The organism is Geodermatophilus sp. SYSU D00879, assembly GCF_054050375.1.
In genome coordinates this window covers 223899-278720 of record NZ_JBJGZF010000004.1, presented here as the reverse complement: position 1 = coordinate 278720, position 54822 = coordinate 223899, and the positions used below count along the sequence as shown (strand labels likewise).

At 76.5% G+C, this 54822-nt stretch carries 62 protein-coding genes (2 of these 62 running past the window's edge); 19 read left to right on the top strand and 43 right to left on the bottom strand.

Annotation, left to right across the window (positions count from 1 at the left end; translation table 11 throughout):
- The 7 genes from ACI79B_RS08625 to ACI79B_RS08595 all read right to left on the bottom strand — a co-directional run.
- Positions 1-447, bottom strand: the 5' portion of a protein-coding gene (locus tag ACI79B_RS08625) for a hypothetical protein (protein WP_456926534.1). 99 nt of this gene lie to the left of the window's left edge; only the first 447 of its 546 coding nucleotides appear in the window; it begins with the start codon at positions 445-447; its stop codon lies off the left edge, out of view.
- 13 nt (positions 448-460) lie between these two features.
- Positions 461-1459 (bottom strand): porphobilinogen synthase, encoded by a 999-nt coding sequence (gene hemB, locus ACI79B_RS08620; RefSeq protein WP_456926533.1) that lies wholly within the window; start codon positions 1457-1459, stop codon positions 461-463.
- A complete protein-coding gene (locus tag ACI79B_RS08615; RefSeq protein WP_456926531.1) occupies positions 1456-2985 on the bottom strand; it encodes a uroporphyrinogen-III synthase in 1530 nt (509 codons plus the stop codon). The genes hemB and ACI79B_RS08615 overlap by 4 nt, the downstream gene beginning before the upstream one ends.
- A gap of 103 nt (positions 2986-3088) precedes the next feature.
- Positions 3089-4039 carry a hydroxymethylbilane synthase gene (gene hemC, locus ACI79B_RS08610; protein ID WP_456926530.1) on the bottom strand — a complete coding sequence of 317 codons (951 nt, stop codon included), beginning with the start codon at positions 4037-4039 and terminating at the stop codon, positions 3089-3091.
- On the bottom strand, positions 4036-5391 hold the full coding sequence (locus ACI79B_RS08605; RefSeq protein ID WP_456926529.1) for a glutamyl-tRNA reductase: 1356 nt from the start codon (positions 5389-5391) through the stop codon (positions 4036-4038). The genes hemC and ACI79B_RS08605 overlap by 4 nt, the downstream gene beginning before the upstream one ends.
- The gene (locus ACI79B_RS08600) at positions 5388-6074 is read right to left on the bottom strand and encodes a redox-sensing transcriptional repressor Rex (protein ID WP_456926528.1); all 687 of its coding nucleotides are present in this window, start codon (positions 6072-6074) and stop codon (positions 5388-5390) included. The genes ACI79B_RS08605 and ACI79B_RS08600 overlap by 4 nt, the downstream gene beginning before the upstream one ends.
- 231 nt (positions 6075-6305) lie before the next feature.
- Positions 6306-6557, bottom strand: a complete 252-nt coding sequence (locus ACI79B_RS08595; protein WP_456926527.1) for a glutaredoxin family protein — start codon at positions 6555-6557, stop codon at positions 6306-6308.
- Between the two features lie 201 nt (positions 6558-6758).
- Here ACI79B_RS08595 and ACI79B_RS08590 point away from each other — a divergent pair, with 201 nt between their 5' ends.
- From ACI79B_RS08590 to ACI79B_RS08580, 3 genes are all read left to right on the top strand, one after another.
- A complete protein-coding gene (locus tag ACI79B_RS08590; RefSeq protein WP_456926526.1) occupies positions 6759-7574 on the top strand; it encodes a sigma-70 family RNA polymerase sigma factor in 816 nt (271 codons plus the stop codon).
- A 118-nt stretch (positions 7575-7692) separates the two neighbouring features.
- Complete coding sequence (locus ACI79B_RS08585) at positions 7693-8871, top strand: DUF5667 domain-containing protein (RefSeq protein ID WP_456926525.1); 1179 nt, start codon at positions 7693-7695, stop codon at positions 8869-8871.
- 88 nt (positions 8872-8959) lie between these two features.
- The gene (locus ACI79B_RS08580; protein ID WP_456926524.1) at positions 8960-9874 is read left to right on the top strand and encodes an HAD family hydrolase; all 915 of its coding nucleotides are present in this window, start codon (positions 8960-8962) and stop codon (positions 9872-9874) included.
- 273 nt (positions 9875-10147) lie between these two features.
- On the opposite strand, the gene ACI79B_RS08575 is transcribed toward ACI79B_RS08580, so the two are convergent.
- From ACI79B_RS08575 to proC, 5 genes are all read right to left on the bottom strand, one after another.
- A complete protein-coding gene (locus ACI79B_RS08575; protein ID WP_456926523.1) occupies positions 10148-11059 on the bottom strand; it encodes a lysophospholipid acyltransferase family protein in 912 nt (303 codons plus the stop codon).
- Positions 11052-12170, bottom strand: coding sequence for an NAD-dependent epimerase/dehydratase family protein (locus ACI79B_RS08570; RefSeq protein WP_456926522.1), 1119 nt, complete (start codon positions 12168-12170; stop codon positions 11052-11054). Before ACI79B_RS08570 ends, ACI79B_RS08575 begins: the two co-directional genes overlap by 8 nt.
- Before the next feature lie 10 nt (positions 12171-12180).
- The gene (locus ACI79B_RS08565; protein ID WP_012854759.1) at positions 12181-12279 is read right to left on the bottom strand and encodes a 30S ribosomal protein bS22; all 99 of its coding nucleotides are present in this window, start codon (positions 12277-12279) and stop codon (positions 12181-12183) included.
- Positions 12280-12565: 286 nt separating this feature from the next.
- Positions 12566-12907, bottom strand: coding sequence for a helix-turn-helix domain-containing protein (locus ACI79B_RS08560; protein WP_456926521.1), 342 nt, complete (start codon positions 12905-12907; stop codon positions 12566-12568).
- Positions 12908-13159: 252 nt separating this feature from the next.
- Positions 13160-13978 (bottom strand): pyrroline-5-carboxylate reductase, encoded by an 819-nt coding sequence (proC, locus tag ACI79B_RS08555; protein WP_456926520.1) that lies wholly within the window; start codon positions 13976-13978, stop codon positions 13160-13162.
- 105 nt (positions 13979-14083) lie between these two features.
- Between proC and ACI79B_RS08550 the strand changes: the two genes are divergently transcribed.
- Positions 14084-14653: a type 1 glutamine amidotransferase domain-containing protein gene (locus ACI79B_RS08550; RefSeq protein WP_456926519.1), complete on the top strand. Its 570-nt coding sequence runs from the start codon at positions 14084-14086 to the stop codon at positions 14651-14653.
- A 26-nt stretch (positions 14654-14679) separates the two neighbouring features.
- Here the strand turns inward: ACI79B_RS08550 and ACI79B_RS08545 are convergent, their stop codons facing one another.
- Positions 14680-15558, bottom strand: a complete 879-nt coding sequence (locus ACI79B_RS08545) for a hypothetical protein (protein ID WP_456926518.1) — start codon at positions 15556-15558, stop codon at positions 14680-14682.
- The gene (locus tag ACI79B_RS08540; RefSeq protein ID WP_456926517.1) at positions 15558-16502 is read right to left on the bottom strand and encodes a Ppx/GppA phosphatase family protein; all 945 of its coding nucleotides are present in this window, start codon (positions 16500-16502) and stop codon (positions 15558-15560) included. Before ACI79B_RS08540 ends, ACI79B_RS08545 begins: the two co-directional genes overlap by 1 nt.
- Before the next feature lie 40 nt (positions 16503-16542).
- Here ACI79B_RS08540 and ACI79B_RS08535 point away from each other — a divergent pair, with 40 nt between their 5' ends.
- The 3 genes from ACI79B_RS08535 (at position 16543) to ACI79B_RS08525 (ending at position 20491) form a co-directional block, all read left to right on the top strand.
- Positions 16543-17361 (top strand): hypothetical protein, encoded by an 819-nt coding sequence (locus ACI79B_RS08535; RefSeq protein WP_456926515.1) that lies wholly within the window; start codon positions 16543-16545, stop codon positions 17359-17361.
- A gap of 95 nt (positions 17362-17456) precedes the next feature.
- Entirely contained in the window at positions 17457-19634 is a 2178-nt protein-coding gene (locus ACI79B_RS08530) for a bifunctional MFS transporter/dTMP kinase (protein ID WP_456926514.1), read from the top strand.
- A gap of 5 nt (positions 19635-19639) precedes the next feature.
- Positions 19640-20491: a class I SAM-dependent methyltransferase gene (locus ACI79B_RS08525; RefSeq protein WP_456926513.1), complete on the top strand. Its 852-nt coding sequence runs from the start codon at positions 19640-19642 to the stop codon at positions 20489-20491.
- Between the two features lie 11 nt (positions 20492-20502).
- On the opposite strand, the gene ACI79B_RS08520 is transcribed toward ACI79B_RS08525, so the two are convergent.
- Complete coding sequence (locus ACI79B_RS08520; protein ID WP_456926512.1) at positions 20503-21516, bottom strand: helix-turn-helix domain-containing protein; 1014 nt, start codon at positions 21514-21516, stop codon at positions 20503-20505.
- Positions 21517-21597: 81 nt separating this feature from the next.
- On the opposite strand from ACI79B_RS08520, the gene ACI79B_RS08515 reads away from it, so the two are divergent.
- Positions 21598-21816, top strand: coding sequence for a hypothetical protein (locus tag ACI79B_RS08515; RefSeq protein WP_456926511.1), 219 nt, complete (start codon positions 21598-21600; stop codon positions 21814-21816).
- A gap of 10 nt (positions 21817-21826) precedes the next feature.
- Positions 21827-22048, top strand: coding sequence for a DUF3072 domain-containing protein (locus ACI79B_RS08510; RefSeq protein WP_456926510.1), 222 nt, complete (start codon positions 21827-21829; stop codon positions 22046-22048).
- Between the two features lie 40 nt (positions 22049-22088).
- Here ACI79B_RS08510 and ACI79B_RS08505 read toward each other — a convergent pair whose 3' ends face one another.
- Positions 22089-22769 carry a winged helix-turn-helix domain-containing protein gene (locus ACI79B_RS08505; RefSeq protein ID WP_456926509.1) on the bottom strand — a complete coding sequence of 227 codons (681 nt, stop codon included), beginning with the start codon at positions 22767-22769 and terminating at the stop codon, positions 22089-22091.
- On the bottom strand, positions 22766-23992 hold the full coding sequence (locus ACI79B_RS08500; protein ID WP_456926508.1) for a sensor histidine kinase: 1227 nt from the start codon (positions 23990-23992) through the stop codon (positions 22766-22768). Before ACI79B_RS08500 ends, ACI79B_RS08505 begins: the two co-directional genes overlap by 4 nt.
- A 219-nt stretch (positions 23993-24211) precedes the next feature.
- Here ACI79B_RS08500 and phoU point away from each other — a divergent pair, with 219 nt between their 5' ends.
- Positions 24212-24865, top strand: a complete 654-nt coding sequence (phoU, locus tag ACI79B_RS08495; protein ID WP_456926507.1) for a phosphate signaling complex protein PhoU — start codon at positions 24212-24214, stop codon at positions 24863-24865.
- Between the two features lie 180 nt (positions 24866-25045).
- Here phoU and ACI79B_RS08490 read toward each other — a convergent pair whose 3' ends face one another.
- Genes ACI79B_RS08490 through mshA form a run of 5 tightly spaced genes read right to left on the bottom strand, consistent with a single transcriptional unit; the run spans position 25046 to position 29661 of the window.
- Entirely contained in the window at positions 25046-25816 is a 771-nt protein-coding gene (locus tag ACI79B_RS08490; protein WP_456926505.1) for a phosphoglyceromutase, read from the bottom strand.
- Positions 25817-25821: 5 nt separating this feature from the next.
- A complete protein-coding gene (locus ACI79B_RS08485; protein ID WP_456926504.1) occupies positions 25822-26124 on the bottom strand; it encodes a hypothetical protein in 303 nt (100 codons plus the stop codon).
- Between the two features lie 18 nt (positions 26125-26142).
- Positions 26143-27735 (bottom strand): MFS transporter, encoded by a 1593-nt coding sequence (locus ACI79B_RS08480; protein WP_456926503.1) that lies wholly within the window; start codon positions 27733-27735, stop codon positions 26143-26145.
- Entirely contained in the window at positions 27732-28316 is a 585-nt protein-coding gene (locus tag ACI79B_RS08475; RefSeq protein WP_456926502.1) for a YbjN domain-containing protein, read from the bottom strand. Before ACI79B_RS08475 ends, ACI79B_RS08480 begins: the two co-directional genes overlap by 4 nt.
- A 13-nt stretch (positions 28317-28329) precedes the next feature.
- Positions 28330-29661: a D-inositol-3-phosphate glycosyltransferase gene (mshA, locus tag ACI79B_RS08470; RefSeq protein ID WP_456926501.1), complete on the bottom strand. Its 1332-nt coding sequence runs from the start codon at positions 29659-29661 to the stop codon at positions 28330-28332.
- 84 nt (positions 29662-29745) lie between these two features.
- Between mshA and ACI79B_RS08465 the strand changes: the two genes are divergently transcribed.
- Positions 29746-30534, top strand: a complete 789-nt coding sequence (locus ACI79B_RS08465) for an SDR family oxidoreductase (RefSeq protein ID WP_456926500.1) — start codon at positions 29746-29748, stop codon at positions 30532-30534.
- 210 nt (positions 30535-30744) lie between these two features.
- On the opposite strand, the gene ACI79B_RS08460 is transcribed toward ACI79B_RS08465, so the two are convergent.
- Positions 30745-31746, bottom strand: a complete 1002-nt coding sequence (locus ACI79B_RS08460) for a UDP-N-acetylmuramate dehydrogenase (RefSeq protein WP_456926499.1) — start codon at positions 31744-31746, stop codon at positions 30745-30747.
- Positions 31747-31805: 59 nt separating this feature from the next.
- Between ACI79B_RS08460 and ACI79B_RS08455 the strand changes: the two genes are divergently transcribed.
- The 3 genes from ACI79B_RS08455 to ACI79B_RS08445 are packed head-to-tail and all read left to right on the top strand — an operon-like array spanning position 31806 to position 33778.
- The gene (locus ACI79B_RS08455) at positions 31806-32663 is read left to right on the top strand and encodes a class I SAM-dependent methyltransferase (protein WP_456926498.1); all 858 of its coding nucleotides are present in this window, start codon (positions 31806-31808) and stop codon (positions 32661-32663) included.
- Positions 32660-33517 carry a spermidine synthase gene (locus tag ACI79B_RS08450; protein WP_456926497.1) on the top strand — a complete coding sequence of 286 codons (858 nt, stop codon included), beginning with the start codon at positions 32660-32662 and terminating at the stop codon, positions 33515-33517. The genes ACI79B_RS08455 and ACI79B_RS08450 overlap by 4 nt, the downstream gene beginning before the upstream one ends.
- A gap of 51 nt (positions 33518-33568) precedes the next feature.
- Positions 33569-33778, top strand: a complete 210-nt coding sequence (locus tag ACI79B_RS08445) for a PspC domain-containing protein (RefSeq protein WP_456926496.1) — start codon at positions 33569-33571, stop codon at positions 33776-33778.
- A gap of 22 nt (positions 33779-33800) precedes the next feature.
- On the opposite strand, the gene ACI79B_RS08440 is transcribed toward ACI79B_RS08445, so the two are convergent.
- From ACI79B_RS08440 to murD, 9 genes are all read right to left on the bottom strand, one after another.
- Positions 33801-34085: a DUF2516 family protein gene (locus ACI79B_RS08440; RefSeq protein ID WP_456926495.1), complete on the bottom strand. Its 285-nt coding sequence runs from the start codon at positions 34083-34085 to the stop codon at positions 33801-33803.
- A 122-nt stretch (positions 34086-34207) separates the two neighbouring features.
- Entirely contained in the window at positions 34208-34948 is a 741-nt protein-coding gene (locus ACI79B_RS08435; RefSeq protein WP_456926494.1) for a hypothetical protein, read from the bottom strand.
- Positions 34945-35475 (bottom strand): helix-turn-helix domain-containing protein, encoded by a 531-nt coding sequence (locus ACI79B_RS08430; RefSeq protein WP_456926493.1) that lies wholly within the window; start codon positions 35473-35475, stop codon positions 34945-34947. The genes ACI79B_RS08435 and ACI79B_RS08430 overlap by 4 nt, the downstream gene beginning before the upstream one ends.
- 82 nt (positions 35476-35557) lie before the next feature.
- On the bottom strand, positions 35558-36496 hold the full coding sequence (locus tag ACI79B_RS08425; RefSeq protein ID WP_456926492.1) for an asparaginase: 939 nt from the start codon (positions 36494-36496) through the stop codon (positions 35558-35560).
- Positions 36497-36594: 98 nt separating this feature from the next.
- Entirely contained in the window at positions 36595-37164 is a 570-nt protein-coding gene (locus ACI79B_RS08420; protein ID WP_456926491.1) for an RsiG family protein, read from the bottom strand.
- Complete coding sequence (ygfZ, locus tag ACI79B_RS08415) at positions 37161-38270, bottom strand: CAF17-like 4Fe-4S cluster assembly/insertion protein YgfZ (protein WP_456926490.1); 1110 nt, start codon at positions 38268-38270, stop codon at positions 37161-37163. The genes ACI79B_RS08420 and ygfZ overlap by 4 nt, the downstream gene beginning before the upstream one ends.
- Complete coding sequence (locus tag ACI79B_RS08410) at positions 38267-38722, bottom strand: Fur family transcriptional regulator (protein WP_456926489.1); 456 nt, start codon at positions 38720-38722, stop codon at positions 38267-38269. Before ACI79B_RS08410 ends, ygfZ begins: the two co-directional genes overlap by 4 nt.
- Positions 38723-38747: 25 nt before the next feature.
- Entirely contained in the window at positions 38748-40082 is a 1335-nt protein-coding gene (locus ACI79B_RS08405) for a hypothetical protein (RefSeq protein ID WP_457000104.1), read from the bottom strand.
- Positions 40072-41439: a UDP-N-acetylmuramoyl-L-alanine--D-glutamate ligase gene (murD, locus tag ACI79B_RS08400; protein WP_456927588.1), complete on the bottom strand. Its 1368-nt coding sequence runs from the start codon at positions 41437-41439 to the stop codon at positions 40072-40074. Before murD ends, ACI79B_RS08405 begins: the two co-directional genes overlap by 11 nt.
- 131 nt (positions 41440-41570) lie before the next feature.
- On the opposite strand from murD, the gene nhaA reads away from it, so the two are divergent.
- Positions 41571-42920 carry a Na+/H+ antiporter NhaA gene (gene nhaA, locus ACI79B_RS08395; RefSeq protein ID WP_456927587.1) on the top strand — a complete coding sequence of 450 codons (1350 nt, stop codon included), beginning with the start codon at positions 41571-41573 and terminating at the stop codon, positions 42918-42920.
- 345 nt (positions 42921-43265) lie between these two features.
- Entirely contained in the window at positions 43266-43964 is a 699-nt protein-coding gene (locus ACI79B_RS08390; RefSeq protein ID WP_456927586.1) for a hypothetical protein, read from the top strand.
- 2 nt (positions 43965-43966) lie between these two features.
- Here ACI79B_RS08390 and ACI79B_RS08385 read toward each other — a convergent pair whose 3' ends face one another.
- Positions 43967-44899 (bottom strand): NAD-dependent epimerase/dehydratase family protein, encoded by a 933-nt coding sequence (locus ACI79B_RS08385; RefSeq protein WP_456927585.1) that lies wholly within the window; start codon positions 44897-44899, stop codon positions 43967-43969.
- Positions 44900-45028: 129 nt separating this feature from the next.
- On the opposite strand from ACI79B_RS08385, the gene ACI79B_RS08380 reads away from it, so the two are divergent.
- Positions 45029-45712, top strand: coding sequence for a TetR/AcrR family transcriptional regulator (locus ACI79B_RS08380; protein ID WP_456927584.1), 684 nt, complete (start codon positions 45029-45031; stop codon positions 45710-45712).
- Here the strand turns inward: ACI79B_RS08380 and ACI79B_RS08375 are convergent.
- The 3 genes from ACI79B_RS08375 to ACI79B_RS08365 all read right to left on the bottom strand — a co-directional run bounded on the left by ACI79B_RS08375 (position 45709) and on the right by ACI79B_RS08365 (position 48146).
- A complete protein-coding gene (locus tag ACI79B_RS08375; protein ID WP_456927583.1) occupies positions 45709-47400 on the bottom strand; it encodes a DUF885 domain-containing protein in 1692 nt (563 codons plus the stop codon). The two genes, ACI79B_RS08380 and ACI79B_RS08375, sit on opposite strands and share 4 nt — an antisense overlap.
- Positions 47397-47933, bottom strand: a complete 537-nt coding sequence (locus tag ACI79B_RS08370) for an FABP family protein (RefSeq protein WP_456927582.1) — start codon at positions 47931-47933, stop codon at positions 47397-47399. The genes ACI79B_RS08375 and ACI79B_RS08370 overlap by 4 nt, the downstream gene beginning before the upstream one ends.
- A gap of 66 nt (positions 47934-47999) precedes the next feature.
- Positions 48000-48146 (bottom strand): hypothetical protein, encoded by a 147-nt coding sequence (locus ACI79B_RS08365; RefSeq protein ID WP_456927581.1) that lies wholly within the window; start codon positions 48144-48146, stop codon positions 48000-48002.
- A gap of 66 nt (positions 48147-48212) precedes the next feature.
- On the opposite strand from ACI79B_RS08365, the gene ACI79B_RS08360 reads away from it, so the two are divergent.
- Both ACI79B_RS08360 and ACI79B_RS08355 read left to right on the top strand, forming a co-directional pair.
- Positions 48213-48950, top strand: a complete 738-nt coding sequence (locus ACI79B_RS08360) for a DUF4184 family protein (RefSeq protein WP_456927580.1) — start codon at positions 48213-48215, stop codon at positions 48948-48950.
- Between the two features lie 107 nt (positions 48951-49057).
- The gene (locus ACI79B_RS08355; protein ID WP_456927579.1) at positions 49058-50290 is read left to right on the top strand and encodes a PP2C family protein-serine/threonine phosphatase; all 1233 of its coding nucleotides are present in this window, start codon (positions 49058-49060) and stop codon (positions 50288-50290) included.
- A gap of 89 nt (positions 50291-50379) precedes the next feature.
- Here the strand turns inward: ACI79B_RS08355 and ACI79B_RS08350 are convergent, their stop codons facing one another.
- The 7 genes from ACI79B_RS08350 to ACI79B_RS08320 all read right to left on the bottom strand — a co-directional run.
- Positions 50380-50676, bottom strand: coding sequence for a DUF1416 domain-containing protein (locus ACI79B_RS08350; protein ID WP_456927578.1), 297 nt, complete (start codon positions 50674-50676; stop codon positions 50380-50382).
- Between the two features lie 2 nt (positions 50677-50678).
- Positions 50679-51512, bottom strand: a complete 834-nt coding sequence (locus tag ACI79B_RS08345) for a sulfurtransferase (protein WP_456927577.1) — start codon at positions 51510-51512, stop codon at positions 50679-50681.
- Between the two features lie 36 nt (positions 51513-51548).
- On the bottom strand, positions 51549-51986 hold the full coding sequence (locus tag ACI79B_RS08340; protein WP_457000103.1) for a DUF4395 domain-containing protein: 438 nt from the start codon (positions 51984-51986) through the stop codon (positions 51549-51551).
- Between the two features lie 185 nt (positions 51987-52171).
- Positions 52172-52609 (bottom strand): thioredoxin family protein, encoded by a 438-nt coding sequence (locus ACI79B_RS08335; RefSeq protein ID WP_456927575.1) that lies wholly within the window; start codon positions 52607-52609, stop codon positions 52172-52174.
- A 45-nt stretch (positions 52610-52654) separates the two neighbouring features.
- Positions 52655-53344: an LmeA family phospholipid-binding protein gene (locus ACI79B_RS08330; RefSeq protein ID WP_456927574.1), complete on the bottom strand. Its 690-nt coding sequence runs from the start codon at positions 53342-53344 to the stop codon at positions 52655-52657.
- A 6-nt stretch (positions 53345-53350) separates the two neighbouring features.
- Positions 53351-54184: a hypothetical protein gene (locus tag ACI79B_RS08325; RefSeq protein ID WP_456927573.1), complete on the bottom strand. Its 834-nt coding sequence runs from the start codon at positions 54182-54184 to the stop codon at positions 53351-53353.
- On the bottom strand, positions 54181-54822 hold the 3' portion of the coding sequence (locus tag ACI79B_RS08320; RefSeq protein ID WP_456927572.1) for an alpha/beta hydrolase family protein. 156 nt of this gene lie beyond the right edge of the window; the window shows 642 of its 798 coding nt (coding positions 157-798); its start codon lies beyond the right edge, outside the window; its stop codon occupies positions 54181-54183. Before ACI79B_RS08320 ends, ACI79B_RS08325 begins: the two co-directional genes overlap by 4 nt.

Genomic DNA, 54822 nt, shown 5'->3' with positions numbered 1-54822 from the left:
CGCGGCCAGCAGCGCGCCGGCGAGCGCGGCGGGGTCGCGGGTGGGCACGAGCACGGTCCGCCCGTCGGTCAGCCGCAGCGGCAGCCCGGTGCGCCCGCGGGGCACCGACCAGCCGCCGCCCAGGACGGGGGCGCCGGCGTCCACGCCCGCCGTCCCCTCGCGCACCGCCCGCAGGTGGGCGGCGTCGACGTCGGCCAGGGGCACCCGCTCGCGGCCCACCGACAGCGCGCCGTCGGGACCGCCGCCGGCGACCCGCACCGTCCACACCCGCCGGGCCGCCGCGCAGCCGAAGGCCACGACGCCGAGCACCGCGACGACGGCGAGCACCCACAGCAGCGGCGGCACGTCCGGGCCGGGCAGCACCAGGTCCAGGACGGCGAGGAGCCCGAGGACCCCGGCGACCAGCCAGAACGGCCGCCAGGAGCCCCCGGGCTCGACGTAGCTCATCGGCGGGTGGACCTCAGCGGAGCAGGCGCGCGGCCTCGACCGCCCAGTAGGTGAGCACCTGGCCGGCGCCCGCCCGCCGGATGGCGGTGATCGTCTCGAGGACGGCGCGCTCCCGGTCGATCCAGCCGTTGGCCGCGGCCGCCTCGACCATCGCGTACTCGCCGGATACCTGGTAGGCGCTGACCGGGACGTCGACGGCGTCGGCGACCCGGGCGACGATGTCCAGGTAGGGCAGCGCCGGCTTGACCATGACGGCGTCGGCGCCCTCGGCGAGGTCCTGCGCCACCTCGCGCAGCGCCTCGTCGGCGTTGGGCGGGTCCATCTGGTAGGTCGAGCGGTCGCCGAACTGCGGCGCACCCTCGGCCGCCTCGCGGAACGGCCCGTAGAAGCCCGAGGCGTACTTGGCGGCGTAGGCCAGGATCGGCGTCTCGGTGAACGCGGCGCCGTCCAGGGCCCGGCGGATCGCCGCGACCTGCCCGTCCATCATCCCGCTGGGGGCGATAACGTGGGCGCCGGCCTGCGCCTGCGCGATCGCCACGGCGGCGTACCGGTCCAGCGTCGGGTCGTTGTCGACGACGCCGGCCGGGGTGACCAGGCCGCAGTGCCCGTGCGAGGTGTACTCGCACAGGCACAGGTCGGCCATGAGGACCAGCTCGTCGCCGAGGTCGGCCCGCAGCTGGCGCAGCGCGACGTTGACGATCCCGTCGGCGGCGTCGGCCTGCGAGCCCACCTCGTCCTTCTCGGCGGGGATGCCGAACAGGATCAGCCCGCCGATGCCGGCGTCGGCCGCCTCGTGCGCGGCCTTCCGCAGCGAGTCCAGCGTGTGCTGCACGACGCCGGGCATCGCGCCGATCGGCTGCGGCCGGTCGATGCCCTCCTTGACGAACACCGGCAGCACCAGGTCGGCCGGGGCCACCCGGGTCTGCGCGGTGAGCCGCCGCAGCGCGGGCGTCGACCGCAGCCGGCGCCCGCGCGCGAAGCCCGGGTTCGACCCGCCCTGCGGGGAGGTCACTCGCCCTCACCCTCCCGCTGCGCCTCGGCGTACTCGGCCAGCGCGTCGACCAGCGGCAGCACCGCGGCGGTCTCGGGCTGGACGTCGACCCGCAGGCCGAACTCCTGCGCGGTGGCCGCGGTCGCGGGGCCGATGACGGCGACGACGGTCTTCGCGTGCGGCTTGCCGGCGATGCCGACCAGGTTGCGCACGGTGCTCGACGAGGTGAAGCAGACCGCGTCGAAGCCGCCGCCCTTGATCGCCTCGCGGACCGCGGCGGCCGGCGGGGCGGCGCGCACCGTGCGGTAGGCCGTCACGTCGTCGATCTCCCAGCCGCGCTCCTGCAGGCCCGCGGCGAGGGTCTCGGTGGCGATGTCGGCGCGCGGCAGCAGCACCCGGTTGATCGGGTCCAGCACGTCGTCGTACTCGGGGAAGTCGGCCAGCAGGCCCTCGCTGGACTGGGCGCCCGAGGGCACCAGCTCCGGCACGATGCCGAACGCGCGGACCGCCTCGGCGGTCTGCTCGCCGACGCAGGCCACCTTCACGCCGGCGAAGGCGCGGGCGTCGAGGCCCAGCTCGGTGAACTTCTCCCGGACCGCGCGCACCGCGTTGGCCGAGGTGAACACGATCCAGCCGTAGCGGCCGGTGACCAGGCCCTTGATGGCGCGGTCCATCTGCGCGGGGCTGCGCGGCGGCTCGACGGCGATGGTCGGCACCTCGACCGGCACCGCGCCGTAGGCCCGCAGCCGGTCGCTCATCTCGCCGGCCTGGTCCTTGGTGCGCGGCACCAGCACCCGCCAGCCGAACAGCGGCCGGCTCTCCCACCAGGAGAGCTTGCCGCGCTTGTCGACGGCCGCGCCGACGGTGGCCACGACCGGCCCGCTGACCGAGCCGAGGTCGGCGGTCTTCTCGGCGACGGCCGACAGCTTCGCGGTCACGCTCTTCTGGCCGGTACCCGAGCCGCCGGTGGTGACGACCACCGGCGTGCTGCCGGACAGGCCGCCCTCGACCAGCCGCGCGGCGGCGTCGGGCAGCTGCTCGGCGCCGCCCTGCAGCACGACCGGGGCGCCGAGGGCGTGCGCGGCGCCGGCCAGCGCGGGCAGGTCGACGGCGCCGTCGCGCAGGTCGGCGGTCAGCGAGGTGCCGCCGAGCGCGACGCCGGCGAAGGCCGGGACGGCGGTGGCGGGGGCGACGCCGGGGACGACGTCGAAGGGCACGGAGGTGCGGCCGACGGCGAGCACCTCCTTGACCACGGCGTCGGAGGTGAACGGGTCGCCGGCGACCAGCCGGACGACGACGTCGCCGGTCTTCGCCGCCGCGACGGCGCCCTTGGCGACGTCGGCCGGCTCGCCGGTCACGACGGTCGGCTCGACGCCGGGGCGGCTCGCGCGCACGGCGTCGAGGAGGGCGGCCGGCACGTCGGGGTCGACGTGCAGCACCGCGGCCTCGGCGATCGCGGCCGTGGCCCGGGCGGTGAGCATGCCGGGGTCACCGGGGCCGGCGCCGACGAAGACGACGCGGCCGGGGGTCTTGCGGAAGCGCGTCATCACGAGCTCCTGGTCCTTGTTGGTGTCATGGCCCTGGGGAGGGCGTGGGCGGGGGTCTGGGGTGCCGGGGCGGTCTGCCCGGCGGGGGGACGGCGCCCGGGGGTCACCGGGCGGCCGCCACGAGCTCCGCGGCGCCGCGGTCGAGCAGGTCGGCGGCGAGGTCGCGGCCCAGCCGCTCCGCCTCGCCGACCGGCCCGGTGACCGAGCCGCGGACGCCGTCGCTGCCGTCGATCGCGGTGACCGAGGCACGCAGGTACAGCTCGGCGCCGTCCTCGCCCTCGGCCAGCTCGGCGTGGGCGGCCACCGGGGCGCTGCAGCCGGCCTCGAGCGCGGCCAGCGTGGTGCGCTCGGCGAGCACGCAGGCGCGGGTGCCGGCGTCGTCGAGGGCGGCGAGCAGCTCCTGCGTCCGCTCGTCGTCGGCCCGGCACTCGACCGCCAGGGCGCCCTGCGCGGGGGCGGGCAGCACCTGCAGCGGGTCGAGGGTCTCGGTGACCGCGGCCAGCCGGCCCAGCCGGGCGAGCCCGGCGCGGGCGAGGACCACGGCGTCGAGGTCGCCCGGCACGACGCGGGCCATGCGGGTGTCGACGTTGCCGCGGATCGGCACGACCTCCAGGCCCAGGCCGAGCGCGCGCAGCTGGGCGACCCGCCGCGGCGCGCCGGTGCCGACGCGGGCGCCGGCCGGCAGCTCGCCGAGGGTCAGGCCGTCGCGGGCGACCAGCGCGTCGCGGGGGTCCTCCCGCGGCGGGACGGCGGCGAGTACCAGCCCGGGCTCGGGCGCGGTGGGCAGGTCCTTGTAGCTGTGCACCGCGACGTCGACGGTGCCCTCGAGCAGCGCCTGCCGGATCGCGGTGACGAAGACGCCGGTGCCGCCGAGCTGGGCGATGGCCGCGGCCGACCGGTCGCCCTCGGTGCTGATGTGCACCAGCTCGACCGGCACGCCGCTGGCCGCGGTGATCGCGTCGGCGACGGTCTGCGACTGGGTGCGGGCGAGCTGGCTGGCGCGGGTGCCCAGGCGCAGCGTGCGGGTGGCGGTGCTCGTCGACGGCGTGGTCACGCCACACCGCCGGGGCGCAGGTCGTCGGGGTCCACGGTGACCGCCTCGGCCAGCCGGGTGCTGTCCTCGGGCACCTCGGTGTCGATGCCGAGGCCGAACAGCGCCCGCAGCGCGTCGGCGTAGTCGACGCCGCCGGGGATGGCGGCCAGCTCCTTGACCCGCACGGTCGGCTCGTGCAGCAGCTTGTCCACCACCCGCCGCACGGTGCGGGCGATCTCGCCGCGGGCGCGGGCGTCGAGGTCGGGCAGCCGGGTGGACAGCCGCAGCAGCTCGGCGTCGACGACCTCGGCGGCCTGGCTGCGCAGCGCGGACACGGTCGGGGCGACGGCGGCGGCCTGCCGCTCGGCGCGCAGCAGCGCGGCCTCGGCCTCGATGAGCGCGTGCGCGGCGGAGACGTCGTCGGCGGCGACCGGGCCGGTGCCCCCGGCGGCCGAGCGCTCGCCCTGCAGCAGCGCCAGGTCGACCAGGTGCACGCCGGGCAGCGCGGCCACGCCCGGGTCGACGTCGCGGGGCAGGGCCAGGTCGACGACGGCCAGCGGGCGGCCGCCGCGGTCGGCCATGGCGCCGGCGACGACGTCGGTGCCGACCACCAGGCCGGTGGCGCCGGTGCAGGTGACCACGACGTCGGCGTCGGCGATCGCCGCGCGCAGGTCGGCGAGCTCGGCGGTGCCGCCGTCGACCGCGGCGGCCAGGCGGGCGGCCGACTCCGGCGAGCGGCTGGCGACGGTGACCAGCGCGCCGCGGCGGGACAGCGTGGTGGCGGCCAGCGCGCCCATCGACCCGGCGCCGACGACCAGCGTCGGGCGGCCGGCCAGCGGGCCGACCCGCTGCTCGGCGTGGTCGAGGGAGACGGTGACCAGGTTGGCGCCGGCGCGGTCGATACCGGTCTCGGAGTGCACCCGCTTGCCCACGCGCAGCGCGTGCTGGGCGACCGGGTGCAGCGAGCGGCCGACCGTGCCCTCGTCCTGGGCGAGGGCGTAGGCGGCGCGCAGCTGGCCGAGGACCTGGGTCTCGCCGACCACCATGGAGTCCAGGCCCGCGGCCACGGTGAACAGGTGGGCGACGGCCTGGTCCTCGTAGTGGACGGTGACGTAGGGCGAGAGCTCCTCGACGGAGGCGCCGGCCTGGCGGGCCAGCACCCGGCTGACCTCGGCGACGCCGCCGTGGAAGCGGTCGACCTCGGCGAAGACCTCGACCCGGTTGCAGGTGGCCAGCACCAGCGCCTCGCTGACGTGGTCGCTCTCGACCAGCTCGTGCAGCGCCTTGACCCTGTCGTCCGCGCTCATCGCGACCTGCTCGAGCAGCGCGACCGGCGCGGTCTGGTGGCTGATGCCGACGGCGAGCAGGCTCATGCCATCCCCCCGGCGGGGGCGAGCCCGGTGCCGAGCCCCGTGACCGGGGCCGAACCCCGCTGCTTGTCGAGGAACGCGAGGACCTGCAGCTCGACGGAGAGGTCGACCTGGCGGACACCGACCCCTGCGGGCGCGGTGAGCGCCACCGGCGCGAAGTTCAAGATGCTCCTCACCCCGGCCCTGGTCAGCCGGTCGCAGACCCGCTGCGCCACCTCGGCCGGTGTCGCGATGACCCCGATCGTCGCCCGCGTGGCGGCGACGACCTCGTCGAGCTCCTCCATGGGCCGGACCGGCAGGTCGCCGATCCGCTGGCCCACCCGGGCGGGCGAGGCGTCGAACAGGCCGACGAACTCGAAGCCCCGGTTGCCGAAGCCCGCGTAGCCGGCCAGCGCCGACCCCAGGTTCCCGATCCCGACGAGGACGCACGCGTGCGCCGTCTCCATCCCGAGCACGGCCGCGATGCGGTCGCGCAGGGTGGCCACGTCGTAACCGACCCCGCGCACGCCGCACGGGCCGAGGTGGGAGAGGTCCTTGCGCAGCCCGGCGGGGTTGACGCCGGCCGCCGAGGCCAGCTCGCCGGAGGAGACGGTGCCGCGGCCGCTGTCGGCGAGTCCGGTGAGCACCCGCAGGTACACGGCCAGCCGGGCGACGGTGGCCTCCGGGATCCGGGGCCGCGACTGCATCACGGGCCTACTCCACAGCGGTCGCGCCCGGGCGCCGGCGGGAGCCTGCGGGGGCGGACGACATCGGGGATCCGGGCGGTACACCCACCCGGCGACAGCCACGGTAACCGCTTGTGAACGCAGGAACAAAGTCCCGGGGACGGCCACGGGCCCCGGGCCAGCGCGGATGCCCGCGGCTGTGTCCGACACCATACCCGCCCGGGGGTTCCCCGACCCGTCCGAGTGGCCCGCTCAGCTGATCCCGAGGTCGCGGCGCAGCCGGGGGACGTCGACGGTGAAGTAGGAGTGCTCCCGGCCGTCGAGCAGCACCACCGGCACCCGGTCGCCGTACTCGGCCTGCAGCTCCGGGTCGGCGTCGACGTCGACCTCGCGGGTGGCGACGCCGGCCTCGCCGGCGATCCGCGCGAGCGTCTCGGCCGCGGTGACGCACAGGTGGCAGCCGGCCCGGGTGAGCAGCTGCAGCCGCACGGGGGTCTCGGTCACGGGGCACCTCCTGCGGGGCGGCGGCGTCCCCCCGGCGAGGTACCGAGACGTACCGCACGGCCGGCCGACGTGGACGGTTCGCAGTGATGTTGTCACCATGGGAGAGGACCCGCAGGACAGCGGGACACCGCCGAGCCGGGAGGACCCCCGTCGGGCGAGCCGTCGCGGCTCGGCGGGCCGACGAGGAGGTCGACGTCCCGCATGCCGCAGTCGCGCCCGGTGGACGAGCGGTCGTCCGCCGTCCCGGCGGGGCGGCGGCCCAGTCCGCGCCCCCGCCCGACGCCGTACCCGCGCGCCAGCGTGGAGGGCGTCCCGGCAGAGCCGAACGTCGTCGTCGACCCCGAGGCCGTCGACCCCGGGGCCGTCGCTCTGGAGGCCGGCTCTCCCGGCGCCGTCGCGGAGCCGCCCGAGGAGGACGAGGGCGCGCTCGCCGAGGAGCTCGCGGCGCTCGAGGAGGACCTGCCCGACGGCCGGGTCGACGTCTGGGACCTGGTCCGGCAGGCGCAGGCCGGCGACGCCGAGGCGTTCGGCCGGCTCTACGACCACTACGTGACGCTGGTCCACCGGTACGTGCTGCACCGGGTGGGCGACCGCGCCCAGGCCGAGGACTTCACCAGCGAGACCTTCGTCCGCGCGCTGCGGCGCATCGACTCGCTGTCGTTCCAGGGCCGCGACGTCGGCGCGTGGCTCGTGACGATCGCCCGCAACATCATCCGCGACCACGTGAAGAGCAGCCGGTTCCGGCTGGAGGTCACCACCGCGGACATGCGCGACGCCGACCAGGCCACCGACGGCCCCGAGGACGCCGTCGTCTCCCGGCTGACGAACGAGCAGCTGCTGGCCTGCATCCGCCAGCTGGGCAGCGAGCAGCAGGAGTGCATCTCGCTGCGGTTCCTCCAGGGGCTGTCGGTGTCGGAGACCGCGGCGGTGATGGGCAAGAAGGACGGCGCGGTCAAGGCGCTGCAGCACCGGGCGGTGCGGCGCCTGGCCGCCCTGCTGCCGGAGGGGCTGCGGTGACGCGCGGGGCCCCGGGCGGGGGACCCGCCGTTGTTACCCGCGGGTACGCCGTAACGAGCCGCGACCTGCGTCGTTGCCCCCGTCGACCGAGCACCGACCGACCGACCGGAGGCCCCAGGTGAGCGCCGAGCACGACGCCGCGGGAGCGACCCGCCGTGCGTCCGTGCAGCAGCGGGAGGCAGCCCTCGAGGACCGGCTCCGCGCGCTCGCCCTGGACCTCGACGACGAGCCCGCGCCCGACTTCCGCGCGGCCACCCGCGCACGGCTGGTGGCGATGGCCGCCGTCCGGTCGCCGGAGCCGGAGCCGCGCCGCGGCCTGGCCCGGCTGCGCACCGCCCGGCCGGCACCCGGCCGCCCGGCGTGGCGGTCCCGGTTGACCGCCGGGATCGCCGGCGCGGCGCTGGCGGTCACCGCGCTCGGGTCCCTGGTCGCGCTGTCCACCGACGCCGAGCCCGGCGACCCGCTCTACGCCCTCAAGCGGGGCACCGAGCAGACCCAGCTCGCGCTGGCCGGCGACGAGCGCGGCCTGACGCTGCTGGAGTTCGCCACCACCCGGCTGCAGGAGCTCGGCGGCCTCGTCGAGGACGGCGCGGGTGCGCCGCCGGCCGACCTGGTCGTCGACACCCTCGCCACCATGGACGCCCAGACCACCGAGGGCGCCGCCCTGGTGCTCACCCAGGCCGTCGCCGGCCGCGACACCGCTCCCCTTGCGGTGCTCGCCGGCTGGGCCGAGGACCAGGGCTCCGGCCTCGCGGGCCTGCAGGGCGCGCTGCCCGCGGACGCCGGCACCGCCGCCACCCGCTCGCTCGGACTGGTCTCCGAGGTCGGCACCCGCGCCGCGGAGTTGCGCACCGCGCTCGCCTGCCCCAGCGGCCCCGCCGTCTCCGGCGCGGACCGGTTCGGCCCGCTGCCGGCCGCCTGTGGCACCACCCCGGCCCCGCCGTCGGCCGGCTCCGGGACCACGGCCCCCGCACCGGCCGGCCCCGGCACCCCGACCCCCGACCAGCCGACCGGGCCGTCCGCGCCGTCGGCCCCGTCGTCGACGCCGGCGCCCTCGAGCGCGCCTCCCGCACCGTCCACCGGCAGCGGCCCGGCGGCGCCGACCGGCCCCGGGGGCGGGAGCACCCCGACCGGCACGGCGCCGACGACGGCCCCGCCCGCGCCCGGTGGTGGGCTGCCTCTGCCTCCGCTCCCGCTGCCCGGGGGCGGCGGTCAGCCGTCCGCGCCGTCGACCACCACGCCGCCCCCGGTCCTGGACACCCCGCTGCCGATCTGCCTCTGGCCGATCATCTGCTGAGGTCCCGGTCCGGGGCCCCGGCGGACGGCCGATAAGGTCGGTCGTGTACCGCCCCAGGGCGGAGGGACCACCCCAGGGGAGGGAGCCCGTGCCGGGTCTGCCGTTCAGCGGCCGCCGCAGGCAGGACGGCGGGGCGCCGTCCGAGGAGGAGATCCGCGCGCACGTCGCCGGCGCGGCGTCCGCGGCCGCCGCGGAGGTCGAGCCGGTCCCCGCCGTGGTGGCCGACCGCACCGCCGCCGCGTTCTTCGACGTCGACAACACGATGATGATGGGCGCCTCGCTGTTCTGGTTCGCCCGCGGCCTGGCCTCGCGGAAGTACCTGACCTCCCGCGACATCGCCCGGTTCGCGTGGCAGCAGGCCAAGTTCCGCGTCGCGGGCAACGAGAGCGCCGGCGACATGCACACCATCCGCGAGACCGCGCTGGCCTTCGTCGCCGGCCGCACGGTCGCCGAGATCGTCGACGCCGGCGAGGAGATCTACGACGAGCTGATGGCCGACCGGATCTGGTCGGGCACCCGCAACCTCGCCCAGCAGCACCTCGACGCCGGCCAGCGGGTGTGGCTGGTCACCGCGACGCCGGTGGAGCTGGCGCGGATCATCGCCCACCGGCTGGGGCTCACCGGCGCCCTGGGCACGGTCGCCGAGGTGGTCGACGGCCGCTACACCGGCCGGCTGGTCGGCGAGCTCATGCACGGCGAGGCCAAGGCGGAGGCGGTGCGGGCGCTGGCCGAGCGGGAGGGCCTGGACCTCACCCGCTGCACCGCGTACAGCGACTCGGCCAACGACCTCCCGATGCTCACCCTGACCGGGACGGCGGTGGCGGTGAACCCCGACACCGAGCTGCGCGCGGTCGCCCGGTCCCGCGACTGGACCGTCCGCGACTTCCGCACCGGCCGGAAGGCCGCCCGGATCGGCGTCCCCACGGTCGCGGCCGCGGCGGTCACCGGCGGCGTCGTCGGTGGCGCGGTCGCCCTCCGCCGCCGCAACGCCTGGCCGTTCTGACTCGTCGGCCTCCGGCCGACACCGCGGCCACGTGCCCGGAAGGACCTCGCTGCCCCCCGCCCCTCGCACGCTCGGGGCGGGCCCCTGCACCGACGCCGATCGACGCGTGGAGCCCTTCCTGCCGCTCGGTCGCGGGAGCCTCCGGCCCCCACTCCTCGCGGCACCTCGCAGGGCGCGTCACGTCGGCACCCGCGAGCAGGTGCCGTCCCCGACACCGCCGCGCGACTCCCACCCGCTCCTCGGCGGACCCTCCGGGCCCGCGCTCGTCGCGGGTCAGGAGAAGACGGACCTGCGCTGCAGCAGCAACTGGTAGATCGCGTGCTGGATGGTCTCCCGGACCTGGTCGGTCAGGTTGAACACCAGCATCGGGTCCTCGGCGGCGGCCGCGCCGTAGTGCGCGGTCTCGATCGGCTCGCCGAAGGCGATCAGCCACTTCGACGGCAGCGGCACCAGCCCGAGCGGGCCGAGCGCGGGGAAGGTCGGCGTCACCGGGAAGTACGGCAGCCCCAGCAGCCGCGCGAGGGTCTTCGCGTTGCCGACCATCGGGTAGATCTCCTCGGCGCCCACGATGGCGCAGGGGACGATCGGCTTGCCGGTGCGCAGAGCCGCCGTGACGAAACCGCCCCGACCGAACCGCTGCAGCGTGTACCGGTCGCGGAACGGCTTGCCGATCCCCTTGAACCCCTCGGGGAAGACGCCGACCAGCTCGTCGGCGCACAGCAGCCGCTCGGCGTCCTCGCTGCACGCCAGCGTGGCGCCGAACTTGCGGGCCAGGGACCCGACGAACGGCAGGTCGAAGAGCAGGTCGGCGCCGAGCAGCCGGAACCGCCGCTGCGCCGGGTGGTCGTCGTGCAGCGCCACGGTGGCCATCAGCGCGTCGACCGGCACCGTGCCGGAGTGGTTCGCCACCACCAGCGCCCCGCCGTCGGTGGGCACGTTCTCGATGCCGTGGGTCTCGACGCGGAACCACCGGTTGAACAGCGGCCGCAGGACCGGCAGGAGCACGTGGTCGGTGAGGTCGGTGTCCAGGCCGAACTCGTCCGTCTCGTACTCGCCGGTCAGGCGGCGGCGGAGGAACTCCAGGCCGCCCGCGACCTGCTCGTCCCAGCTCGGGTCCGCCGGCGGCGGGACGTGCGGCCGGCCGTCGTCGTCGGGGCGCAGCCGGATGACGCGGGCCTCAGGCATCGCGCACCGCCCGCAGTCCCGGCGGGGCCGGCGTGGGCCGCAGCCGGCCCTGCACCGTCGTCCCCACGGAGGAGGCGACCGACCCGGCCCGCGCCACCAGCCCACGGGCCTGGTCGGTCACCTCGCCGACCACGGTGGGCGGGACCACCGGCGGCACGGTGCGCGCGTAGTCGGCCAGCGCCTCGGCGGTGGTGTAGCGGGGGGTGTAGCCGAACTCGGTGCGCAGCACGGTCGTGTCCACGACCCGGCCGAAGTTGAGGAAGCGCATCTGCTCCGGGGAGTAGTCGACGTAGCCGAAGCGGCGGGTGAGCCGGCCGAGGGAGCCCAGCGCCGGCGAGGGCACCGGCAGCTGCAGCCGGCCCAGCCGGCGGATGACCTGGGACAGCAGCAAGGTGCCCTCTCCCCCGACGTTCACCGTCCCCGCGAAGTCCCCGGTCGTGGCGCGGGTGAGGACGCCGAGGGCGTCGTCCTCGTGCAGCAGCTGCACGCGGGCGTCGTAGCCGAGGGCGGTGGGGACGACGGGCATGCGCAGGAACCCGGTGAGCACCGAGTCGATGCGCGGGCCGATGAAGTTGGTGAACCGCAGGACGGCGACCCCGACGTCGGGACGGCGGCGCGCGAAGGACCGCACGTAGCCCTCGATGTCGAGGCTGTCCTTGGCGAACCCGCCCGAGGGCACCCGGCGCGCCTGCATCGCCTCGGTGAAGACGGCGGGGTCGCGCGGGGAGGCGCCGTAGACGGCGCTGGTCGACTTGAGCACCAGCCGGCGGACCGAGGGCGCGCGCTGGCAGGCGGCGAGGAGCTGCATCGTCCCGATGACGTTGAGCTCCTTCATCGGCCCCCGCCCGCCGGCACCGGCGGGCGTGGAGCTGATGTTCATGTGGACGACGGTGTCGACCGCCGCGGTGCTGATGACCTTGCCGATCAGCGGGTTGCGGATGTCGGCGCGCACGAACTCGGTGCGGCCGAGGCGGCGGAGCAGCTCCGCCGACGGGGGGACGGTGTCGACCCCGATGACCCGGTCGATGGACGGGTCGCGAGCGAGCTCGGCCGCCAGCGCACCACCCAGCCACCGGCTGACACCGGTGACGAGGACGACGGCGGGCGGCACGAGCGTCAGCTCACTTCTTGTTGCGGCGCTGCACGCGGGTCTTCTTGAGCAGCTTGCGGTGCTTCTTCTTCGCCATCCGCTTGCGGCGCTTCTTGATGACCGAACCCATGTCCTGCTCCCGACGTCGTTGCCGCGTGTCGCGCCGGGGACCGCTGGTTCGGAACCGGACGCCACGCGAGTGTGGATCAGCTCGTGTGCGACGGCTCCGGCGGGGGCCGGGGTGTCGCTCGGCGCCCGAGCCTACCCGGCGCCCCCGCGGCGACGCTGCCGCGGGAACCGGACCGGACAGAACTCACCCGGGATGGCGGGCGGGGACGCCTCGTGAGGTGCTGGAACGGCCGCCCTCCAGGGTCCCCCGCCGAGCTTGCGAGGCGTGGGGGAAGGGCGGTCCTTCGTCAGGCGATGTCGGTGTAGGCGTCGCGCAGGTAGTCCTGGACGGCGCGCTCGGGGACGCGGAAGGAGCGGCCGACGCGGACGGCGGACAGCTCGCCGGCGTGCACGAGGCGGTACACGGTCATCTTGGAGACGCGCATCATGCTGGCGACCTCGGCGACGGTCAGGAAGGTGACCGCGGCGCGCGGCTGCGGGACGGACGGGCGACCGACGGGCATGGCGGCGGGGTGGGCCGGGCCGACGGGGCGCGCGACGGCGGCGGCCGGCATCGGGCGGGCCATGGGCCGCGGGCCGGGGACGGCCGGGCGGACGTAGGCGGCGTTGGTGCGCTGGGGCATGGTCATGATCAGCTCTCCGGACCTAGCACGCGTCGGGCGTCGGCTTCCCCACCGACTACGGGACACGCACGTGCTGACACAGAGAGTAGGGGGACCCGCGTGACAGAAGCGATGGAAGAAACGAACACGGGGAACGGTCCGTCCCTGTCAGAACTACACCTATGCAACTCGCTTCACAGCCGTGTCGGCGCGTCTCCACGTTGACGTGTCGACACGGTAACGCAGCGTCCCCCCACACCGGTCACGAGCGGGTTACCGTCACCGGCTCCCGTCGGCCCGGCCGAGCTCCACCGAGCGCCGGGCGGCCGCCTCGATGGCCGCGATGAGCGCCGAGCGCACCGAGTGCCGCTCCAGCTCCCGGATGCCGGCGATGGTCGTGCCGCCGGGGCTGCTCACCGCGTCCCGCAGCTGCGCCGGGTGCTCCCCCGACTCGCGCAGCATCACCGCTGAGCCCAGCGCCGTCTGCACCACCAGCTCGGTGGTCAGCGCCCGCGGCAGGCCGAGCAGCACCCCGGCGTCGACCATCGCCTCGACGAGGTAGAAGAAGTAGGCGGGCCCGCTGCCGGACAGCGCCGTGACCGCGTCCTGCTGGTACTCGGGCACCCGGGCCACGCGGCCGACGGTGGACAGCAGCGCCTCGGCCTCGTCCAGCTCGGCCTCGCCCGCGGACGCCCCGGCCGACAGCACGCTCATCCCCTCGTCGACCAGCGCCGGGGTGTTCGGCATGACCCGCACCACCGGCACGCCGGCCGGCAGCGCCGCCTCGATCGTGGCGGTGGAGATCCCGGCGGCGATGCTCACCACCAGGTGCCCGGGGTCCACCGACGGCGCCAGCCGCTCCAGCAGCGCCGGCAGGTCCTGCGGCTTGACCGCCAGGAGCAGCACCCGCGCGCGGGCGGCCGCCTCCTCGATCCCGACGACGTCGATCCCGTAGCGGGTGGCGAGCTCCCGGCCCCGCTCCGGGTGCCGCTCGCAGACGACGACGCCGTCCGGGCCCTGCCTCTTCACCAGCCCGGCCAGCAGCGCCTCGCCCATCTTCCCGCCGCCGTAGACCGCCAGGCCCTGCCGCTGTGCCATCCCGTTCTCCCAGCTCTCGGTGTGCGCCGGACGCCGCATCGACCCCGCGTCGGACGGTAGTGCGCGCGGGTGTGCCGTCTCCCGGGGCCGGGTAGCCGCGCCCGCATGGCAGGAGAACTGGACGGGATGAAGGTGGCCGTGCTCGCGACCGACGGCGTCGAGCAGGTCGAGCTCGAACGGCCGTGGCAGGCGCTGGAGGACGCCGGGGCCGAGCCGGAGCTGGTGTCGCTGGAGGGCGGCAGCATCACGATGTACCAGCACATCGACAAGGGCGACACCAAGAAGGTGGACACGACCGTCGCCTCGGCCGACCCCGAGGACTACGCCGCGCTGGTCCTGCCCGGCGGCGTCATCAACGGCGACTTCGTCCGGGCCGACGCCGACGCCGTCGCGTTCGTGAAGGCGTTCTTCGACGCGGACAAGCCGGTCGCGGCCATCTGCCACGCGCCGTGGGTGCTGGCGGAGGCCGACGTCGTCCGGGGCCGGCGGATGACGTCGTGGCCCTCGCTGCAGACCGACCTGCGCAACGCGGGCGCGAAGTGGGTCGACGAGGAGGTCGTCGTCGACGGCAACCTGGTCACCAGCCGCAAGCCCGACGACCTCGACGCGTTCGCCGCGGCGATCGTCGAGCAGTTCGGCCAGGCCGGCGCCGAGGAGGACGACGAGGACGAGTGAGGTGCGGCCGGCTGCCCGCCGGCACCTCAGGTGCCGGCGAGCAGCCCGGCGGCCGGGGCGATGGTGAGCAGCGTCCCGGCGAACACGAGGACGGCGACCAGCCGCAGCCCGGTGGGCTCGCGGCCGGTCCGCTGCCGCCAGGCGCCCACGCCGGCGACGAGGCCGGTCACCGCGAGCGGGGCGAGGACCACCGCGACCTGCGGCACCTGCTCCCAGACGACGGTGGCCAGGAAGTAGATGCCGACGCCGGCGGCCAGCGCCAGGACCAGCTCGCCGGCGAAGCGCAGCCAGGCCAGCGCGCCCTCCTTGGCGCCCAGCGGCTCGTCGAGGACCTCGGTCTCCCCGGCGCGGGTGACCGGGATCGGGCCGGTGGCCGGGGCGGGCTCCGCCGCCGAGGCGCCGGGGACACCCGGCTTGCGGGAGGGCCGGATGCCCGGGATGGCCGCGGTCGACGGCTCGGCCGGACCGCGCCGGTCCTCGGCCGGCGCCCCCGCGACGCGACCGGTGTCCCGGGTCCCCCTGGCCTTCTCGGCGGCCTTCGCCGCGGCCTTCTCCGCCCGGCCCGCCTTCTCGGCCCGGCCCGCCTTCTCGACCCGGGCGGCCGCCTTCTCCGCGGCCCGGTCCCGGGCCTGGCGGCCGGTGTCGGCGACCGGCCCGGTGTCCCGGGACAGCCGGCCGGTCTCGGAGACCCGGCCGGTGTCGCCGGCGCGGCGGCCGGGGTTGGGCGCGTCCTCGGCGTCGGGGTCGCGGCGGCGCTGCTTGATCGGGATGTCGCCGGTGTCGCCGCGGCGCCGGCGCACGCTGCGCGGGGCCTCGATGCCCGCCTCGCGCAGGATGTCGGCCAGCGGCCGGCCGCCGGTCTCCGGACCGCGCCCGGAGTCGGGGTCCCTGCGGGGCTGTGCCATCACGCGCCTCCCAAGGAGTCCAGTCGCCGCAGGATGACGCCCTCGCGCAGCGCCCACGGACAGATCTTGACGGAGGGTAGTTCCAGCGCCTGCATGGCCGCCTGCGCCACCACGGCACCGGCCGGCACCTGGTGGGCGCGGTCGGGCGACACGCCCCGCAGCTCGGCCAGGCTGCGCGCCTCGATGCGGGACACGAAGCCGATCAGCTGGCCGAGGCCGTCGAGGGTGAGCTCGCGGGGCACCCGCAGGCCGGCCGAGTAGGGCGCCGCGCCGGTCAGCCGGGCCAGCGTGCGGAAGGTCTTGCTCGTCGCCGCCACCAGGTCCGGCGCGCCCGCGCCGCGCAGCTTCTTCGCCGCCGGCTTGAGCACGTCGGCCGCGTGCTCGCCCAGCGCCTCCAGGGCCGCGAGGTCGGGCCGGCCGCCCTCGGCGGCGTCCTGCAGGAAGCGGCGGGTCATCCGCCCGGCGCCCAGCGGCACCGACAGCGCGACGTCGGGGTCCTCGTCGACGCCGCTGGCCAGCTCGAGCGAGCCGCCGCCGATGTCGAGGACCAGCAGCCGGCCCGCGCTCCACCCGTACCAGCGGCGGACGGCGAGGAAGGTCAGCCGGGCCTCCTCCTCGCCGCTGGTCACCTGCAGCTCGACGCCGGTCTGCGCGCGGACGCGGTCGAGCACCTCCATGCCGTTGACCGCCTCGCGGATGGCCGAGGTCACCAGCGCGAGCACCTCGTCGCAGCCCTGCTCCTCGGCCCGACGGCAGGCCTTGCGCACGGCGGCGACCAGCGCCTTCTCCCCGGTCCTGGAGAGGACGTCGTCCCTGCCGACGTGCTCGGCCAGGCGCAGGACCGCGCGGTCGTCGTAGGTCGGGGTGGGGTGGCCGCCGCGGTGGGCGTCCACCACGAGCAGGTGGACGGTGTTCGAGCCGACGTCCAGCACCCCGAGCCGCATGCGGTCAGTCTGCCGGTCGGGCCGTCCCTAGGCTGGACCGGTGCAGGACGTACCCCCGGAGGTCGACCCGGACTTCGCCCGCGAGTGGATCGAGTTCCCGGATCCCGCCGACCCGCGGCACGTCGTCCGCGCCGACCTGACCTGGCTGTCCTCCGCCTGGACCTGCGTGTTCGGCCGCGGCTGCGCCGGCGTCGTCGAGGGCCGGGCCGACGACGGCTGCTGCAGCCACGGCGCGTTCTTCAGCGACGAGGACGACCTCGCCCGGGTGACCGCCGCCGTCGCCGACCTCACCGACGAGGACTGGCAGCTCGCGCCGCTCGGCCGCGGCGCCTGGACCGAGGAGGACGGTGCCGACGACGTGGCCCCCGAGGAGGGCGGCGTCCGCTCGCTGCGCACCCGCCTGGTCGACGGCGCCTGCGTCTTCCTCAACCGCCCCGGCTTCCCGGGTGGCACCGGCTGCGCGCTGCACCGGATGGCGCTGCGCGAGGAGCTGCACCCGCTGCTCACCAAGCCCGACGTCTGCTGGCAGCTGCCGGTGCGCCGCGAGCAGGAGGAGGTCGAGCGGCCCGACGGGACGACGGTGCTGGTGAGCACGATCGGCGAGTTCGACCGCCGCGGCTGGGGCCCGGGCGGCGCCGACCTGCACTGGTGGTGCACCGGCTCGCCGGCCGCGCACGTCTCCCCCGAGCCGCTGGTGGCCACCTACGCCGCCGAGCTCACCGCCCTCCTCGGCCCGGCCGCCTACGCCGAGCTGCGCCGGCTCACCGAGGCCCGGCTGGACCTCGGCCTGGTCGCCCCGCACCCGGCCAGCCCGGCACCGGTGCCCCTCCCGCTGCCCCGGCTGCGGCCCGGCGGCTGAGGTCCACTCCCCGTCCGGGGTGCGGCGGAGGCCGGATCGACACCGCCCGCCACTACCCTGCTGGGGACGACCGCGACGACCGGACGGCGAGGACTGTGAGCGACGGACAGGCGGCGGCCCCCCGCGCGCGCCCGGCGGGGTCGTCGGCCAGTGGGCGCGCGCAGGAGAACGCGCTGCTCGTCCTCCTGCGCATCCCGGTGTTCCGCCGCATGTGGGCGGCGATCACCGTCTCCAGCCTCGGCGACTGGCTGGGCCTGCTGGCCACCACGGCGATGGCCCAGCAGCTCACCAGCGACCAGTCGCTCGGCGTCCAGGGCGCGGCGATCTCCGGCGTCATCCTCACCCGGCTGCTGCCCGACCTGCTCCTCGGCCCGATCGCCGGCGCGCTGGCCGACCGGCTCGACCGGCGCACCACCGTCGTCGTCGGCGACCTGCTGGCCTGCTCGCTGTACCTGTCGATCGCCTTCAGCTACGAGCTGACCTGGCTCTACGTCGCCCAGTTCCTCGTCGAGGCGGTCGGGCTGTTCACCAACCCGGCCAAGCAGGCGATCTGGGTGGCGATCGTGCCGCGCGAGCGGCTGGCCGTGGCCAACCAGGTGTCGCTGTTCAGCGTCTACGGCGCGGTGCCGGTCGCCTCGCTGCTGTTCGCGCTGCTGTCCACGGTCGCGCGGGTGTTCCCCGGCAGCGGCGGGGCCGGGGACGCGCGGACGGCGATCGTCGTCGCCCTGCTGTTCAACTCGGCGAGCTTCGCGCTCTCGGCCACCACGGTGTTCCTGTCCCGGCGGCTCATCCCGCGGACGCCCGTCGACCGGCAGCCGTCGACGAACGTGTTCTCCCTCGTCGTCGAGGGTGTCTCCTTCCTGCGCGGGCAGCCGCTGATGCGCGCGCTGTACGTCGGCGTCATCGGCGCGTTCGGGGCCGGCGGGCTGATCATCGGCGTGGCGCAGCTCTACATCGCCACCCTCGACGCCGGCGCCGCCGGGTACGGCGTGGTGTTCGGCATCGTCTTCTCCGGCCTGGCCCTCGGCATGCTGGTCGGGCCGCGGATCCTGCCCACGATCCCGCGGCGCAGCCTGTTCGCCCGCTCCATCGGCCTGGCCGGCATCGCGCTGCTGGCGATGTCCCTGCTGCAGGACTTCGTCCTCGCCACCATGGCGGCGTTCCTCGTCGGCCTGTTCGCGGGGATCTCCTGGATCATCGGCTACACGCTCATCGGCTTCGAGGTCGAGGACCGGCTGCGCGGGCGGGTGTTCGCCTTCGTCGTGTCCTCGGTGCGCATCGTCCTGCTGCTGTCGGTCGCCGTCGGCCCGGGCCTGGCCGGCCTGCTCGGCAACCACGACCTGCGCGTCGGCGAGCTGATGCTCAGCCTCACCGGGCCCGGTCTCACGCTGCTGATCGGCGGCGTCCTCGCGCTGCTGGTCAGCGCCTACGCCGTCCGCCAGGTCGTCCCCCGCGGCCGGCCGGGCACCCGCCCGCGCGACGTGTTCCGGCTGCTGTGGGGCAGCTCGGACATCCTGTCGGCCTCGGCCAGCGGCACCGGCCTGTTCGTCGTCGTCGAGGGTGCCGACCGCGACCTCACCCGCCGCTACACCGCCGAGCTCGCCCAGGTGCTGCGCGACTGCGGCTGCCCGGTGGTGGCCACGCACGAGCCGAGCGACACGGCGCTGGGCCGGCAGGTCCGCACGCTGCTCTACCCGCCGGCGCCCGAGAGGGCCGGCGCGACCGACGGCGAGGGCCACCCGGTGGCCGCCTACACCGCGGCGCTGCTGGCCGCCGCCGACCGCGCCGAGCACGTGGCCACGGTCATCCGGCCGGCGCTGCAGCGGCGCGAGGTCGTGGTGTGCACCCACTACGTGGACACCTCGATCGCCTTCCACGGCGCCGGGCAGGGCCTGGACGCCGACCGCATCTTCCGCACCTCGCTGTGGGCCACCCGCGGCCTGCTGCCCGACCTCACCGTGGTCGTCGACTCCCCCGTCACCGCCGGTCCCACGGGCGCCGACGCCGGCGCGGTGCGCGCGGCGTTCCTCGCCCAGGCCGACGCCGCGCCCGACCGCTACGTCGTCGTGCCCGGCGAGCTCCTGGGCACCGACGGCGGCCCGGACGGCGACGGGCTGGTCTCGACGGCGGTGCGGCGGAAGATCACCGCGCTGGTCACCCAGCGCTGTCCCGAGCTCGGCGAGCGCGCCGACGGCGCCTCCGGGGCGGCCGACCCGCCGGTCGGCGCGGCGCGGACCGGTACCGGGGGGATCGCCGGAGGCTCCGTAGGCTGACCGGCGTGAACGCCCCGGTGAGCCCCGGCCCGGTGACCTGGACCCCCGAGGACACCGAGGCGGTCGAGTGCTGCCTGTGCGGCGTGCCCGGCCGGCTCGTGCACGACCTCCCCCCGTTCGGCGTCGTCCGCTGCCCGTCCTGCGGACTGGTGTTCATCAGCCCACGGCTGCGGCCGGAGGCGCTGCAGCGGCTCTACGACGACGTCGGCTACTTCGAGGGCGGCGTGTACGGCAGCGCCGTCGACGGGGCGGCGCAGGAACCCCGCCGGTTCGACCCCGCGATGCTGCTGCAGCGCACCTGGACCGCCGGGCGGCTCGCGCTGCTCGACCGGGTCCGGAGCCGCGCCGCCGGCGGCCGGCTGCTCGAGGTCGGCGCCGGCTACGGCCTGTTCCTCGACGCGGCGCGCCGGGCCGGCTGGCAGACCAGCGGGGTGGAGCTGTCCCGCACCGGCGCGAAGCACGCCACCGAGGTGCTCGGACTCGACGTGTTCTGCGGCCAGCTGGCCGAGGCGCCGCTGGAGCCGGGCTTCGACGTCGTCTGCGCGTGGGACACCGTCGAGCACGTGCCCGACCCGCTCGACTTCTGGCGCACCGCCCGCTCCCTGGTGGCCGACGACGGCGTCGTGCTGTTCTCCACGCCCTACGTCTCGTCACTGCCCGCGCGGCTGCTCGGCACCCGCTGGTGGACGCTGAAGCCGGCCGAGCACATCTGGCACTTCACCCCGCGCACGCACGCGATGCTGCTGGCCCGGGCCGGGTTCGCGCTGACGCAGGTGGTCCGCAGCCCGCTCGCGCCGAGCAACGCCGGCCGGCTGGACTCCCTGGTCGGCGTCGCGCGCCCCGTCCCCCTGGGCTGACGCGGCCGGTCCTAGGCGGCGGGGTCCTCGCCCGCCGGGACGAGCTCGACCCGGGCGCCGCCGGTGCGGAAGGTCTGCCGGTACGCCCGGGGCGAGACGCCGCGGCGGCGGCTGAACTGCTCGCGGAACCCGGCGGCGGTGCCGAAGCCGACCAGCCGGGCGATCTCCTCCACCGGCGCGTCGCTCTCCTCGAGCAGCGTCTCCGCGGCGGCGAGCCGCTGACCGAGCAGCCACGCGTGCGGCGTCGTCCCGGTGGTGGCCTTGAAGCGGCGGGCGAAGCTGCGCGGGCTCATCAGCGCGCGGCGGGCGAGCACCTCGACGCTGATGTCCTCGGCCAGGTGCGCGCGGGCCCAGTCCAGGACGAGGCCGAGCAGGTCGTCCTCGCAGCGGGCGACCGGCTCGTCGATGTACTGGGCCTGGCCGCCGTCGCGGTGCGGCGGCACGACCATCTCGCGGGCCAGGGCGTTGGCCGCCGCGGCACCCCATTCGCGGCGGATGAAGTGCAGCAGCGCGTCGACGCCGCTGGCGGTGCCGGCGCCGGTGATGAGGGTGCCCTCGTCGACGTAGAGGACCCGCGGGTCGACGTCGACCTGCGGGTAGCGGGCGGCCAGCTCCCCGGCGTAGCGCCAGTGGGTGGTGGCCCGCTTGCCGTCGAGCAGCCCCGCTGCCGCGACGACGAACGCGCCCGTGCAGTGGCTGATGATCTGGCCGCCGCGGGCGTGCACGGCGCGCAGCGCGTCGAGGACCTGCGGCGGCACGGGCGCGGAGAGCTTCTCCCAGGCGGTGACCAGGACGACGTCGGAGACGGCCAGCCGCTCGAGGCCGTGCTCGACGTAGAGGGTCAGCCCGGTGTCGGTGCGCACCATCCCCGGCCGGTCGGTGACGATCGCGAAGTCGAAGCGGGGCATGCCGAAGCGGCGGTAGTCGTAGCCGAAGACCTCGGCGGCGACGCCGAGGCCGAAGGCGCCCAGGACGCCGTCGCCGGCGAGCAGGCTGACGACGAGCGGGCGGTCGGATCCGGTCACGCCGACATCATGGCAGGAAAGACGCGATCCATGTCACCCCTGCCACTCGTCCCGGGTGCGGCTGCGGAGCACGCTCGTCCCATGTTGCTGATCACCTGCCCCGTGACCCGGATCGACGAGCTGGTCGCCGAACGGCGCATCCGGTCGGTCGTCAACCACCCGACCCACATCGCGATGGCGGTCGAGTGCCCCTCCTGCGGGAGCGTGCACGTCTACCGCACCGGCCGGCGCTGGGAGGCCGCGCGGGCCGCCGGGGCCGAGCAGGCCGTTCGACCTGCGGCGGAGCTCACCCACGCCTAGCATCGAACACATGAGCGAATCGAACGCGAACACCGGCCAGGCCGGCGACCCGACCGCCGAGAAGGACCCGTCGGACTGGGTGACCGGCGACGAGCCCGCCACCGGGGCGCAGAAGAGCTACCTGCACACGCTGGCCCGGCAGGCCGGCGAGGACGTGCCGGAGGACATCACCAAGGCCGACGCGTCCCGGAAGATCGACGAGCTCCAGGAGGAGACCGGCCGGGGTCAGTGACCCCGGCCGGTCCCGGCCCGGCGAGGTGCCGGCCGTCCGGTCACTGCTCGAACTTGTAGCCCAGGCCCCGCACCGTCACCAGGTGCTTGGGGTTGGCCGGGTCGGGCTCGATCTTGGCGCGCAGGCGCTTGACGTGGACGTCGAGGGTCTTGGTGTCGCCCACGTAGTCCGAGCCCCAGACGCGGTCGATGAGCTGGCCGCGGGTCAGCACCCGGCCGGCGTTGCGCAGCAGCAGCTCGAGCAGGTCGAACTCCTTGAGCGGCAGGGCCACCGGCTCGCCGTCGACGGCGACGACGTGCCGCTCGACGTCCATCCGCACCGGGCCGGCCTCCAGCGCGCCGTCGGCGGGGGCGTCGACGTCGCCGCGGCGGCGCAGCACCGCCCGGATCCGGGCGACCAGCTCGCGCGCCGAGTAGGGCTTGGTGACGTAGTCGTCGGCGCCGAGCTCCAGGCCCACGACCTTGTCGACCTCGGAGTCCTTGGCCGTGAGCATGATGATCGGGACGTTGCTGCGGGAACGCAGCGCCCGGCACACCTCGGTGCCCGGCAGGCCGGGGAGCATGAGGTCGAGCAGGACGACGTCGGCGCCCGCGCGGTCGAACTCGGCCAGGGCTTCGGGGCCGGTGGCGGCGACGACCGCCTCGAACCCCTCCCGCCCGAGCATGTACGACAGCGCGTCGGAGAAGGACTCCTCGTCCTCCACCACGAGCACTCGGGTCATGACCGTCCTTCCTGGAGGACCGGCGCGGCACCGGCGGCCGCACGGGGAGCTTCGCGGCGGTCCTCGACCGCCAGGGGGATGCGCAGCGTGAAGGTGGAGCCGAGGCCCTCCTCGCTCCACACGCTGACCGAGCCGCCGTGGTTGCTGGCCACGTGCTTGACGATCGCCAGGCCCAGGCCGGTGCCGCCGGTGCTGGTGGCCCGCGACTGGTCGACGCGGTAGAAGCGCTCGAAGACCCGCTCCCGGTCGGCCCGCGGGATGCCGATGCCGCTGTCGGTGACGGCGATCTCGGCGAACCCGCCGCGCGCCCGCGCCCCGACGGCCGTCTTCGTGTTCTCGGGGCTGTAGGCCACCGCGTTGGCCAGCAGGTTGGTGACCGCCGTCGTCAGCTGGGCCTCCACGCCCCGCACGACCAGGCCGTGGGCCCCGCCGACGGCGATCGTGATGCCCTTGGCCGCCGCGGCCAGGCCGGTGCGGTCGACGGCCTCGGCCAGCACCCTGTCGACGTCGACGGGCACGAGCTCGGGCAGCGGCTCGGCGCCCTGCAGGCGGGACAGGTCGATCAGCTCGCGCACGAGCCGGGCCAGCCGGTCGGCCTCGTGCGCCATCCGCGCGGCGAAGCGCTGGACGGTGTCGGGGTCGTCGGCGGCGCCCTGCATGGCCTCGGCGAGCAGGCCCAGCGCACCGACCGGCGTCTTGAGCTCGTGCCCGACGTTGGCGACGAAGTCGCGCCGGACGGCCTCGACCCGGCGGGCCTCGGTCACGTCCTGGAGGACCAGCGCCACGGGGCCGGGGACCGCCGAGGGGGCGACCTCGCCGGGCGGGGTGTCCAGCCGGACGCCGTGCGCGCCGACCAGCCGCGTGCCGCCGCCGACGACCTCGCCGGGGAGGGTGACGTCCGAGCGCCGGTGCCCGCGGCGGCGGACCTCCTTCACGAGGTCCTGCAGCGCGGGGACGACGAGCCGGCGCTCGCGGACGATGCCGAGCCCGCGCGCGGTCGGGTTGGCCACGACGACGGCGTCGTCCTTGTCCAGCAGGAGGACCGCGGGGTCCATCAGGTCGAGCAGCCGGCGGGCGAGCAGCGCCTCGGACGGCGCGTTGCGGGCGTCGTCGTCGACGGGGCGCTCGGTCCCGTCGGCGGGCCGGCGGACGAGCAGCACGACGACGGCCGCCACGACGGCGCCGACGACGAAGCCGGCCACGAGGGCGACCAGCGTGCTCACGGGGCCGATGCTAGGCCGCAGCCGGACCCGGTCATCCCCCGTGTGAGTGGTGGCGCAACCGGGTAGGGCGACTGTTCACGCTGGGGTGCCCCCACGTTCACCGATCGGGCCCGTCCGGTGTCTCCTCACCCCCTACCCTCGAACCGTCAGGACGGCGCACCGAGCAGATGGTGTCCGGACGGCGGCACCCGGTGGACGGCCGGCCGACGAGGAGGACCCGTGCGCGAGCACTACCGCGAAGAGCTCGAGGACATCAACCACTGCCTGGTGGAGATGGCCAACTCGGTCGGTTCGGCGATGAACAAGGCCACGACCGCGCTGCTCGACGCCGACGTCGCACTCGCCGACCTGGTCATCGCCGGCGACGAGCACATCGACGCGATGCGCGAGAGCATCGAGGAGCGCTGCTTCACCCTGCTGGCCCGCCAGCAGCCGGTCGCCACCGACCTGCGCACGGTCACCACCGCGATGCGCATCGTCGGCGACCTCGAGCGCATGGGCGACCTCGCCGTCCACGTGGCCAAGCTCGCCCGGATGCGCTTCCCGGAGTCCGCCGTCCCCGCCGAGGTGCGGCCGATCTTCCTCGAGGCCGGCCACGTCGCGCAGAGCCTGGTCACGCAGGTCGGCGCCGTCATCGCCAAGCTCGACGTCGAGGGCGCCGCGCGGCTGGAGAAGGACGACGACCTCATGGACCAGCTGCACCGCCAGCTGTTCACCGAGCTGCTCAGCCCCGGCTGGACGCACGGCATGGAGTCGGCCATCGACATCACCCTGCTCGGCCGCTACTACGAGCGGTTCGCCGACCACGCCGTGAGCGTCGCCCGCCGGGTGGTCTTCCTCGTCACCGGCGAGCGGGACATGCAGGCGGTCTGACCACCCCGCACACGCACGAGGGCCCCCACCGCAGCCTGCGGCGGGGGCCCTCTCTGCACGTCGTCGCCCTACCGGGCTCCCACCGCGGCCACGTGCCGCGTCCGTTGCGCGGAGTACCGACCGTGTTTCCTCGCGGAGGCCTCCGGCCCCCACTCGTCAGCACGAGCTCGCGGTCGCTCGCTACTTCTTGCCCTGGTTCTTGACCGCCTCGATCGCGGCCGCGGCGGCCTCGGGGTCGAGGTACTCCCCGCCCGGCTTGACCGGCCGCAGGTCGGCGTCGAGGTCGTAGCGCAGCGGGACGCCGGTGGGGATGTTCAGCCCGACCACCTCGTCCTCGCCCATGCCGTCGAGGTGCTTGACCAGCGCCCGCAGGCTGTTGCCGTGCGCGGCCACCAGCACGGTCGCGCCCGTGCGCAGGTCCGGCACGATCGCGTCGTACCAGTACGGGAGCATCCGGACGACGACGTCGGCCAGGCACTCGGTGGCCGGGCGCACCTCCGGCGGGAGGAAGGCGTAGCGCGGGTCGGCGTCCTGCGAGTACTCGCTGCCGGCCTCGATCGGCGGCGGCGGGGTGCTGTACGAGCGCCGCCAGGTCATGAACTGCTCCTCGCCGTACTCGGCGAGGGTGGCCGCCTTGTCCTTGCCCTGCAGCGCGCCGTAGTGCCGCTCGTTGAGCCGCCAGGAGCGGCGCACCGGGATCCACTGCCGGTCGGCGGCGGCCAGCGCCAGCTCCGCGGTGGTGATCGCCCGCCGCAGCAGCGAGGTGTGCAGCACGTCGGGCAGCAGGCCGTGCTCGGCCAGCAGCTGCCCGCCGCGGGTGGCCTCGGCCCGGCCCTTCTCCGACAGCTCGACGTCCACCCAGCCGGTGAACAGGTTGGCCTTGTTCCACTCGCTCTCGCCGTGGCGGAGCAGGACCAGGGTGCCGGGTGCGTTCTCCGCAGACGTCGTCACACCGGTCATCCTGCCAGCAGCGGCCAGAGCACCCACGCCTCGTACAGCACCGGCGGGACCAGCCCGAGCAGCAGCCAGGGGCTCCGCACCCGGCGGGCGGCACCCCAGCGCACGGCGGCCACCAGCGCCACGCTGCAGGTCAGCCCGACCGCCAGCCACAGCGCGGTGGCGACGACGTCGACGACGAACAGCTGGGCCAGCACCAGCTGCACCGCGCACAGCAGCAGCGGGTAGACCAGGCCGGACGCGGCGACCACGCCGATCAACGCGCGGCCCAGCCGTTCCTGCGCGGCGGGCGGCTCCTCCACGCACCCACGCTAGGCCCGTCAGGTCGCCCGTGTGCCCGTCTCGCGCCGCCCGGGCAGCCACACCAGGACGACGACGGCGGCGACCGCCGCGGCCGCCGCGGTCCCGACGGCGGTCAGGTGCATCGCCGCGACGAAGGCGTCACGGGCGGTGTCGGCGAGCGTGTCGGCGGCCGCGGCGAGCTCGGCGTCCCCGGCGGCCCGCGCCTCGTCCGCCGTCGCCCCGGCCGCCTCGAGGGTCGCCGCGATCGAGGTGCTCGCCTCGTCGCGCAGCCCGGCCGGCAGCACGTCGACGGCGCCGCGGACGTTGGCCGCGTACGCGGTCGCGAGCACCGAGCCGAGGATCGCGACACCGAGCGCCCCGCCCACCTGGCGGACGGTGTTGTTCACCGCCGCGCCCGCGCCGGCCTTCTCCCGCGGCACCACCGACATGATCGACTCGGTGGCCGGGGCCATGACCGCGCCCATGCCCAGCCCCTGCACGGTCAGCGTGGTGAGCAGCAGCCACAGCGGCGCGGCCTGGTCGAGGAGCTGGAAGCCCAGGAACGACAGGGTGATGAGCCCGAAGCCGGCCGCGCAGACGGCCTTGGCGCCGAACCGCTCGGCCAGCCGGGAGCTGCGCGGCGCCATCACCGCCATGCCCAGCGCCACCGGGATGAGCGCGGCGCCGGACTGCAGCGGGTCGTAGCCGCGAGCGCCCTGCAGGTAGTAGACGAGGTAGAACGTGGCGCCCATCAGGGCGAAGAAGTTCAGGCCGAGCGCGGCGGCGGCCGCGGAGAACGCCGGGTTGCGGAACAGCGAGACGTCGAGGGCCGGGTGCGTCGAGCGCCGCTGCAGCCAGACGAACAGCACCATGAGCAGCGCGCCGCCGACCAGCGGGACGAGCACCTCCGGCGTCCCCCAGCCCACACCCGAGCCGCCGTGGATGATCCCGTAGACCAGCCCGGCCAGCGCGGCGATCGACAGCAGCACGCCCGGGACGTCGAGCCGGCCGGGGGCGGGGTCGCGCGACTCGGGCACGAAGGCGAGCGTGCCGAGAACGCCGACCAGGGCGACCGGCACGCCGATGAGGAAGATCCCGCCCCACCAGAAGTGGGTCAGCACCAGGCCGCTGGCCAGCGGGCCGCCGGCGACGGCGAGCCCGGCGGTGGCCGCCCAGATGCCGATGGCGCGGCCCCGCTCGGCCGGCGGGAAGACGTTGGTGATGACGGCGAGCGTCGTCGGCTGCACCGCGGCCCCGCCGACGCCCATGACCGCCCGCCAGGCGATGAGCTCCAGCGGGCTGTCGGAGAAGGCGGCCAGCACCGACCCGCCGGCGAAGACGGCCAGCCCGACGAGCAGCACCCGGCGGCGGCCGATGCGGTCGCCGATGACGCCCCAGGAGAACAGCAGCCCGGCGAACACGACGATGTAGGCGTCGACGGCCCACTGCAGCTCGCCCTGGGTGGCGCCGAGCTCCCGCTGCAGCGTCGGGATGGCGACGTTGAGCGTCGTGTTGCCGGTGATCACCACGAGCAGACAGACGGTCATCGTGGCCAGCACCCACCACCGCCGGGCGTAGCCGGGGCGCTCCTCGACGGCCGGCGCCGCCGCGGGCCGCCCGGTGGTGGTCATCCCCCGCCGTCCGCGGGGGACGCTCCCCCGCCGTCGGCCGGGCGCTCGGTCCGACCCCGCTGGGCGAAGGCGGCGAAGGCCTCCAGGTTGCGCAGCGACTCCCCGCGCTTGACCCGCCACTCCCACTCGCGGCGGATCGAGGTGCCGAAGCCGATCTCGAGCATGGTGTTGAAGTGGTCGTCGGCGTAGCTGAGCACCGCGCCGAGCAGCCGGTCGAGCTCCTCCGGGGTCACCGCGGCGTGCGGGACGCGGCCGGTGAGGTAGACGTCGCCGACCCGGTCGACCGAGTAGGCGACGCCGTACATGCGCGCGTTGTGCTGCAGCAGGTAGGTCCACAGCTGCTCGCGGTTCTCGTCGGGCTGGCGGCAGACGAACGCCTCGATCCGCAGCGCGTGCTCGCCGACGATGAGCCCGCAGACCGTCTTGAGCTTCTTGGTGCCCGGGAGGTCGACCAGCCAGCGGCCGGGCGCCGGGTGCTCGTGCGCCAGGTCGGCCTCGCGCAGGGTGCGGTCGATGACCGCGTCCAGGGCGGCGACGACGTCGGCGCGGGTGGCGGGCGCCTCCCCGATCCCCTCGCTCACCGGGCCCCCTCGCTCACCAGGCCACCTGCGTCCCGGCCACCGGCCGCAGCGAGCCGAGCGCGCGGCGGCGCCGGGCGGTGGCGGCGGCCATCTCCGCGGCGGCCGAGGAGTAGGCGGCCACCAGCGAGTCGGCGGTGCGGTCCCAGGAGAACGCCGCGGCGTGCCGGCGCGCGCCGGCGCCCATCAGCTGCCGGCGCTCGAGGACCGCGCGGACCGCCGCCGCGTAGGCGCCCGGGCGCCGCCCGTCGACCAGGACGCCGGACACCCCGTCGCGGACCGCCGTCCGCAGGCCGCCGACCGACGCGGCGACCACCGGGGTCCCGCAGGCCTGGGCCTCGAGCGCGACCAGGCCGAAGGACTCGTTGTGGCTGGGGACGACGGCGACGTCGGCGGCCCGGTAGTGCAGGGCCAGCCGGTCCGGCGGCTGCGGCGGGAGGAAGCGCACCAGGCCGGCGATGCCCAGGTGCGCAGCCAGCTCCTCGAGCTGCCGCGGCGCCTCCAGGCCCGACCCGCTCGGCGCCCCGACGACGTGCACCCGCAGCCGGGAGCGCAGCGCGGGGTCGTCCTCGAGCATCCGGGCGGCGGTGGCCAGCAGCAGGTCGGGCGCCTTGAGCGGCTGGATGCGGCCGACGAAGGTGAGCACGACGGCGTCGGCCGGCACGCCCAGCGCGCGGCGGGCGGCGGCGCGGTCACCGGGGGTGAACCGGTCGAGGTCCACGCCCGGGGGGACGACGAGGGTGCGGCGCGGGTCGGCCCCGTAGTGCTCGACGAGCTGGTCGGCCTCCTCGTCGGTGTTGGCCACCAGCCGGTCGGCCTCGGCGACCACCTGCTCCTCGCCGATGACGCGGGCGCGCGGCTCGGGCCGGTCACCGTCGGCCAGCGCGGCGTTCTTCACCTTGGCGAGGGTGTGCGCGGTGTGGATCAGCGGCACGCTCCACCGGTCCCGCGCCAGCCAGCCGACCTGGCCCGAGAGCCAGTAGTGCGAGTGGACGACGTCGTAGTGGCCGGGCTCGTGCTGGGCCTCCTCGCGCAGCACGCCGGCGGTGAAGGCGCACAGCTGCCCGGGCAGCTCCTCTTTGCCCAGGCCCTCGAACGGGCCGGCGCTGACGTGCCGCACGGTCACGCCCGGGCTCATCTCGACCACCGGCGGCAGGTCGCTGGAGGTGGCGCGGGTGAAGACGTCGACGGCGATGCCGCGGGCGGCCAGCCGGCGGGAGACCTCGACGATGTAGACGTTCATGCCCCCGGCGTCGCCGGCACCGGGCTGGTCGAGCGGGCTGGTGTGCACCGAGATGGTCGCCACCCGCCGCGGCGCGCGCGGAGGGAGGAGGCGGCGAGCAGGCACCCACGACCTCCCACCTCGCCGCCCCGGGTGCCGGTGCAGCACCCCTGTCGGCTCTCCATCCTGCAACAGGGTCAGGATGACCACATGACCGGTGTTGCCGAGATCTCCTCCTCCGGCCCGCGTCCGCTGCCGGGGACCGGCCGCACCGCCGTCGTCACGGGCGCCTCGAGCGGCATCGGCGCGGCCACCGCGGCCCGGCTGGCGGCGGAGGGCTTCGACGTCGTCGTCGGGGCCCGGCGGCTGGACCGGCTGACCGGGCTCGCCGAGCGGATCGGCGCCCGGGCGCTGCCGCTGGACCTCACCGACCCGGCGTCGGTCGAGGCGTTCGCCGCCGCCCTGGACCGCGTGGACGTGCTGGTCAACAACGCCGGCGGGGCGTTCGACGCCGCGCCGGTGGCCGAGGCCGACCTCGACTCGTGGGCGCGGACCTACGAGGTCAACGTGCTCGGCACCGTCCGGCTGACCAAGGCGCTGCTGCCGAAGTTGATCGCGTCCGGCGCCGGCGACCTGCTGTTCATGGGCTCCACGGCGGGGCTGGTCTCCTACGAGGGCGGGGCGTCCTACACGGCGGCCAAGCACGCGGTGCACACGCTGGCCGAGACGCTGCGGCTGGAGCTGTACGACCAGCCGGTCCGGGTCGTGGAGATCGCGCCCGGGATGGTCAAGACCGAGGAGTTCACCCTCAACCGGGTCGGCGACCGCGAGCGGGCCGAGTCGGTCTACCGCGGGGTGCGCCGGCCGCTGGTGGCCGAGGACGTCGCCGACTGCGTCGCGTGGGCGCTCACCCGCCCGCACCACGTCAACGTCGACCTGCTCGTCGTCCGCCCGCGCGCCCAGGCCGCCCAGCACAAGGTGCACCGCGAGGACCTCTGAGCCGTACGGGCGCACCGCGGCGCCGTCCGGCCGCACCCGCCCGGGAGTCGCCGTCCGGGAAGCCGTCCGGACGACGACCACCCCGCAGTCGCGCGTCCGCTGCCACCTCGTGGTCGTAGCCCGGTCCGAGACGGAGATCCCCTGGTCCCCGGAGCGTCTGCGCCCAGCCCCGGTCGTCGACCAGGACCACCGGCCGGACCGGGCCCTGGCTCACAGTCGGGTGGGCTCCGGGACCAGGGTGACGCCGAAGCGCTCGCGCACCGCCGAGACGACGCGGTCGGCGAAGGCCAGGAGCTCGGCCGCCGTGGCGCCGGGCTCGGTGGTGAGCGCGAGGCTGTGCCGCGACGACGTCCCGACCCGGCCCTCGCGGGTGCCGCGGCCGAAGCCGGCCGACTGCACCAGCCACGCGGCGCTGAGCTTGACCAGCCCGTCGCCGGCCGGCCAGCTCGGGCAGCCGGGCACCGCCCGCTCCGCCGGGACGACCGGGTTGGTGAAGAAGGACCCGGCGCTGCGGGTGTCGGGGTCGGCCGGGTCGACGACCATCCCCTTGCCGCGGCGCAGCTCCAGCACCGCGGCGCGGACGTCGGCCAGCGGCGCGCGCCCGCCGAGGTCCACGCCCAGCCGCCTGGCCAGCTCGGCGTAGCCCACCGGCCGGGACAGCGGCCCGGCGTCCAGGGCGAAGGTCACGGTGAGCACGACGAACCGGCCGGGCTCGCGCTTGAGCCGGCTGTCGCGGTAGCCGAAGCCGCACTCGGCGTTGGTCAGCGTGCGCTCGCGCTTCTCGGCGCGGTCGTAGACCCGCACCGCGGTGATCGTCTGGGCGACCTCCTGGCCGTAGGCGCCGACGTTCTGCACCGGGGTGGCGCCGGTCGAGCCGGGGATGCCCGAGAGCGCCTCCATCCCGGCCAGCTCCTGCGCCACGGTGAGCGCGACCAGGTCGTCCCAGTCCTCGCCGGCCTGAACCTCGAGGACGTCGCCGTGGCGCTCGACCCCGCGGCTGCGCACCGCGACGACGTCGCCGACCCACCCCTCGTCGGGCGCGACCAGGTTCGAGCCCCCGCCGAGCACCAGCAGCGGCCGCCCGGCCTCGTCGGCCTCCCGGACGGCGGCGACCAGTTCGGCGGCGTCGGTGACCTCGACCAGCCGCTCGACGGGCCCGCCGATGCCGAGGGTGGTCAGGTCGGCGAGACGGGCGTCGGAGCGGAGGAGCACCAGCCCACGGTAGCCGCGGCGCGCGAGGCCGCCCGGCAGGGCGACTACCCTCGGGGCCGGTGAGCGACGGGGGCAGCGGGCACAAGCGCCGGGCGAACCTGGCGCCGAGGAAGGCCCACCCCCGGCTGGCCGCCGGCCGCGCGCGGGCGCTGGGCCTGCCCACGCGGGGCACCACCAACGCCAACCGGCTCCGCCGGGTCGACCGCTGGCTGGTCGCCACCCAGGTGCCGCGGCTGCGCGACGCGGCCCGCCCGCTGGTGGTCGACCTGGGCTACGGCTCCTCGGCGGTCACCACGCTGGAGCTGGCCGACCGGCTGGGCGCGGAGGTCCCGGGGCTCGAGGTGGTCGGCCTGGAGATCGACCCGGCCCGCGTCACCGCCGTCGCCGAGGACCGCGACCCGCCCCGGGTCGACTTCCGGGTCGGCGGGTTCGAGCTGGCCGGGCTGCAGCCGGTCCTGGTGCGGGCGTTCAACGTGCTCCGCCAGTACGACGAGGCGTCGGCCGGGCGGGCGTGGGAGACCATGTGCGCCGCCCTGGGCCCCGGCGGGCTGCTGGTCGAGGGCACCTGCGACGAGTGGGGACGGCGGGCGACCTGGGTGGCCCTGGACGCCGACGGGCCGCTGACGCTCACGCTGGCCGCGCGGGTCGCGGACCTCGAGCGCCCCTCCGACCTCGCCGAGCGGCTGCCCAAGGCGCTCATCCACCACAACGTCCCCGGCCGGCCGGTGCACGACCTGCTGTGCGCCCTGGACGCCGCGTGGGCAGCGGCGGCGGGGCTGTCGACGTTCGGGCCGCGGCAGCGCTGGGCGGCCGCGGTGCAGGCGCTGGCCGACGACGGCTGGCCCCTGGTCGGGAGCAGCCGCCGCTGGCGGCACGGCGAGCTCACCGTCCGCTGGTCCGCGGTCGCGCCGGCGTGAGGCGTCCCCGGCAGGAGGTGCTCCCGCCCGGCCCCACCGAGGTCGACGGCGGCACCGCGGAGCTGCTCGGCGACGCCGACCGCGACGGCTCCTGGGTGCTGATGGTCGACGGCACGCCGCAGTCGCACGTCGACCTCGACGACCCCGCGCACCTGGAGTTCGAGTACGTGCGCCGGATGGGTCACGTGCTCGACCTCGCCGCGTCGGAGGGCGACCCGCTCGACGTCGTCCACCTCGGCGGCGGCGCGCTGACGCTGGCCCGCTACGTCGCGGTGACCCGCCCCGGCTCGCGGCAGCGGGTGGTGGAGCTCGACCAGCGGCTCACCGACCTGGTCCGCGCCCACCTGCCGCTGCCCCGCGGCGCCCGCGTGCGCGTGCGGGCCGCGGACGCCCGCGCCGGCCTGGCCGCGCTGCCGACGGCGAGCGCCGACGTCGTCGTCAGCGACGTGTTCGCCGGCGCCCGCACCCCCGCCCACCTGACGACGGTCGAGTACGCCGCCGAGGTGCACCGGGTGCTGCGGCCCGGCGGGGTGCTGGCGGCCAACGTCGCCGACGGCCCGCCGCTGCGCTTCGCCCGCGGCCAGGTGGCCACGCTGTGCGCCGTCTTCCGGCAGGTCGCCCTCCTGGCCGAGCCGGGCACGCTGCGCGGACGGCGGTTCGGCAACCTGGTGGCGGTGGCCTCCGACGCCGAGCTGCCGGTGGCCGGGCTGACCCGGCGCTGCGCGGGCGACCCGATGCCGGCGCGGGTGGTGGCCGGCCCCGACCTCGCCCGGTTCACCGGGAGGGCGCAGCCGGTGCACGACGACGGCGCCGTGCCCTCACCGGAGCCTCCCCCAGGGGTCTTCGGCCGCTGACCAGGGTCTTCCCCGATGCCCGGGACGGCCGGCCGCGCCTAGGGTCGGGTCATGACGTACCCCGCACCGGCTCCGCGCCGTCTCGCCCGCGACACCCGCAACAAGATGATCGCCGGCGTGTGCGCCGGGATCGCCCGCCGCTACGGCATCTCCGTCGGCACCCTGCGGCTGGCGTTCGTGGTCTCGTGCATCCTGCCGGGGCCGCAGTTCATCGCGTACCTCGTCCTGTGGGTGCTGATGCCCGCGGACGACCGCTGGTGACCCGCCGTCCCGGCGGGCCGGCTCACCAGCTGCTGTTGCCGCGCTGCACGCCGCGGACCGCGGGCCGCACGTCGACCAGGTAGACGATGGTGGCGATCACCGCGGGCAGGCCGAGGAAGGTCATCGGCCCCTGCAGGTAGATGACCACCGCGGCCAGCGCGGTGATCGCCGCCCAGGCCGGCTTACTCAGCTTGCCGGCGGCGACGTAGCCGGCGGCCGGGCGGATGACGGCGTCGACGAACGCCCAGGCCGCGACGGCCAGCAGGACCAGCCGCAGGCCCTCGAGAACGGCCCAGTCGAACCCCATGCCCGGAGGGTACCCGCCGGGACGCGGTCACGGCCTCCTCCGCGGGGGACGTCTCACCCCCGGAGACGCGACAGGGCCCCGGAGCGCGGTGGCAGCTCCGGGGCCCTGGCCGGGCACCGAGGTCAGTCGGTGGTCTTGGCGGTGCGGGTGCGGGTCACGCGGGTCGAGGTGCCGGTGGCCTTGCCGCGGGCGGGGGTGGTGCGCTTGGCCGGCTTGCGGGCGGCCTTGGCGGTCGCCTCGTCGGTGGCCTCGGCGCCCTCCTCGATGGCGGCCTTCGCCTGGTCGGCGACCTGGTCGACGGCCTCCTCGGCCTTGGCGGCGGCCTTGGTGGTCTTCGAGGCGGCCTTCTGGACCAGCGAGGTGACCTCGTCGGAGGCCTCGTTCACGGCCTCTGCGGCCTCCTCGATGACCTCCTCGACGGCGTCCTCGACGGTGTCGACGGCCTGCTCGGCGCGGACGACGAAGCGGCGGAAGCCGGGCTGGCGGCGCAGCTCCTGCAGCACGTCGGCGCCGCGCTCGGCCAGCTCCTCGATGGTCGCGGTGGCCTGGGTGCGGGCCTGCTCGACCAGGGTCGAGACGGTGCTCACGACCGCGTCGGGACGGACGGCGCCGGCCAGCTGACGGCCGTTGGCGCGAGCCTGGGTGACGGCCTCGCGGGCGCGGTCCGCGGCCTGCTCGGCGCGGGTGCGGGCCTCCTTGGTGGCCAGGTCGACCTGGACCTGGGCCTCACCGGGGAGGGTGCGCAGCGAGGCGAGGACGGTGCGGGCCTGCTCGACGGCGAGGTCACCGGCGCCGACGGCGACGAGGAACTGACGGCGGCCGCGCTCGGCGACCTGCTCCAGCAGGGTGGTGGCGGTGCTCATGCGGACTCCTTGGAGGGGGTCGGATCGGATCCGGGCGTGGCGCCCGGGACGGTGCTCGGGGCGGTGGTGCGGGTCGCCGCGTACTCGCGGACGTAGGTCTCGTACAGCTCGACGAGCACGGCCTTGTGCCGCTCGGAGAGCTGGTCGTCGGACCGGATGGCCGCGACCGTGTCGGGGTTGCCGGCCCGCCGGTCGAGGATGCCCGCCTGCTCGTAGAGCGACTCGGCGGAGATCTTCAGACCCCGGGCGATGGCGGCGAGGATCTCCGCCGACGGCTTGCGCAGCCCCCGTTCCACCTGCGACAGGTAGGGGTTGCTCACCCCCGCGGTGCGGGCGAGCTCGCGCAGGGACACCCGGGCGGCGCTGCGCTGCTCCCGGATGTACTCCCCGACCTGCGAGCGCACCGCCGAGACCTGCTGGGCCTCGGCCGCGACGGTCTCCGCGACGCTGCCGGCGAGCTGGTCCACCTTCTCGCGGACCGACCTCACCTGACCGCTCACGAACTCGCCGGGGGTCTGCACACCCATGACGCTAACCACGGGTGCTAGCAGCTGCAAGCGCAGGAGCAAGCACCCGGGCGTGAGTCCGCTCACACCCGGCGTGTCGCCGTCAGCCGGCCAGCACCGCCGAGGACCGGATCTCGCCGACGACGCCGTCGCCGCCGGTCACGGGCGTGACCGACCACCGGGCGAGCGCCTCGGCGTCCACCCCGAGCCGGCGCAGCGCGGCGGCGAGGACGGGCGCGCGGCCACGGTCGCCACCGTCGTCGAGCTTGAACGCGACCGCACCGCGACCGGGCAGCGCGGCGACGTGCACGCCGTCGGCCCCGCCCTTGACCAGCAGCCCGGGGACGGCGGTCATGAGCTCGGTGTCGTCCCGGCCGGTGCCGGCGACGTACCAGGGGTGCGCCCGCACGGCGTCGGCCACCGCCCGCTCCGGGCTGCCCGCCGGGGCCTCGACCAGCGAGCCGACGCCGCGCGCCAGCCCGGTCAGGGACAGCCCGTGCTGCGGCGCGCCGCACCCGTCGACGACGACGGCGGCCACCTGCTCGCCGGCCGCGTCGGACAGGCGGGCCTCGATGGCCTGCTGCAGCGGGTGGCCCGGGTCGAGGTAGCCCTCCGTCGGCCAGCCGGCGGCGACGCAGGAGGCGAGCATCGCGGCGTGCTTGCCCGAGCAGTTGAACGCCAGCCGCTCCGGCTCGCGGCCGGCGACCGTCCAGGCGGCGCGGGTCGGCTCGTGCCCGGGCAGGGCCGCCGGGCAGCCCAGCGCGTCCGGGCCGAGGCCGGCGGCGGCGAGCACGGAGGCGGCGAGGTCGCGGTGGCCGTCCTCGCCGGCGTGCGAGCCGGCCGAGATGGCCAGCTCCTCGCCCGAGCGCGGCTGCCAGCCGGCCGCGAGGTAGGCCGTGGCCTGCACCGGCTTGTTCGACGAGCGCGGCAGCACCGGGCGGGCCACGTCCCCGGCCGACCAGCGCACCTCCCCGTCGGGACCGACGACGACGACCGCGCCGCGGTGGACGGACTCCAGGAACCCCGAGCGCCAGACCTCCACGAGGACCGGCGCGTCCGGCCAAGGTGACGTACCGGAACGGCCCCCTTGCAGGGTCCCGCCGCGAGCCTGCGAGTGGTGGGGGGCGAGGGGGTCCTTCATCAATGCCGGCCCTCGTCCGCGAGCAGGGCGGCGACGTCGGCCTCGCCGTTGCGGTACCGGCGGGCCAGCTCGCCGGCGAGCGCGTCCATCACCTGCTGCACGCCGCGGCGCCGCTCGGACAGCGAGCCCTCGGCGGCGGCCAGCGCGCGGGCGGCCCGCTCGAGGTCGGCGTCGTCGAGGTCGGGGACGGCGGAGAGGTCGACGTCGGGGCTCAGCGCGTTGACCCAGGACTCGTACTCCTCGGGCGCGGCCGGCTGCACCGTCTGGTGCCGCCCGAGACCGTGCGCGGGGCCGCGGCCCTTCTCGGCGAGGATCTCGGGCAGCAGGTCGACCAGCGAGCGCCCGTCGTGCTCGGCGCGACGCTGCAGCTCCCGGCGGACGATGTCGAGCCGGCCCTGCAGCAGCCGCCGCGTGTAGGAGAGGTTGACCTCCTCCTGCTCGGCGCGGCGGCGCAGCCCGCGCACCTCGCCCATGGGGCGGGACTCCACGCCCACGAGGAAACCGGGGTCGAGCAGCGCGTCGACGGCCGCGCCGCCGGCGGGGGGCGGGCCAGAGCTTGCGGAGGTCACCGCCCGATGGTGGCAGACCGCACCGCGCGGACCCGGTCGCGGGCCGCGGCCCGGGTGTCGTCGAGCCCGGCCGGGGCGTCGTCGGGGTCCACGGCGGCGCGCGACCCGCCGACGGCGAGCTCGGCCCCGGGCGCCACCGACTGCTTGACCAGGGCCAGCGCGACGACGCCGAGCTCGTGGTGCCGCACGACCGTGCCGGTGCGGCCGACCTCACGGGCGCCGGAGGTCACCGGCGTCCCCGGGACGGGCAGGTCCTCGCTGACGCCGTCGAGGTGCAGCAGGACCAGCCGGCGCGGCGGGCGGCCGAGGTTGTGCACCCGCGCGACCGTCTCCTGCCCGCGATAGCAGCCCTTCTCGAGGTGGACCGCGGTGGTCAGCCACTCCAGCTCGTTGGGGATGGTGCGGTGGTCGGAGTCGACGCCCAGCCGCGGCCGGCGGGCCTCCACCCGCAGCGCCTCGTACGCGTCCAGGCCGGCGAGCTCGGCACCGGCGGCGGTGAGCGCGTCGGCGCGGGCGGCGAGGTCGGCGCGCGGGACGAGCAGGTCGAACGCCGTCGCGCCGCCGTCGCCCAGGGGCGGCATCCGGCGCACCCAGCCGCCGCCGGGCAGCGCGGCGACGGCGTACGGGGCGTCGGGTGCGGGCAGCCCGGCGGCGGCGAGCACCTCCGGCGCGCGGGGGCCCACCAGCGACAGCAGCGCCCAGTCGGCGGTCACCAGCGCGGGCTCGACGCGGAGCATGAACCGCATCCGGTCGAGGAAGGTGTGCAGCGCCGCGCCCGTGCCCGGCTCGACGTCGGCCCAGGTGGTGCCGGCGAGCTCGGCGAGGACCAGGTGGTGCTCGACGTGGCCGTGCGGCGAGAGGACCAGCGCCTCGGTGCCGGTGCCGTCGGCCAGCCGCTCGAGGTGCTGGCTGGTGAGGCTGTGCAGCCAGGTGAGCCGGTCCGCGCCGGGGACGGTGAGCACGTCGCGGTCGCTGCGGTCGACGAGCCCGGCGCCCTCGGCGAGCAGCCGCTGCTCGCGCAGCGGGTCGCCGTGGTGGGTGGCCACGGTCGCGCCCTCGGCGACGACGGCGCCCGCCCGCGCGGCGAGCGGTGAGGTGGTGGTCATGCGTTCTCCGTCCCGGCTTGCCTGCATCGGCGGCACGTCCCCGACAGCGCGACGTGCCCCACGTCCAGGGTGAAACCCAGGTCGGCGGCCAGACGTTCCGCGGCCTGCTCCAGCAGCGCCGGGTCGGCGGACGAGATCTCCCCGCAGGTGGCGCAGACCACGTGCAGGTGGGGGTGCTCGGAGGCGTGGTAGACCGGCGCGCCCTTGGCGACGTGCGTGTGCCACACCAGCCCGAGCCGCTCGAGCAGCTCCAGCGTGCGGTAGACGGTCGAGGTGTCCGGCGCCGCGCCGCCGGGCCCGGCCTCCTCGCGCAGCCGCGCGCCGATCGCCTCGGGGGTGGCGTGGTCGAGCGCGGCGACGGCGGCCAGCACCTGCTGGCGCTGCGGGGTCAGCCGCAGCCCCTGCGCCCGCAGCCGCTCGGCCAGCGGCGCGGGACCGTGCTCGGTCGTCACGGCTAGGAGCGTAGTTCCGGGCGGGCTACGCGACGGCGCTGCGGGCGTCCGCCAGCACCCGCCGCAGGGACTCGAGGTACCGCTCCGGGATGGCGTGCTCGCCGCGGGGCGGGAGGAACCGCGCGACGGTCGCGCCGGTCACCTCCGCGGCGGCCGCGGCCTCGGCGCCGAGCGCCCGCACCACCGGCTGGTCGCCCCACGACCGGCTGGCCGCCAGGTGCGCCATCGCCGCCGCGCTCTCGGCCCGCTCGCCCACGCAGTCGAACGGCTTCTCCGTGGCCCAGAGCTTGCGGAACCCGTCGGCCAGGGCGACGTCGGCCAGCGGGTTGCCGCCGAACATCTCCCGCGCCTCGTCGGGGGTCAGGAAGACGGCGAAGCAGAGGAAGGTGAACAGGCACTTGTCGCAGTGCAGGCACCAGCGCTGCTCGGCCTGCCCGCCCAGGTGCCGCTGGGTGTAGGAGCGGTTGCAGCTGAGGATGTCGGCCTTGAGCGGCAGCGCGGCGACGGCGGCCACGGTGGCCAGCTCCGACAGCTGCCGGGTGAGGCTGAAGTAGCCGGCGCCGACCTCGGCGGCGGCCGCGGCGAACAGGCGCTCGAACTCGTAGGACTTCGAGTACTGGTGGTTGACGCTGGCGCCGTCGATGGTGAGCGTCTCCTCGTCGGCGGAGCGCTCGTTGGCGAACACCACGGGGTCGTGGCCGCCGAGGACGGCGACCAGCGTGGCGATCGAGGAGTTGATCGCCGTCACCGGCACGTGCCCGTTGAGGCCGCCCTGCGCCGTCCGCTCGGCCAGCAGCGGGTCCAGCCTGCGGCGGACCTCGAGCAGCGGGACGCCGGCCGCGCGGGCGACGTCGCGCTGCGCGCCGGTGGGGTTGATCGCCAGCGCCGTCCCGTCGGGGATCACGACGAGCGCGAGCGCGGAGTCCTTGCCGCCGCCCACCGGCAGCAGCGCGCCGCGCCCGCCGCCGGCCGGGACCGGGCCGGGCTCGCGGACCTCGGCGTCGAACTCGACCCGGTGCGGCACCGGCAGGTGGTTGACCGCGGCGAACTCGCCGAGGCCGTGGGTGTAGGCGGCCTGCGCGACGGCGAGCTGCGCGGCGGTGACCGGCCGCTCGACGGTGATCCGGCCGGGCGCGGCGAGCTTGTAGTAGCTGGTGCCCATGACCAGGTGCACGAGGTCCAGCGCGGCCTCCACGGCGGCGTCGAGCCGGGCGGGCTCGGCGCCGGTCAGCAGCGCCGGGTCGAGGGTGAGCCGCTCGGTGAACTCGTCGTCGCCGAGCCGGTAGGTGAAGGCCGCCTCGCCGGTCGCGCGGTCGAGGGACCGATCGGCGACGACGAAGGTGCCGGCCTCAGGACGCACGGACGCGGTCGGCGCCGGCGTCGACGAGGATCTGCTCATAGGTGGCTGCCAACTCCTCGAAGTCGCGGAAGCGGTTGTAGCTGGGGGCGCCGGGCGAGAGCAGCACGACGCCGCCCGGGGCGGTGCCGGCGATCGCCGCCGCGACCGCCTCGGCCAGCGACGCCGCCTCGGTCAGCCGCACGGCGGCGCCGGCGGCCGCCCGGCGGACGTCGTCGGCCAGCCGGGCCCCGGTGTCGGGGACGGTCACCAGGGCGACCTCCTCCCGACGGGCCACCAACGTCGCGGCCAGGCCCGTGTAGTCCAGGCCCCGGTCCTGGCCGCCGGCGATGAGCGTGACCGGCCGGCCGGCCAGCGCGTCGAGCGCGGCCAGGACCGAGACGGGGGTGGTGCTCAGCGTGTCGTCGACGAAGGTGACGCCGTCGAGCGTGGCCACCGGCGCGAGCCGGTGCGGCAGCGCGCGGAAGGCGGCGACGGCGCCGGTCACGGCGTCGGCGGTGGCGGCGAGGTCCAGGCCGAGCAGGGCGCAGGCGGCCAGCGCGACCTCGACGTTGCTGCGGTTGTGCGCGCCGGGCAGGTGCACCGGCTGCACGGCTCCGGCCAGGTCCGGGGGCAGCACGTCGGCGGGGTCGACCAGCTGCGCGGCGTCGAGGTACCCGGCGGCCAGCGGCCGCGCCTGGGCGCTGACGACGACCGAGCGCTCCGGGCAGGAGGCGAAGACGCGCAGCTTGTCGCGGTAGTACGTCTCGACCGACCCGTGCCAGTCGAGGTGCTCGGGGGCGAGCGAGGTGAGCGCGCCGCGGCCGGCGAAGTCCGGGACGGCGGCGGCCTGGTAGCTCGAGATCTCGACGACGAGCGTGCGGTCGCCGACGTCGTCGAGGACGTCGAGCAGCGGGGTGCCGATGTTGCCGGCGTGCACGGCCGGGCGGCCGGCGGCGGTGAGGACCGCGGCGGCCAGCGCGCTGGTCGTGCTCTTGCCCTTGGTGCCGGTGACGCAGAGGACCGGGACCCCGCGCGCGGCGGCCTCGGCGAGCGCGATGCCGGTGCCGGTGGTCACGAGCGTGCGGTCGGCCAGCGCCCGGGCGTCCTCGCGGTAGGGGCTGATGCCCGGCGAGCGGACGACGACGTCGCAGCCGGCGAGGTCGGCGACCTCGGCGGTGGCGGTCACGCCGTCGGGCAGCGACGCCGGGTCGACGGGGCGACTGTCGGCGACCAGGACCGACGCGGCGCCGGCGGCGCGGGCCGCGGCGACCGCGGCCCGCCCCTCGCGGCCGTGTCCCCACACCCCGACGCGCCGGCCGGCCAGCTCCGCGAGCCGGAGGGACCGCTCCCGCGGGGGCGGTGCCGGGCGGGGGTCCACGGCGCCCACTCTACGGACCGGCCCGGTGTACGGACGGCGACGACGGGGGCCCGCCGGTAGGGTGGCCGCCAGGTGTGCCGGGAAGTCTGGTCGGCGGCGTCGTACCCGACCCCTCCCCCAGGAGCCGCCCGATGACCACCCCGCACGGGTCCACCCGCGTCTTCGGCCGCGGCTCGTGGACCGAGGCCAGCCGGATCGCCGACGTCCTGCGCAAGGAGACCGTCGGCGGCGTCCTGCTGCTGATCGGCACCGTCGTCGCCCTGGTGTGGGCGAACTCGCCGTGGGCGGAGTCCTACGAGACCCTGCGCGACACCCGTGTGGGGCCGGCCTCCCTGCACCTGGACCTGACCCTCGGCACCTGGGCCGCCGACGGGTTGCTGGCGGTCTTCTTCTTCGTCGCCGGGCTCGAGCTCAAGCGCGAGTTCGTGGCCGGCGACCTGCGCGACCCGCGCCGAGCGGTGCTGCCGGTGGCCGCGGCGGTCGGCGGGATGGTCGTGCCCGCGGCGCTCTACACGCTGGTCAACCTCGGCGGCGACGGCGGGCTGCGCGGCTGGGCGATCCCGACGGCGACCGACATCGCCTTCGCCCTCGCCGTCCTGGCGGTGATCAGCACCCACCTGCCGAGCGCGCTGCGGACGTTCCTGCTCACCCTCGCCGTCGTCGACGACCTGCTGGCCATCGCGGTCATCGCGGTCTTCTACACGTCGTCGCTCGCCGTGGGGTGGCTGGCGCTGGCGCTGGTGCCGCTCGCGGTGTTCGGCGTCCTGGTGCAGAAGCGGGTCCGCTCGTGGTGGCTGCTGCTGCCGCTGGCGCTGCTCACCTGGGTGTTCGTCCACGAGTCGGGCGTGCACGCCACGGTGGCCGGCGTGCTGCTGGCGTTCACGGTCCCGGTGGTGCGCAGCGAGGCGGCCGGTGGCCCGGGCGCGGGGCCGGGCCTCGCGGAGCACCTGGAGCACCGGTTCCGGCCGATCTCGGCCGGCGTCGCCGTGCCGGTCTTCGCGTTCTTCGCCGCCGGGGTGACCGTGGGCGGGCTGTCCGGGCTGGTCGAGTCGCTCGGCGACCGGGTCGCGCTCGGCATCGTCGTCGGCCTGGTCGTGGGCAAGGTCGCCGGCATCGCCGGGGCCACCTGGCTGGTCACCCGGTTCACCCGGGCCGAGTTCGCCGACGAGCTGGGCTGGCCTGATCTCGTCGGCATGGCGCTGCTCGGCGGCATCGGGTTCACCGTCTCGCTGCTGATCGGCGAGCTGGCGTTCGGGGTGGGCAGCGAGCGCGACGACCACGTGAAGGTGGGCGTGCTCGTCGGCACGCTGGCGTCGGCGCTGCTGGCGAGCGTGGTGCTGCGGCTGCGCAACCGCCGCTACCGGCGCATCGAGGCGCTGGAGGCGGTCGACGCCGACCACGACGGCATCCCCGACGTCTACCAGCGCGACCCCGACACGCCCGGTGCCCCGGGGCTGCGCAGGGGTTCCGCCGACGGCTGAACAACGTCGTTGCCGACCCCGGAACTGCGACGTACCGTCGAGGTACACGAGAGGGGAGGTGGTCCGAACAATTGATTTCTTATCGGACTCGTGAGGTGGCTGTCCGCTAGCCGCCGTCCAGATGGGCCGCCCGTTCGGAGTGGAATCCGAACGACGGCACGATCGCCCGTCCGTCGTACGGCGGCGAGCGAGAACCGGACAGTCACCCGACCCCCGGGCTGCCGACACTTGTCCAGTCGGCCCGTGCGCTGCCGCCTCCCCGAGGTGGCGCCGCGGAGCGGCCCGGGGGTTGTCCGTCCCTGGGCACGGACCGGCCCAGCGCGCTGAGAGGGAGGAACGGCGGCCGTGCAGACCGCTGGGCGTTCCGCGCCGGCCGGCCGCTGGATCACCGACGCCGTCCGCGCCGCTCCCCCCGACACCGTGGCCGCGCTCCTGCCGGCCCGCTTCCCCGCCTACGCCCGCGTCTTCCACCCCGCCGTCCGCTACGACGGCGACGTCGACGTGCACGTCCGGTGGGACGAGGTGGCCGCGGCCAACGGCACGCGGGCGCACCGCCTCATGCAGTGGCCCGGCGTCACCGGCTCCTGGGAGTACCTCGGGGAGGCCGACCAGCCCGGGCTGTGGAACGACGCCCCCGCCGAGGGCCACCTGGTCGCGCACGTCGCCCGGGAACTGGCCGCGGTCCTCGGGGACCAGACCACGACGCCGGGCGAGTGCTGGTTCGGCTGGGACGACGGCGGCGCCGCCGACCTGCCCCGGCTGCGCCTGCCCCGCGCCGACCTGCTGCTGACCCGCGGGCCGGCGGAGCGGGCCGCCAGCAACTTCGCCCCCGAGCCGTACGAGCAGAGCGCCGCGCTGTGGTGGCCGGCCGACCGCGCCTGGTGCGTCGTCACCGACCCCGCGCTCACCAGCACCTACGTCGGCGCGGGGGTGGCCGCCGTCGACGCGCTGCTGGCCACCCGGCTCGAGGTGGCCCCGGCGGGCCCCGCCGACCCGGTCACGCCCGACAGCGACCCGGTCAACGCCGTGCCGCCGCGGGCCTGAGCTCAGGCCCGCGCGGGCTCCGGCGCGCCGACGGTCGCCGCGACCACCTCGTCCCACGGCGTGGCGGTCAGGCCGAAGGCCGCCGTGGTCGCCGTCGCGTCGACCACGTACTCCTGGTCGAACTGGTGCCGCACGTCGAGGACCTCCCGCATCACCGGAGACAGCACCCCGGCGACGCGGAGCACCGGCCACGGGATGCCGCTGACCGGCACCGGCTCCCGGCCCATCGCCCGCGCGAGGTCGCCGAGGGCCCGGCGCTGGGAGCGCGGCGGCGTGCTCGGCACGTGCCAGGCACGGCCCAGAGCCCGCTCGTCGGTGCCGAGGGTTGCCAGCGTGGCGGCGACGTCGGGCAGGTACGCCCAGCTGCGCGGGACGTCGGGGTCACCGACCACCCAGGCGCGGCGGCCGCGGCGCAGCGCCGGGAGCTGGCGCACCAGGTGCGACTGGGCGGCCGGCACCTGCGGCCCGACGAAGTCCGCGGCGCGGGCCTCGGTCATCCGGATCCGGCCGGCCTCGTGCGCGGCCAGCGCCTCGCGCCACATGGCCACCCGCACGCGACCCTTGGTGTCGGTGGCGGCGAGCGGGCTCTCCGGCGTCATCGGCGCGGTGGGCCGGCCGTAGACGTAGAGGTTGGCCATCGTCACGAGCACCGCCCCGGTCCGCTCGGCCGCGGTGAGCAGGGCCGCCGCGACCGGGGGCCAGTCGGTGGTCCAGCGGTGGTAGGCGGGGTTGACCGCGTTGTAGAGGGCGGCGGCGCCCTCGGTGGCGGCGGTCAGCGCCGCGGCGTCGGCGGCGTCCACCCGGCGGTGCTCGACCGCGCCGGTGGCGGTGCCGCCGCTGCGCGACAGCACCCGCACCCGGTGGCCGCGGGCGGCCAGCAGCTCCGCCGTCGTCGTGCCCACGGGGCCCTTGCCCACGATCACGTGCAGTGCCACGGCGATCTCCTCGTCGCTCCGACGAGAGCAGTGCTCTCGTTCGAGGACGACGCTCTCCCACCGGGCGGGCGACTGTCAAGAGCAGCGCTCTCTCTTGTGTGCGGCGCTCTCGTCGGGGAGCATGGCGGCGTGCCCACCGCCCGCGAGCGCGTCCGCGCCGAGCTGACCGCCGAGATCACCGAGGCCGCCCGCCGGCAGCTGGCCGAGGTCGGGGCGGCCGGGCTGTCGCTGCGCGCGGTGGCGCGGGAGCTGGGCATGGCGTCGTCGGCGGTGTACCGGTACTTCCCGAGCCGCGACGACCTGCTCACCCGGCTGATCATCGACGGCTACGACGCCCTCGGGGAGGCGGCCGAGGCCGCCGACGACCCGGATGCGACGCCGGAACGGCGCTGGGCGGCGGTGTGCGCGGCGGTGCGCGACCGGGCCCGCGCCCACCCGCACGAGTGGGCGCTGCTGTACGGCTCCCCCGTCCCCGGCTACACCGCGCCGCGCGACACCGTGCCGGCCGCGTCGCGGGTCGGCGTCGTCCTCGGCCGCGTCCTCGGCGACGCCGCCCGGGCGGGCCGGCTGCACGGGCACGGCGGCCGCGTGCCCGGCCTGCTCGGCGACGTGGCGGTCCAGATCCTGGGCCAGGACGCCCCGGGCATCGACGACGCCGTCCGGGTGCGGGCCCTGCTGGCCTGGAGCGCGCTGTACGGCACGGTCAGCTTCGAGCTGTTCGGCCACCTCGCCGGGTCGGTCGAGGACGCCGACGCCTACTTCGCCCGCGCGGTGGCCGAGCTGGGGGCGCTGGTCGGGCTGGGCGCGGGCTAGAGCGCGGCCAGCTCCGCCTCGAGGTCGTCGAGGCCGAGGGAGCCCTGCGACAGCGCCGCCATGTGCCAGGCCTTCAGGTCGAAGTCGGCACCGCGCGCCCGCTGGGCCGCCGCCCGCCCGGCCAGCCAGGCGCGCTCGCCGAGCTTGTAGCTGATCGCCTGACCGGGCAGGCCCAGGTAGCGGATCAGCTCGCTGTCGAGGAACGCCGGGTCGCTGCCCAGGTGCTCGCCGGCGAACGCCCGCGCGAGCTCCGGCGTCCACGGCTGCCCGCGGTGCCCGGCCAGCACGCCCTCGGCGTCGCCGGGGACCGGCAGCCGCAGGTGCATGCCGATGTCGATGACCACCCGGATCGCGCGCAGCTGCTGGGCGTCGAGGTAGCCCATCCGGGCGCCGGTGTCGGTGAGGTACCCGAGCTCGTCCATGAGCCGCTCGGCGTACAGCGCCCAGCCCTCGACGTTGGCGCTGACCGAGCCCAGCGACGTCTGGTAGGTGGACAGGTCGCCGGAGACGTAGGCCCACTGCGCCAGCTGCAGGTGGTGGCCGGGGACGCCCTCGTGGTACCAGATCGACACGAGGTCCCAGAGCGGGAACCGCTCGCGGCCCAGCGTGGGCAGCCAGGTGCGGCCGGGCCGGGAGAAGTCCTGCGCCGGGCGGGTGTAGTACGGCGCCGCCGCGCTGCCGGGCGGCGCGATCATCGCCTCCACCCGGCGGACCGGCTCGGCGAGGTCGAAGTGCGTGCCGTCGAGCGCGGCGATCGCCTCGTCCATCATCGCCTGCAGCCGCTGCCGGATCGCCTCGACGCCGTCGACGGCGGGGCCGTGCTCACCGAGCCACGCCATCGCCTCCTTCGGCGAGGAGCCCGGCCGCAGCGCCCGCGCCTCGGCCCGCTGCTCGGCCAGCAGCCGCCGGTGCTCGGCCCAGCCCCAGGCGTAGGCCTCCTCCAGGCCCTGCCCCGCGCCGAGGTCCGAGCCGTTCCACCGGCGGGCGGCGACGGCGTAGCGGTCCCGGCCGACGGCGTCCGGCGTGCCCTCGGCCCGCGGGAGGTACTCGTCGCGCAGGAAGTCGCGCACCTCGGCCACGGCGGCGTCGGCCGCGCGGGCCGCGGCGTCGAGGTCACCGCGCACCGCGTCGGGGCCGGAGGCGGCCAGCCCGCCGAAGAACGGCCCGGACAGCCACTCGCCGAGCTGGCCGACGACGGTGGACACCTGCCGCGGCGCCACGAACAGCCCGCGCCGGGCGCCCTCGCGCAGGGTGTCGAGGTAGCCGCGGTAGGCCTCGGGCACCCGGGCCATCCGGCGGGCGACCACGCTCCAGTCGTCGTCGGTCGCCGTCGGCATGAGCAGGAAGACCTGGCGGATCGAGTGCACCGGGCTGAACAGGTTGGACAGCGCGCGGAAGCCCTCGCCGGCCTCGTGCGCGGCCAGCTCGGCGCCCAGCCGCTCGCGCAGCAGCCGGGCGCAGCGGCGCTCGATCGGGTCCTCGTCCAGCGCCGGGTCGGCGGCGAGGACGGCGTCGAGCTCGGCCAGCGTGGCGCGGGCGAGCTCGGCCTCGGCCTCGAGGCCGGCGGGGCTGGGGTCGGGCAGCCGGTCGTCGCCGGGCCGGGTGCCCAGCGACGTCGCGACGATCGGGTCGAGCTCGCAGACGGCGTCGACGTAGCGGTCGGCCACCTCGCGGGGGGCGCCGCTCACCGGAGGCGCTCCAGCCGGGCCGACATGGTGGGTCGCAGCGGCGTGTCCGCGCCGGCGCGGTCGACGGCGTACATGAGCGCCCCGTCCACGATCCCGTACAGCCGCACGGCGCGGGTGGTGTCCGGGGCGTCCTGGGTCCGCGCGACGACGTCGGTGGTGAGCTCCCAGCTCGTCGTCGTGCGGGCGCGGCCGACGTACAGCTCGAGCACGCCCTCGGCGCTGGTCACCAGCAGCTCGACGTCGTCCTCGCCCCGCGGCCGCCAGAAGCCGGACTCGCGGGACGCGGGGCCCTCGACCCGGCCGTCGTCGCCGAGCAGCCAGGTGCGGGACTCGTAGGCGAGGAAGTCGCGGCCGTCGTGGGCGAAGCGGATCCACTGGCCGAAGCGCCGGTCACCGGCGTCCCCGCCGGCGAGCACGCCCTCGCCGTGCCACTCCCCCAGCAGCGGCAGCACCGACAGCAGGCCGTGCGCCACCTCGGGGCCCTCGCGGACGTCGACGGTGTCGGCGACGGGCAGTTCGGTCGGGCCGGTCACCGGCCGGCGTCCCGGGGAGACATGCCCGCCACCGTAGCCCGGCCCCGACCTGCGCTCCCGCGGCGGTCAGCGGCCGCGGGCGGGCCGCCCCGGCGGCGACGGCGGCACGCGGCGGGACCGCTCGGCCGGCCGCCGGGCCAGCCGCCGGGCGGCGAGGCCGCACGCGACCGCGAGGAGCACGGCGAGCGCGACGAGGACCCAGGCGGCGACCACGACGCCACGGTAGGCACCCGCCCGGCGCTGCGCCGCGGGACCCGCCGCCGCGGGGAGGATGGCGCCGTGCCGTTCACGGGAAGCCACCCCGCCGCGGTGCTGCCCCTGCTGCGGACCGGCCTGCCCGCCTCGGCGCTCGTCGCGGGGAGCCTCGCCCCGGACCTGCCCTTCTACCTGCCGGTCGACCTCGGCGTGCGCACGCACACCGCGCTCGCCGTCGTCAGCACCGACGTCGCGCTGGGGGCGCTGCTGTGGGCGCTGTGGCACGGCCTGCTGTCGCGGCCGGCGCTGTCCCGGGCACCGCGCGCCCTGGCCGCCCGGCTGCCGGCCGCGACGGCGCCCGGGCTGCGCCGGCGGCTGCGCTCGCCAGGGGACGTCCTCCGCGTCGTCGCCGCGCTGGCCGCCGGCGCCGCCACGCACGTCGTCTGGGACGCGTTCACCCACCCCGGGCGGTGGGGCGCCGAGCACGTGCCCGCGCTGGCCCGCTCGTGGGCCGGCTACCCCGGCCACGCGTGGGCGCAGGACCTCGGCGGGGCCGCCGGCGCGCTGGTCCTGCTGGTCTGGCTGGCGCGGTGGTGGCGGCGCACGCCCGCCGGGCCCGCGGCGGTGCACCCGCGCTGGTGGCTGCCCTGGGCCGTGCTCGCGGGCGCGGCGGCAACCGCCGGCGCGGTCGCGGCCGCGGGGGCGCCCGACCTGCGGTCGGCCGGGGTCGCCGCGGCGTTCACCGGCGGCGGCGCGGCGCTCGGCGTCGCCGTGCTGCTGGCGCTGGCCTGGACCGCGCGGCGGCGCCCCGCCCGCTCCTGAGGCCCCCGCGCGCGTCGGGCACGCTGGAGGGGTCAGGTCCCGGCGGAGCGGAGGAGGACGGCGTCATCGACCCACGGACCACGGCGGACGGCGCCTCCCTGCACGAGGTGGAGGCCGAGCTCGCCCGGACGGCGGCCCGCCACGAACGGGTGCTCGCGACCGTCGCCGACGGGATCTACGGCCTCGACCGGGCCGGGCGGGTGGAGTTCGTCAACCCGGCCGCCGAGCGGATCACCGGCCGGCCCGCCGCCGACCAGCTCGGTCACGACCAGCACGAGCTCATGCACGACCGGCGGCCCGACGGCTCCCCGTACCCCCGCGAGGAGTGCCCGGTCTGGCAGGCGTTGCGGTCCGGCCGGACCGTGGCCGCCGACGCGGAGGTGTTCTGGCGGACCGACGGCACGCCGGTGCCCGTGGAGCTCATCGCCGTGCCGATGGTGGAGGACGGCGGGGTGACCGGCGTCGTCGTCTCCTTCCGCGACCTCACCGACCGGCTCGCCGCCCGCCGGCAGGCCGAGGAGCTGCGGCGGGTCACCGAGCAGGCCGCCGTCCAGCGGGCGCTGTCCGACCGGCTGCAGCAGGCGCTGCTCACGCCGCCGCCGGAGCCGGACCACATGCAGATCGCCGTCCGCTACCGGCCGGCCGCCGACGGCGCCCGGGTCGGCGGCGACTGGTACGACGCCTTCCTCCAGCCCGACGGCGCGACGGTGCTGGTGATCGGTGACGTCGTCGGCCACGACAGCGACGCCGCGGCGGCGATGGGCCAGCTGCGCGGGCTGCTGCGGGCGCTGGCCTGGGACGAGCAGGAGCCGCCGTCGGCGACGCTGACGCGGACCGAGCGCGCGGCGCGCGGCCTGGCGGTGGGCACCCTGGCCACCGTGGCGCTCGCCCGCGTCGAGCGGCACCCGGACGTGCCGGTGGCCGGGACCCGCGTGCTGCGCTGGAGCAACGCCGGCCACCTCCCGCCGGTCCTGCTCGCCCCGGACGGGACCACCACGCTGCTGGAGACCCGCCCCGACCGCATGCTCGGCGTCGACCCCGACACGCGGCGCACCGACCACACCGCCGAGCTCGAGGACGGGCACACCCTGCTCCTCGTCACCGACGGCCTGGTCGAGCGCCGCGACGCCGACCTCGACGCCGGGCTGGCGGCGCTGCGGGAGGCCCTGCGCGACCTCGGCGAGGTCCCGCTGGAGGAGCTGTGCGACACGGTGCTGGCCCGGATGGTGCCCACGGCCGGCGCCGACGACGTCGCGCTGGTCGCCGTCCGCGCGTTCCCGGAGGACCGGCCACGCCCCCCGGAGGCCGGCCCCCACCGGCTCCCGCCCGGCATGTCCTGACGCCGGGCACGACCGGCCCCGACGCGACCGGCCCCGGACACGACGGCGCCCCTCCCGGCCGCAGCCGGGAGGGGCGCCGTGCGCGCGGACTACTTCTCGAGGACGACGGTCGTCTCGGTCAGCCCGACCTCGGCCTCGACGACGCGCTCACCGCGGCCGACGGGGGCCAGCGAGCGGAGCTTCCACGCGCCCGGGGCGGCGAAGAAGCGGAACTCGCCCTCCGGGCTGGTCACGACCTCGGCGGTGAACTCGTCGGTGGCGTCGAGCAGCCGGACGTAGGCCCCGGCCACCGGCGCGCCGTCGTGCCACACCTGGCCCTGGATCACCGTCTGGGTGTCCAGGTCGATCCCGGCGAGGGCACCGCCCTGCTTCGGGGCGCCGCACATGCTCAGGCCCCCTTCTCGATCGGGACGCCGACCAGCGAGCCGTACTCGGTCCACGAGCCGTCGTAGTTCTTGACGTTCTGGTGGCCGAGCAGCTCGCGCAGCACGAACCAGGTGTGGCTCGAGCGCTCGCCGATCCGGCAGTAGGCGATGGTGTCCTTGGAGTCGTCGAGGCCGGCGTCGGCGTAGAGCTTGCGCAGCTCGTCGTCGCTCTTGAAGGTGCCGTCCTCGTTGGCCGCCTTGCTCCACGGCACGTTCACCGCGGTCGGGATGTGGCCGGGACGCTGCGCGCCCTCCTGCGGCAGGTGGGCGGGGGCGACCAGCTTGCCGGCGAACTCGTCGGGCGAGCGGACGTCGACCAGGTTCTGCTGGCCGATCGCGGCGACGACCTCGTCGCGGAAGGCGCGGATGGAGGTGTCGGGCTCCTTCGCCTGGTACTGGGTGGCGGGGCGCGCGACGGCGTCGGCGGACAGCGGGCGGCTGTCGAGCTCCCACTTCTTGCGGCCGCCGTCGAGGAGCTTGACCTGGTCGTGGCCGTAGAGCTTGAAGTACCAGTAGGCGTAGGCGGCGAACCAGTTGTTGTTGCCGCCGTAGAGGACGACGGTGTCGTCGTTGCCGATGCCCTTGGCGGACAGCAGCTCCTCGAACTGCTCCCTGCCGACGAAGTCGCGGCGCAGCGGGTCCTGCAGGTCGGTCTTCCAGTCCAGCTTGACCGCGCCCTCGATGTGGCCCTTGTCGTAGGCGCTGGTGTCCTCGTCGACCTCGACGAAGACGATGCCGGGGGCGCCGATGTTCTCCTGCGCCCAGTCGGCGGTGACGAGCACGTCGTTGCGGCTCATGGGGGGTCTTCCTCCCTGTGGTGGGTGTGCGGACGGTCAGGCGGTGCGGGCGGGACGGGCCCGCCGGACGGTCAGGTACAGCTCGCAGCCCAGGCAGAACCCGGTGGCCGCGTTGAGCAGGGCCGCGACGAGGGCGAGCCCGGTGGCGACGGCGCCGAGCACCGGCGCACCGAGCAGGTACCCCGCCGCGCCGACGGCGGCGAACACGGACCCGACGAGCTGGGCGAAGCGCACCGGCTCCTCGGGCTCGCGCTCCCGCGCCGGCCCTAGCCGGGGGGCGACCAGGGTGCGGAACAGCACCGCGTACGGCGCGTACCGCAGGCCGGCGGCGGCGCCGACGGCGAAGACGACCGCCTGGGCGGCGGCCAGCCACCCGCTCGCGGTCAGCAGGACGACGGCCAGGACGGCGCTGGTGACCCACGCGGCGACACGCGGGCCGCGCACGTCGACCGTGCGGGCAGGACTCAGGGACATCGACGGGGCTCTCCGGACGGCGGTCAGTTGAAGGACCCCGCTACCCCCCACCGCTCGCACGCTCGCGGTGGGCCCCTGTAGCGGGGCCGGAGATCAGCAGCCCGGACACTGGGCGCTGCCGACGCGGCACAGGTCCACTGTGCGGCGCGAGGTCAGCAGGGTGCCCATGCGGCGAGGGTAGCCGATCACGACCGGGTGCCCGTGTGCGCGTCCACCAGGGCGGTGAGCTCCTCCGGGCGCGGGGCGCCGCTGCTGCGGCCCAGCAGCCGGCCCGACCGGTCCAGGTAGAACAGCGTCGGGGTGCGCCGGACGTCGAGCTCGCGGACCGCCTCCAGGGAGCTCTCGGCGTCGACGTGCACGTACGCCAGGCCCGGCCGGGTGGCCTGCAGGTGCTGCAGCCGGGCGCGGGTGGTGCGGCACGGCCCGCAGAACGCGGTGGAGAACTGGACGACGGTCAGGTCCGCCTCGCCCGGCCGGACGCCGAGCCCCTCGAGGACCGCGGTCGGTCCGCCCACGGGTGCCTCCTCCGTCCTGAGCCGGCCATCGCGGGTGCGCAGCCACCAGGCTGCCGCGGCGGTCAGCACGAGCGCCACGGCGAGCACCGCCAGGCCGGTCCCGCTCATCCCCCGCACCAACCCGACCGGTCCGGTGCGCATTCCCGGGCGGGGTCAGGGCGCGCGCAGCACCGTGTCGGTGGCCTCGGCGGTGACCTCGACGCCGGCGTCGGCCGGGCGCAGGCCGGTCAGCCGGAGCCCGAACGGCAGCTCGACCGGGTAGCGCAGGTCGAGCAGGTCGTCCGCCCGGTCGACGACGACGTCGGGCACGTCGACGCCGGCCGCGTCGGCCTCCTCGACGTCGACCACGAGGTCCTGGCCGTCCAGCGACACCGTGCCCACGGCGGTGAGCGGGACGGTGTAGCCGAGCACCTCCACGGTGCGGGTGACGCGCAGCCCGTCGCCCTCGCGGGCCACGGTGGTGTCGCCGCCGAGCTGCTGCGCGAGCAGCGCGTAGGACAGCGTCGCCGTGCCGTCGACCCGGTCCACCGGCACCTCGCGCACCGACCCCGACAGCGCGTCGGACAGCGGCACGTGCGCCCCGCGCAGCCGGACGTCGGCGGTGGTCCCCTCCGGCTGCCGGAGCTCGGCGGCGGTCAGCGAGATGCGGACGTCGTCGTAGGTCCCCGACACCGCCTGGGTGAGGAACGGCCAGCCCCGGACGTCGACGTCGGGCGTCCCGGCGAGCCCGCCGGCGTCCCGCAGCGCCTCGGCGACCCGGTCCTCGGCGACGCCCTCGGCGACCGGGTCGGCCACCAGCGCGAGGACGACGACCAGCGCGAGGACGACGAGGAGCGCGCGCACCGGGCCTCAGACGGCGGCGAGGGCCAGCAGCACCGGCGCGCAGACGGCCAGCGGCAGCACGGCCTCGACCGCGACCCCGGCGACGGCCGCACCGCGGCGCCGCTCCCCGGCGTCGCCCACCGCGAACGAGGCGGCGGTCCCGGCGAGCCCCGCGACCAGGCCGAGCACCAGGCCGGTCGCGATGCCACCGAACACGTCGGCCGTCCCGCCGGTGCCGCGCGCGACCAGCGTGACGACGACCCCGGTCGCCACGGCGAGCAGCAGCCCCGCCACGCCGCGGTCGGCGCCGGGGGCCACCGCGGGGCGGGGCAGCACGGCGTCGGCGAGGTGCGCGACGACCAGCGCGGCGCCGGCGGCCAGCAGCGGCGTGGCGGCGACCTCGCCGTCGTCGCCGGCGACGTCGGGCAGCAGCAGGAGCGCCAGCGCGCACACGGCGGTGACCAGCACCGCCACGCTGCCCAGCGAGCCGACGACGTCGGTGCGCGGCGGCCGGCGCAGCATCTGGTGCAGCACCGCGACGATCAGCGCGGGCCCGACCACGGCCAGCAGCAGCCCCGGGCCGGGCCGGTCGGCGTCGGCAGCGAGCAGGTCCACGGCGAGGTCGGCGCCGACGGCGGCCGCGGCCCCGATCACCGCGACGCCCGCCGCCCCGGCCGGCGCCGTGGCGGCCACCCAGCCCGCCACGAGGAGGGCCTGCAGCACGAGGACGGCGGCCAGGCGGCCGCGCTCCCCGAGCAGGTCGGGCGCGAGCAGCACCAGGGCGACGGCGGCGCCGGCGACGACGGCCGCGGCGGCGTGCCGCGCGCGGGCGGCCGGCGGGGAGTCCAGCGCCGTGGTCACGTCCCCTCCTGCCCGGGACCGCCCGGCGTCCCCGTCGGCGCCGGCACGTCCCACTCGCCCCCGATCGTCGCAGACGCCCAGCGCCCGACGCGCTCGACGAGCGGAGCGGTGAGGGCGCTCTCGGCGTGTCCGAAGCCGGGGACCACCCACGCGGTCGCCGTCGGGCCGGCCGCCCGCGCCAGCGCGCGGGCGTGCTCGAGCGGGAAGTAGGCGTCCCGGTCGCCGTGCACGAGCAGCAGCGGCGTCGGCGCGATCCGGGCGACCGCCTCCAGCGGCGAGGACGGCACGGTCTCCCACGGCGGGGCCAGGCGGACGCCGAGCAGGCGCGCGCCGGCCCGCCGGCCGAGCGTCGTCTCCAGCAGCCAGTGCACGCGGCGCATGGGCGGGGTGTCGCGGACGTACCAGCGGCTGACCGCGCTGACGGCGACCACCGCGTCGGGCCGGTGCCGGCCGTGCGCCGCCTGCCGCAGCACCGCGCCGCCGCCCATCGACAGCCCGAGGGTCACCACCGCGCCCGCGCCGTCGGCCCGCGCGGCGGCCACCGCCGCGTCGACGTCGCGCAGCTCGTCGTCGCCCCCGGCCCCCGTGCCGCCGCCGGAGCGGCCGTGCCCGCGGAAGTCCAGCGCGCGCACCTCGCC

Excerpts from the sequence above, each read along its gene's own strand:
- ACI79B_RS08615 (WP_456926531.1), bottom strand. The coding sequence starts at position 2,985 with ATGACGCGCTTCCGCAAGACCCCCGGCCGCGTCGTCTTCGTCGGCGCC.
- ACI79B_RS08605 (WP_456926529.1), bottom strand. The coding sequence starts at position 5,391 with ATGAGCCTGCTCGCCGTCGGCATCAGCCACCAGACCGCGCCGGTCGCG.
- ACI79B_RS08600 (WP_456926528.1), bottom strand. The coding sequence starts at position 6,074 with ATGCAGTCGCGGCCCCGGATCCCGGAGGCCACCGTCGCCCGGCTGGCC.
- ACI79B_RS08590 (WP_456926526.1), top strand. The coding sequence starts at position 6,759 with ATGCCGCAGTCGCGCCCGGTGGACGAGCGGTCGTCCGCCGTCCCGGCG.
- ACI79B_RS08575 (WP_456926523.1), bottom strand. The coding sequence starts at position 11,059 with ATGCCTGAGGCCCGCGTCATCCGGCTGCGCCCCGACGACGACGGCCGG.
- ACI79B_RS08565 (WP_012854759.1), bottom strand. The coding sequence starts at position 12,279 with ATGGGTTCGGTCATCAAGAAGCGCCGCAAGCGGATGGCGAAGAAGAAG.
- ACI79B_RS08560 (WP_456926521.1), bottom strand. The coding sequence starts at position 12,907 with ATGACCATGCCCCAGCGCACCAACGCCGCCTACGTCCGCCCGGCCGTC.
- proC (WP_456926520.1), bottom strand. The coding sequence starts at position 13,978 with ATGGCACAGCGGCAGGGCCTGGCGGTCTACGGCGGCGGGAAGATGGGC.
- ACI79B_RS08550 (WP_456926519.1), top strand. The coding sequence starts at position 14,084 with ATGGCAGGAGAACTGGACGGGATGAAGGTGGCCGTGCTCGCGACCGAC.
- ACI79B_RS08545 (WP_456926518.1), bottom strand. The coding sequence starts at position 15,558 with ATGGCACAGCCCCGCAGGGACCCCGACTCCGGGCGCGGTCCGGAGACC.
- ACI79B_RS08540 (WP_456926517.1), bottom strand. The coding sequence starts at position 16,502 with ATGCGGCTCGGGGTGCTGGACGTCGGCTCGAACACCGTCCACCTGCTC.
- ACI79B_RS08515 (WP_456926511.1), top strand. The coding sequence starts at position 21,598 with ATGTTGCTGATCACCTGCCCCGTGACCCGGATCGACGAGCTGGTCGCC.
- ACI79B_RS08510 (WP_456926510.1), top strand. The coding sequence starts at position 21,827 with ATGAGCGAATCGAACGCGAACACCGGCCAGGCCGGCGACCCGACCGCC.
- ACI79B_RS08505 (WP_456926509.1), bottom strand. The coding sequence starts at position 22,769 with ATGACCCGAGTGCTCGTGGTGGAGGACGAGGAGTCCTTCTCCGACGCG.
- ACI79B_RS08480 (WP_456926503.1), bottom strand. The coding sequence starts at position 27,735 with ATGACCACCACCGGGCGGCCCGCGGCGGCGCCGGCCGTCGAGGAGCGC.
- ACI79B_RS08465 (WP_456926500.1), top strand. The coding sequence starts at position 29,746 with ATGACCGGTGTTGCCGAGATCTCCTCCTCCGGCCCGCGTCCGCTGCCG.
- ACI79B_RS08445 (WP_456926496.1), top strand. The coding sequence starts at position 33,569 with ATGACGTACCCCGCACCGGCTCCGCGCCGTCTCGCCCGCGACACCCGC.
- ACI79B_RS08440 (WP_456926495.1), bottom strand. The coding sequence starts at position 34,085 with ATGGGGTTCGACTGGGCCGTTCTCGAGGGCCTGCGGCTGGTCCTGCTG.
- ACI79B_RS08435 (WP_456926494.1), bottom strand. The coding sequence starts at position 34,948 with ATGAGCACCGCCACCACCCTGCTGGAGCAGGTCGCCGAGCGCGGCCGC.
- ACI79B_RS08430 (WP_456926493.1), bottom strand. The coding sequence starts at position 35,475 with ATGGGTGTGCAGACCCCCGGCGAGTTCGTGAGCGGTCAGGTGAGGTCG.
- ygfZ (WP_456926490.1), bottom strand. The coding sequence starts at position 38,270 with ATGACCACCACCTCACCGCTCGCCGCGCGGGCGGGCGCCGTCGTCGCC.
- nhaA (WP_456927587.1), top strand. The coding sequence starts at position 41,571 with ATGACCACCCCGCACGGGTCCACCCGCGTCTTCGGCCGCGGCTCGTGG.
- ACI79B_RS08350 (WP_456927578.1), bottom strand. The coding sequence starts at position 50,676 with ATGTGCGGCGCCCCGAAGCAGGGCGGTGCCCTCGCCGGGATCGACCTG.
- ACI79B_RS08345 (WP_456927577.1), bottom strand. The coding sequence starts at position 51,512 with ATGAGCCGCAACGACGTGCTCGTCACCGCCGACTGGGCGCAGGAGAAC.
- ACI79B_RS08340 (WP_457000103.1), bottom strand. The coding sequence starts at position 51,986 with ATGTCCCTGAGTCCTGCCCGCACGGTCGACGTGCGCGGCCCGCGTGTC.
- ACI79B_RS08335 (WP_456927575.1), bottom strand. The coding sequence starts at position 52,609 with ATGAGCGGGACCGGCCTGGCGGTGCTCGCCGTGGCGCTCGTGCTGACC.